Below are 55433 nucleotides of genomic sequence, written 5' to 3'. Positions count from 1 at the left end.
CCACGTACTGGCGCGCCCGGGCGAGCGCATTCATCTGCCCCTCGCACTCGACGCGATAGTTATCAAAGGAGCAGTTCTGATGCAGCGGGCGGATCCCCGAGCGGTTGAAGGTGCGCTGCATTTTCATCGCGCGATTCTCTCGCTCCAGCGCTTCGGAACGCAGCCGGCCTTGCTCTTTTTGCCAGGCCAGCAGCTCTTCGCCGGTTTTAAACGCCGGTTCAATATGTGCCGGCATCATTTTCTGCAGGCGTTTCATCAGGTCGCCAACGTTTTTCATGCTCATCCTCGGAAACCTCGCGGAATATGGCTGTCGGGTTCGCTAACGCTGTTCACATCGCGCTTCGGCTGTCCGCCGTTGCTGGCGCGGCTGATTTGCACGCTACGCGCCAGCTTCTGCTGCCACTGCACGTGGTGAAAGACTTTACCTTCCGCCTGCCAGTAAGCGACGAAAGCGGCCAGCTCTTCGGGGGTAACCGGCTGGCTCAGGGCAATGCCCCACAGCGCGGCCAGGCGCTGAAAATCGGCGTCAGGCCGCCACCCGGCGTACATAGCAAATTTGCCCATCGGCACCGCAACCGGCGCCGCGGCGGGCTCCTCGAAAAACTGCGGGTCAAGCGCGATGTCGCTGCCGGGGCGCGCCAGCCTGGCTTCCAGCTCCAGCAGTTGCGCCAGCCGCGCTGGCGTCAGCGCATAGAATGCCGGCGCGTTATTGGCAAAAACGGCAACGGTGCCGTCAGTCGATTTTGCCAGCAGCGCCGCGTGCTGCTGGAGGAACTCTTCCAGGCCGCTAAAATGGGAGGTTAAAATTCGCGAAGACATAACTCTATCTCAACTCTGAACTGCAAAGAGTGGGGTGATCTGCACATAGTAGCACAGAGGCCATCGCGGAAGGAGCGTCGCGGATTAACCGCGACGTCGGGGTTAGACGCGAGGACGCTTACGATACAGCCACAGGCCGGGTATCGACAGGCCAATCGAAAGGGCGCCCACAATCGAAGAGGCCTTTAAAAAATTGCTCAGCAGCAAAATCATCATCTCTTCCGAATAACCAAAATGACTGATTTTTACCGCGGAAATCATCGCCGTGTAGGCTGAGATGCCAGGAAACATCGGGATCACGGCGGCGACGGTAAAAATCTTCGGATGCGCCAGATACCAGCGCGACCATTGAATGCCAATGCTGCCCACCAGCAGAGCGGCGAGAAAGGTGGCCCATTCAATGTTAAAACCGGCGCTCATCATGATCATACGCGAACCATGGCCAATCGCCCCCAGCAGCGCGCACCAGCGCAGAGCGCGCTGAGGGACATTAAAGACCATCGCAAACCCGACGGCGGGGATCGCCGCCAGCAGCATGTCTTCCGCCAGCGCAAAAATAAATGAGATTATGCCCATCCGCGCAGCCCCCATACGGTCATGGCCATCACCACGCCAATGCAGGTGGCGAGGGTTAGCAGGCTGGCGATCGCCCAGCGGGCGAGTCCGGTATTGATATGCCCTTTAAACATATCGGCGACGGCATTGATTAATGGAAAACCCGGGACCAGCAGCAGAACGCTGGCGGCCATGGCAATGGTCGGCGTGCTGGCAAACGCCGGGAGGCGCAGCAGCAGCCCGGAGATGGTGGTGGCGACAAAGGCGGTGATGCAGAAGTTGATCTGCGGATGCATGGAGCGATGGGTCAGCACCTGGCGAATGTACATGGCTACCGTGCTGGCGCAGAAGCTGACCAGCGCCCCATCCCAACCGCCGTTATTCAGTTTGCAGAAACAGGCGCAGGAAAGACCCACCATCAGCACCAGCAGCCAGCGCGGATAGCGCAGGGGAACGATCTGCGCAAAACGCTTCTCGACGTCGCGATAGTCCAGCAGCTTATGCTCGGCGAGGATCACAATGTGCTGCACTTCCGTCACCACATGCATATTAATGCCGCGATCGACATTTTTGCGCGTAGAGGTAAGACATTCGCCATTTTTAATGGTGGTCAGGACGATGGCATTCGAAGAGATGGCGCTTTCAACGCTGTCCATCCCCAACGCCAGCCCGAGACGTGTTGACAGTTCCTCCACCAGCGCACTCTCGGCGCCGTGCTGTAACAGAAAAAGACCACACTGGATGCATAAACGTGTGATTGCCCGCTGCTGTGTCCGATCAACCTGCATACTACCTCTATTGTTCACGACGCCTGGTATCTGCCGATACTTTAACCTGAAGCGCAGTGGCGGCTGAGGGGGGTGGGATCAAATAATGTGCAAAAATTCCCAGTCTGCGGGGCGGCAGAATTTGAAGCATCCCACACTTTTGCCAGTTTGGTGAAAAGTGCAATTTTTGTCGCCATTCATCCCTTCTTTTTCCCCACTGACTTATCAAAAATGCAGAAAAGCACTTTTATTAAACAAAAATTATACAAATAATTAACCCTGCAAGAGTGAGACATCCCTATGAAGACACAGGTCGCGATTATTGGCGCGGGCCCCTCCGGGCTGCTGCTGGGGCAGTTGCTGCACAACGCCGGGATCCATACCGTGATCCTTGAGCGTCAAACGCCGCAGTATGTGCTGGGGCGCATCCGCGCGGGAATTCTGGAAAGCGGCACCGTCGATCTGCTACGCGAAGCGGGCGTGGCGCAGCGGATGGATGCCGAAGGCCTGGTGCATCATGGGGTGGAGTTTCTGTTTGACGGCCAGCGGGTGCCCGTCGCACTGAGCGAGCTAACCGACGGTAAGAGCGTAATGGTTTATGGCCAGACCGAAGTCACCCGCGATCTGATGGCTGCCCGGGCCGCCAGCGGCGCGCCGATCGTCTATGGCGTGAGCGAGGTGGCTATCCATGACGCCAAAAGCGACCGGCCGACGATCACCTACCTCAGCGAAGGGGAAACCTGCCGTCTGGAGTGCGATTTTATTGCCGGTTGCGACGGTTTCCACGGCGTATCGCGGCAAAGTATTCCAGCTGGCATTTTGCAGACCTACGAGAGCGTGTGGCCGTTTGGCTGGCTAGGCCTGCTGGCGGATACGCCGCCGGTCAATCCGGAGCTTATTTATGCGCACCATCAGCGGGGGTTTGTATTGTGCAGTCAACGCTCACTGACTCGCAGCCGCTATTATCTGCAGGTTCCGCTGAGCGATAAGGTTGAAGCATGGTCGGACGAGCGCTTCTGGCAGGAGCTGAAAAGCCGCTTGCCGGAGGAGCTGGCATCCAGGTTAGTGACTGGTCACTCACTTGAGAAGAGCATTGCCCCCCTGCGTAGCTTCGTCGTGGAGCCGATGCAATATGGGCGGTTGTTCCTGGTGGGGGATGCGGCGCATATCGTTCCGCCAACCGGGGCGAAAGGATTAAATCTGGCGGCATCGGACGTGAACTATCTGTGGCGGATTCTGCGCGAATACTACCATCGTGGCCGCAGCGATCTGCTGGCGGCCTACTCGCAACTGGCGCTGGATCGGGTCTGGAAAGGGGAACGCTTTAGCTGGTTTATGACCCGCCTGCTGCATGATTTTCCGGATCAGAACGCGTTCGACGCTAAAATGCAGGCCGCCGACCGCCGCTACTATCTGGGCTCGCGCGCCGGGCTGACCACCATCGCGGAAAACTACGTGGGCTTGCCCATGGAGCGTGTCGCCTGAATTAAGAGGAGTCATCATGCCGTTCGTTCAAACCGTGCCCGTATTTAAGCTGTATGGCGAAGAGTGCGGCTGGCCGACGCCGGACCTGCTGCACTGTGAGTCGATTTTACAGCGCAGCAGCCTGTATCAGTGGCATATTCGCGTCCATCAGCATGCGGAAATGGTCCAGCTTCTCTATCTGCATCAGGGGCGGGCGGAGATCGAAATTGAAGGCGCCACCGCGGTGATGACGGAGTCCTGCATCCAGGTGGTTCCCGCCCTCTGTATTCACGGGTTTAATTTTTCACCCGGGACGCAAGGGTTTGTGCTCTCTCTGGCGCTGCCGCTGCTGAGCCGGTTTGAAAATCAGTTCGGTCGCCCTCTGGATGTGCTTAGCGTGCCGCAGTGTGTGCCGGTGGGCCGTTCTCGCGGGCGCATGCATACGCTGTTTTCAGCGCTTCGCGAGGAGTACTGCGAAGAGCACGATGCGCGAGAAATGATGCTCTATTCGCTGCTGGGGACGCTGTTGGTCTGGCTGAACCGACAGTGCCATCCCGCGTCCCCCGCGGAAGATAAAGCGGAGCGGAAGCGCAGCATGATGCGCCACTTCGCCCGCCTTATCGAGAGCCACTACCGACAGCATCTCCCGTTGGCGGAGTATGCGAAGCTGATTGGACTGTCGGTTACGCACTTAAATTATTTATGTCGTGAGTTTTATGGCTGTAGCGCTCTTGGAGTATTGCACCAGCGGTTGATGCTTGAAGCGCGACGCAATCTGCAGTACACCCGCATGACGATTACACAACTCTCTGATTATTTGGGGTTTAGCGATGCAGCCTATTTTTCGCGTTTTTTCCGTCGCTATAGCGGTATGTCACCCAAAGCATTTAGAGAAACAATTAAAGATAATGCTTCATAATGTTCAGTATTGAAATTATTTTTGCTAAATAATGTTTTTATCTTTTCTAATTTATTAGCGCAGGAACGTCTGTGTTAATATTAATCGCAAGTATACACGGCAATAATATTTTACACGGTATGACCACGGTTCGGTCGTTACGTATATCGTGTGCGCAGGCCATGAATATGATTTTAATATTCATCCAGGAAATGATATGGCGATAAAGTCGCTCGCCGATCGTTTGCAGGCAAGCGAAGGAACTTCGACAGGAAGCGGAGGTGTTATGTTACCAGGACAAGGTAAGTTTGGCGTCGTTATTAGTAAAATTCCCGTCATGCAATCAGGGTTAAAGGTGATCTTCAATGAGAACCTCCCTGATTACGAACTGAGTTTTTGTCGTTCTCATGATGAGCTCACCCTTTTACAACTGCGGCGGGCGGTGCTGGTTGTCGCGGATATCTCCGGCGAGATTGCGCACCCCGAGCCGTCTGCGAGCGTTATTACTCCCTCATGACTCAGTACCGTGATATTCACTGGGTTTTTATGGTCAGCGACAGCCTCTATCCGTTGGCCGTTGAGCTATTAATTCGTCCTGAAAGCTCGTTGATCTCCGAGAGCGAGCCGGTTAACCGGCTGATTGAGGTGATTTGCGCCGGTAGCCGTGCGGCTGAACAGATTAGTCGTACGCTGTTTGCCGGGGATGAGGACAGCGATTTCGCAAGCTACCACTCTGCGGCGATGCTCACTCTTTCAGAGCGTAAAGTTCTGCGCCTTCTGGCGAAGGGGTGGGGAATAAACCAGATCGCCGCGCTGTTGAAAAAGAGTAATAAGACGATCAGCGCGCAGAAAAACAGCGCAATGCGTCGCTTATCGCTACGCAGCAACGCTGAAATGTATGCCTGGATCAACAGCGCGCAGGGAATGCAAGAGCTGAATATCAATTCAGCTTACGGGGAGCAAATGGAATGGAAAAAAATAGTACAACCCGCCATGTCGCCATCGTAGAAAAATGCGTGATGACGGAAATGGCATGGCGCTATATCTTTAGTCGTGAAGATAATCGCCGTTATCATATTCATCTGTTTAAAAATGTCAGTATGCTCAGGGCGGCGGAAATACCGTTTCCCTGGTCAACCATTATTTTTTCTCTTTCGGGAAGTCGTTCTTCACGAGCCGAGAGTCTGCTCTTTGTTCATGAAATGGCGCGGTGCCGGCCGGAAGTCCAAACGATTATTCTGGCTAATAATGAAAGTGAAATGCACCTGATCGGCCATCTTATGCCGGCCTGTTTGCACGGCATACTGAATAAATCCGCGCCGCGACGCGGGCTACAGGAGTGTTTGCTGCAGCTACTGGACAATCATCATCTCAGCGGCAGCGAACAATTTTGCGACAGAGAGGCGTGCAACGATCCGCTAAGCCCGACGGAGCACGCCATCCTTCGGTATATGTCGTGGGGATATTCGCTTTCTGATATTGCGATACAGCTCAACCGGAATATTAAAACGATCCGCGCGCATAAGTTTAACGCCATGACCAAGCTCGGAGTTCGCTCAGACATTGGTTTATTAAACGCGGCGGATATCCTGTTGCATTTACCGCTCAATAGTACGACCAGCGCCGTTAAACAGGTAGCGTAATGCGGCTATAAACACACATCTACCCATGTTGCATCGGTGAGCTGCGCCATGCGTTCTGGTTCAATGCGAACCGCGCTATGGATGGCTCCCGCTGCGGGTAGTACTTCCTGATAATGTCTGAGAGAGACGTCGCAGTAGACTGCCAGCGGATTTTCCAGACCAAACGGGCAAACGCCGCCGACCGGATGACCGGTCCAGGTAACCACTTCATCGCTGCTTAGCATGCGTGCTTTCGCGCCAAAGGTCTCTTTCAGCTTTTTATTATCCAGCCGCGCATCGCCCCTGGCGACGATCAGTACAATCTTATCTTTGATCTTGAGCGACAGCGTTTTGGCAATTTGCCCCGGCTCAACGTTGTGTGCGGCAGCGGCAAGTGCGACGGTGGCGGTACTCTGATTTAACTCAATAATTTCGATATCGGGGGCGTGTTCGGCAAAAAACTGCCGTACAGACTGCAGACTCATTGGATTCTCCTGATTTAAGCCTGGTTAAATCTGTCACAAGCCTGGCGGAGTGTAAATATCAGCGCGGACAATCCAGATTCTTTCTATTTTGTCGATCTCCTTCACAATCGCCGTAACCGGTTACTGTAACCGGTTGCGGTTATCTGCATTGAGATGAATACTGGAACAGTCACTTCTCCTTTTATTTATAACAAAAGAGCCGTGTATGAATCGTTGCCTCATGAGCAGTATAGCCGGTTGCACATCCGCCAGCGGCCTGCTGCGTCAAAAAGCGGTCATCGTAACGGCAGGGTAATCGTTGTTGGGCCAGTATCAATAGCCTGTCAGGAGGGCTACTATGTCTGCTAACCATGCTGCGTTTAATTTGATATTTCGCTTTGTAGAAAATTACATAAGCCCCATAGCAGGGCGGATCTCGTCGCAGCGCCACGTCATGGCTATCCGTGACGGATTTATCTCAGCGATGCCGTTTATGATCGTCGGATCGTTCCTGTTAGTGTTTGCTTATCCACCGTTCTCACCGGATACCACCTGGGGTTTTGCCCGCGCCTGGCTGGATCTGGCGAAAGAGTTTGAGGGGCGTATTCTGACCCCCTTTGATATGACGATGGGGATCATGTCGATCTACATTTGCGCGGCAATCTCCTATAACCTCGGTAAGCATTACGAGAAATCCAATCAGCTCGATCCCTTTATGTGCGCAATGCTGTCGATCATGGCCTTTTTGCTGATTGCCGCGCCGAAGACCAATGGCACGCTGCCGGTGGATAGCCTCGGGGGGACCGGGATCTTTACCGCCATCCTGGTGGCGATCTACTGCGTGGAGATGATGCGTTTCTTGAAAGCGCACAACATTGGGATCCGCTTGCCGGATCAGGTTCCGCCGATGATCAAAAACTCGTTTGATCTGTTGATCCCGGTGCTGGTGGTCGTGCTGACGCTCTATCCGCTGAGCCTGTTTATCCAGCACCATTTTGACATGCTGATCCCGCAGGCCATTATGGCCATTTTCAAGCCGCTGGTTTCGGCAGCCGACTCTCTGCCGGCAATTCTGTTGGCGGTGCTGATCGGCCACCTGCTGTGGTTTGCCGGGATCCACGGTGCGGCGATCGTGTCCGGGATGCTGCAGATGTTCTGGCTGACTAACCTCGGTATGAACCAGCAGGCGCTGGCCCAGGGCGCGCCTCTGCCGCATATCTTTATGGAGGCGTTCTGGACCTTCTTTATCGTGGTCGGAGGTTCCGGGGCGACCATGGGACTGGTGTTCTGTTATCTGCGCAGCCGTTCAGCGCATTTGCGCTCCATTGGTCGTTTGAGCGTGGTGCCAAGCCTGTTCAATATCAACGAGCCGGTGATCTTTGGGACGCCTATCGTCATGAACCCAGTGTTCTTTATTCCGTTCCTGCTGGCGCCGATGGTGAACGCGGTGCTGGCCTGGGCGGCAATGAAGCTGGATCTGATTGGCCGCGTCATCTCCGTCGTACCATGGACGGCGCCAGCGCCAATTGGCGGCGCCTGGGCGCTGGGCTGGGATTTCCGGGCGGCGATTCTGGTCATTGTTCTGGCCTGCGTGTCGGCAATCATCTACTTCCCATTCTTTAAGGTATATGAGAAACAGCTGCTTGCTCAGGAAGCGGAAGAGGCCGAGCGGGCGGAGCAGGAGAGTCAACAGACCGCATAAATAGCAACGGGCGGTAAAGGCCGCCCGTTACTTTTCAGGTAAGTGGTAATTATTTAAGCGTACAGTCGCCGCACTGTTGGACATCCGGCAGGCGATAGCGCTGACAGCAGGTGCGTCGGACTAACTGCCCTTCACGCAGCATCACCGTTCGCCACAGCGGGTTATCCTGGCCATCGGCGAGTTGTTTTTCAAAAAAACAGTGCTGACGTAGCGCGGCAAGCCGCTCATCACCCAGCAGCGCGCGCATTTCCCCAAGATACCAGTTAATCAGATAGCCGGTATTGCTCCAGATAAGTTTGCTATTGATTTCGCCCGTCGCTGCCAGCGCCTCAACAACCGGCTGCAGGGTGCGCGTTACCAGGGCATCCATTCGCGCCTGCGGTGAAAGCCTCTCGATGTCGGCATCGCTATGCACATCAATCCAGAAGCAGGCCGCCCGGCCGCTTTCATGAAATTCGACATGGAAATGTTCTGGCGCCAGGCTGAGGCCTTGCGGTTCATTGAGCAGCGCCAGCATCAGCGGCGGCACCAGCAGACCGATATACCATTGCGCCCAGAGCGAGAGCAGAGGCTTCTGTTCCCGAGGCAGCGTCGGCTGATGACGATAGATATGATCGGACCAGGTGGCCAGCAGGGAGCGCAAGGCGATGGGTTGCGACCATTCGGCAAGCGTTAACGCGTGCCGTGGGGCGGGTTCGTCAAGTCGCAGGAAATCAAGCAGGTGTGGACGCAGGGTGGCGATTTTTTCCCGAATACTCTCCGCCAGGGCATGCTCAGCCGTCGGCAAAGGAGCCCGCCAGATAAGTTCATCGCTGAGAGGAAGGGAACGCCAGGCCATTCGATTTCCAGATACAAATCTAAATGATAATGATTACTGATATTAGTTGCTTGCAGGCGGCATGGCAAGGCTTTTATCGGCGCCGCGATGTCGCAGCGCGCGCAGGTCAACTGGCAAGAATAATGTTGCGGCCTTTATTTTTGGCCTCATAGAGTGCGCCGTCGGCACGCGCCAGCGCTTGTTCAATGTTGTCATTAATGAGCGGCGTCAGGCCAATACTGATGGTGACGTTGGTGGCGACGCTTTCATTAAACATATGCGGGATCTTCAGGTCATAGACCCGCTGACGTATACGTTCGGCTGTCTTCCAGGCCGTTTCTTCGCTGCTATTGGTCAGCAGCACCATAAACTCCTCTCCACCAAAGCGGGCGACAATATCGCGTGAGCGTACAGCGTTGCGAATGGCAGCAGAGACGCGAATAAGCGCCTGGTCACCCATCATATGACCATAGTGATCGTTATAGGCCTTGAAGTGATCGATATCGAGGAGCAGCACGTAGTGGTTGTCGCCGTCCAGCGCCAGCAGGGTATCGAGGCGGTTCTGCAGTCCGCGGCGATTATACAAACCGGTCAGGGGATCGAGCATACTGAGATCGTTGAGCGTATTGCGTTCATGCATCAGTTTATCCATTAAACCCTGCGTAAAGGCATCGCTGCGCTTCTGGATAATATTTTGCAGGGTAATACCGGCTATAGGCAGCATAAAGCAGTAAGTCATACGCAACCATTGTTCCCCCTCCGCCATTATCAGGCAGGCAAGGAAAGTTGGTAAAGAGTGGAGGGTAAAGGCAGTGATATTATTGGAAAAAGCGATGGTGCCGATAAACAGAATGCTTAATAGGGCGATCACCAGATAGTTAAAATGCGGCGGTGTCAATAGCATCGCTTTTGTCACTACGTGCCATGCCCATAGCATGCCAAATAACAACGAGATAGTGGGAATATTTATTTTCGATTGCGGCCATTTCCAGTGCCAGAGCAGCAGCAGCCCGCTGCAGACGACGATCAGGGCGCAGGGCAGCGTAAAACGAACTACCGTAAATAGGGGGGTGACCAGCGACAGCGAGGAAGAAATGAAATTAAGCAGTAAAAAAAGCCGTAAGGAATATTGATATTTTTGTGCGTAGTGTGCTCGCCAGGTTTGTGCAGTCATATCGGAAGAATCATTATTAGTCGTTAAATTTCAAAATGATGAAAGCCAAAAATGAAGAGTCTGATAACAATGTGCAAAAAAAGGTTATTTGCAAAATAAGCAAAATATTTAATATATATCGATAATCCGCTTAATTTATCACCTTCATGAATGTATGTCATTACCGCGAACGTAAAGAAAAAGGGGCAGAGCACGTCGCAAATGACAAATGATAAAGATTATCATATGATATTGGTTATCATTATCGTTGTAAGAGGTGAAACCATGCTGCAGCGAGCATTAGGAAGCGGCTGGGGAGTGATGATTCCCGGCGCGCTAATTGTCGCTCTCGGGTATGCCGGAGTGTCGGCTGACGTATGGCGGGTACTGGTCGCGGTGGGCATGCTGATGTCCGCGGCGATGATCTGGCATCGTCAATTGCGCCATTTTATCCTGCTGCCATCGTGTGTCGCGTTGATCGGCGGAATAATGCTGATGATTGTGGATATTAAACTGAGAGGATAATGCCGGGAGAGGGAAGAATATTGGTGCGAGGGGGGGACTTGAACCCCCACGTCCGTAAGGACACTAACACCTGAAGCTAGCGCGTCTACCAATTCCGCCACCTTCGCACAGTATTCTTTCTTTGGGATATTGCCTCGTTGGTGCGAGGGGGGGACTTGAACCCCCACGTCCGTAAGGACACTAACACCTGAAGCTAGCGCGTCTACCAATTCCGCCACCTTCGCCCAGTGCGAGCAATATCTTCGTGGATTATGGTGCGAGGGGGGGACTTGAACCCCACGTCCGTAAGGACACTAACACCTGAAGCTAGCGCGTCTACCAATTCCGCCACCTTCGCATACCATCGATACTCTGAAAGTATCGTTACCACGGAGGCGCATTCTAGTGGTTTTCGGCGACACGTCAATAGTTAATTATGCAGGTTGTATCGATTGCTGCAAAAATGGGCGAATTTGCCCGCGGGAAGCGCCAGCGGTACCAGGAGCGGGCCGCCGGCGTGAAAAGACGATTATTTTTTCGCCTGACGGGTCATGATGGTGCGATAGACCTTAAAGCGCCCGGTCTGGGCGATCACCTCATGGAAGCCGAACGTCTCATCCAGCACCTGCGGATACGGCAGGAAGGCGTTGGCGACAATGCGCAGCTCGCCGCCGCTGTTCAGATGGCGAACCGCGCCGCGGATCAGCGCCTGGGCGGCTTCGAGACTGGTCTGCAGGCCGTCATGGAATGGCGGGTTGGAGATGATCATGTCGAAGCGACCATTGACCTCGGAGAAGACGTTGCTGGCAAACACATCGCCAGCCAGGCCGTTGGCGGCAAGCGTCGCGCGGCTGGCTTCAACCGCCGGGGCGCTGACGTCGCACAGGGTGAGGCGCACTTTCGGTGAATGGCTGGCCAGCGCGGCGGCCAGCACGCCCGCGCCGCAGCCGACGTCGAGCACTTTCCCTTTGGTATGCGGCTCGAGGGTGGAGAGCAGCAGCTGGCTGCCGACGTCCAGACCGTCGCGGCTGAAGACGCCCGGCAGGGTTTTAATCGTCAGATTATCCAGTGTGTATTCGCCCCAGAATGCGTCGGCGTCGAAGGTCGGCTGCTTTTCCAGACGGCCATGATAGAGGCCACAGCGGCGGGCGCTATCCACTTTGTTTAATGGCGCGTATTCAGCCAGCATCTGCTCCGCGCTGCGGACGCCGCTGCGGTTTTCACCGACGACGAAAATGTCGCTTCCCACCGGCAGCAGAGAGAGCAGGTTCATCAGCTGGAACTGCGCCTCTGGTTTGTTCTTTGGCCAGTAGTAGATCAGGGTGTCGCATTCGGCGACGTCAGCGGCCTCAGCCACTAAGCTAAAACGGACGGTGTCACCCATCTGGCGGTTGAGGACCTGCCAGTGGTGGAACTGTTGGGTGTGGGCGCGGCTGGCCGCGGTATCCAGACGCGCAGGCAGGTCATCCTGCAGGTCACCGGCAAACAGAACGCGGGCGGACTCGAAATCATCACTGTGGCGCAGCAAGACTTCACTTGCCGGGGTAAAAGCGGACATGAAACACTCCTTCATTAAGACTGGCGCCGATTATAGTAGTTTGTTGGCGCAGATACGACGGATTTGCTATATTGCGCGCTTGTTTAACAGGAGTGTTTCGCTATGACATCCCGACGAGACTGGCAATTACAGCAGCTGGGCATTACCCAGTGGTCGCTGCGCCGACCGGGGGCGTTGCAGGGCGAAATCGCTATCTCGCTTCCTGAACATATTCGTCTGGTGATGGTGGCGGAAACCCCGCCGTCGCTGACAGAGCCGCTGATTGGCGACATATTACGCGCGCTGGCCGTGACGCCAGATCAGGTCCTGCAGCTGACTCCGGAGCGGGTGGCGATGCTGCCGCAGGACAGCCGCTGCAACAGCTGGCGGTTGGGCACAGAGGCGTCGCTGCCGCTGGCGGGCGCCCAGGTGTCCACCCCCGCTTTTGATGAACTCCAGACCAGCGCGCCGGCTCGCAGGGCGCTCTGGCAACAAATCTGCGCACATGAACACGATTTCTACCCTCAGCACGGCTGATTTAACCAAAGCCTGGCACATCGAAAAACGCGCCCACGCTTTCCCGTGGAGCGAACAGACTCTGGCCAGTAACCAGGGGGAGCGCTATTGCAACTATCAGCTGTCGGTAGATGGCGAAATGGCGGCTTTCGCCATTACGCAAGTGGTACTGGATGAGGCGACGCTGTTCAATATCGCCGTCGATCCCGCGTACCAGCGCCGCGGCCTGGGGCGAGCGCTGCTGGAGCATGTCATTGATGAAGTCGAAAAACTCGGCGTCGTCACGCTGTGGCTGGAGGTGCGAGCATCCAACGTTGCCGCCATCGCGCTGTATGAGAGCGTAGGCTTCAATGAGGCAACCATCCGCCGCAACTACTATCCTACGGCCGACGGACGCGAAGACGCCATTATTATGGCTCTGCCAATCAGTATGTAACACAAGGTGATACGATGAAATGGGACTGGATTTTCTTTGATGCCGATGAAACGCTGTTTACGTTTGATTCTTTCAGCGGCTTGCAGCGGATGTTTCTCGACTACAGCGTGACCTTTACCGCCGAAGATTTTCAGGACTATCAGGCCGTGAACAAGCCGCTATGGGTGGATTACCAAAACGGCGCCATCACCTCGCTGCAGCTGCAGCACCAGCGTTTTGACAGCTGGGCGGAACGTTTGAATGTGCCGCCCGGGGAACTCAACGACGCGTTTATGAATGCGATGGCGGAAATCTGTGCCCCGTTGCCGGGCGCGGTCTCGCTGCTCAACGCGCTGCAGGGCAAGGTCAGAATGGGCATCATCACCAACGGCTTTACCTCGCTGCAGCAGACTCGTCTGGAGCGCACAGGTTTACGCGATCACTTTGATTTGCTGATTATTTCTGAACAGGTGGGTGTCGCCAAGCCGGACGCGCGTATTTTCGATTATGCGCTGGCGCAGGCGGGTAACCCACCGCGCTCGCGGGTGCTGATGGTCGGTGATACCGCCGAGTCGGATATTCGCGGCGGCGTGAACGCCGGACTGGCGACCTGCTGGCTCAATGCGCATCAGCGCGAGCTGCCGGCGGACCTCGAGCCGGACTGGACGGTGACCTCGTTAAGCGAACTGGAGCAGCTCCTGTGTAAACACTGATTGCCTCCCCCCCGTTGATGGGTAAAATAGCCGCAATTTTTCGTATTCCACATGCGTGGCCCATGGCCGCGTTTACTTAGAAGATTAATTATGACGTTGTCTCCTTATCTGCAAGAGGTGGCCAAACGCCGCACTTTTGCCATTATTTCTCACCCGGATGCCGGTAAGACCACCATCACCGAAAAGGTGCTGCTGTTCGGACAGGCGATTCAGACCGCCGGTACAGTAAAAGGTCGTGGTTCCAGCCAGCACGCGAAATCCGACTGGATGGAGATGGAAAAGCAGCGTGGTATCTCGATCACCACCTCGGTAATGCAGTTCCCGTATCATGACTGCCTGGTGAACCTGCTGGATACCCCGGGGCACGAAGACTTCTCCGAAGATACCTACCGTACCCTGACGGCGGTGGACTGCTGCCTGATGGTGATTGACGCGGCAAAAGGCGTCGAAGATCGGACCCGTAAGCTGATGGAAGTCACCCGTCTGCGCGATACGCCGATCCTCACCTTTATGAACAAACTCGACCGTGATATCCGCGATCCGATGGAGCTGCTGGATGAAGTCGAGAACGAGCTGAAAATCGGCTGCGCGCCGATTACCTGGCCTATCGGCTGCGGCAAGCTGTTCAAAGGCGTTTATCATCTCTACAAAGACGAAACCTACCTGTATCAGACCGGTAAAGGCCACACCATCCAGGAAGTGCGTATCGTGAAGGGGCTCAACAACCCGGATCTCGACGCGGCGGTGGGGGAAGACCTGGCGCAGCAGCTGCGTGACGAGCTGGAGCTGGTGCAGGGGGCGTCGAATGAGTTCGACAAAGATCTGTTCCTGGCCGGGGAAATCACCCCGGTCTTCTTCGGAACCGCGTTAGGTAACTTCGGCGTTGACCATATGCTGGATGGCCTGGTGGAGTGGGCCCCGGCGCCGATGCCGCGCAACACCGACACGCGTGAAGTCACCGCCACGGAAGAGAAATTCACCGGCTTCGTGTTTAAAATTCAGGCCAACATGGATCCGAAACACCGCGACCGCGTGGCTTTCATGCGGGTGGTGTCCGGCAAATATGAAAAAGGTATGAAGCTGCGTCAGGTGCGTATCGGCAAGGACGTAGTGATTTCCGACGCGCTGACCTTTATGGCGGGCGATCGCTCGCACGTTGAAGAAGCGTACCCAGGCGATATCATCGGCCTGCATAACCACGGCACCATTCAGATTGGCGATACCTTTACCCAGGGCGAGATGATGAAGTTCACCGGTATTCCGAACTTCGCGCCGGAACTGTTCCGTCGTATTCGCCTGAAGGATCCGCTGAAGCAGAAACAGCTGCTGAAAGGGCTGGTTCAGCTCTCTGAAGAGGGCGCGGTCCAGGTCTTCCGCCCGATCGCTAATAACGATCTGATCGTTGGCGCCGTCGGCGTGCTGCAGTTTGACGTGGTGGTAGCGCGTCTGAAAAGCGAATACAACGTGGAAGCGATTTACGAATCGGTCAACGTGGCCACCGCGCGCTGGGTTGAATCTACTGACGTGAAGAAGTTCGAAGAGTTCAAGCGGAAAAATGAAGTTCAGCTGGCGCTGGATGGCGGCGATAACCTGACCTACATCGCCCCGACAATGGTCAACCTGAACCTGACGCAGGAGCGTTACCCTGACGTGGTGTTCCGCAAAACGCGCGAGCACTAATCCCTGACGAAGCGCGGCGCAGGCCGCGCTTTTTTCTGGTTACGCCCCCGTTCCCTTCCTTCTGGAAAGTTCTTAAAACACCGCTAATTCGTCTGTTTTTTATCCATATCCTCCGCAACCCCTTCGTCTGTCTACTATATTTAATTCGTGTTTTTAAAAATGCTGGCGTAATTCACTGCGATAAGACGCCAGCGCTGGTGAAAAAACGAGGACATAACGATGACCAGACTAAAGAATGCCAATATGTTGCTGGCGCTCTTCTTAGGCTTAGCCGCGTTGAACGCCTCGGCAGAGACGGAAAAAACAACGGTAGACAGTGCGAAGTCGGCTGCCAGCAATGCGGGAGAGGCGGTAGATAATTCGATTAACAAAGTCGGCGATTTTATGGACGACAGTACCATTACCGCACGGGTAAAAGCGGCGCTGATCGACCATAAAGATATTAACTCCGGCGATATTTCGGTGAAAACGGAGAATAAAGTGGTCACCCTCAGCGGCGACGTCACCAGTGCTGAACAGAAAAGTCAGGCACTGAGCGTAGCGAAAGAGGTCAAAGGCGTCTCACACGTTAACGACAAGCTGACGGTCCATCATAAATCATCGAGCGAGACGGCGACGCTGAAAGGCTATGCCGGGGATACCGCCATTACCAGCGAAGTGAAAGCCAAGCTGCTGGCGGATGACATTGTCCCTTCGCGCAATGTGAAAGTCGAAACCAACGCCGGCGCGGTACATCTGACCGGTACGGTGGCTTCCGCGGCGCAGGCGGAGCGTGCCGCAGAGATTGCGAAAGCGGTCTCCGGTGTGAAAAGCGTGCGCAACGATCTTAGCGTTAAGTAAACCGAGTTATTAACAAAAGTGTTGTCTGGCCAAGGTTGCCGAACGAATAGCAGCATCCACTGAGCGATGAGCTATACAGAAAGGGTGCGCAAACCGCTGTTCACCGTCCATTATGGTAAGGAGAAAAGTATGTTTCGATGGGGAATTATTTTTCTGGTCATTGCATTAATTGCTGCGGCTCTGGGCTTTGGTGGTCTGGCGGGTACGGCCGCTGGCGCTGCGAAAATCGTCTTTGTCGTCGGGATTATCCTGTTCCTGGTGAGCCTGTTTACAGGACGCAGACGTCCTTAGGCGGCCCGCGATGCGGGCGATACTGAAGCCTAAGCATTTTTACTGACACGTCATCTTACACAAAGCCAGTCCTGAGGACTGGCTTTCGCGGTTTAAGCGGCGGGCAAATTGCGTTACCTTGTCAGGAGAAGATCAATCGAACAGGAAAGCAGGGTGGGGCAACGCATTCCCGTCACGCTGGGCAATATCGCCCCGCTGGCGGTTAAACCCTTCCGACCAGGCAAGCTGGCGCTGGTATGCGAAGGTGGAGGACAGCGAGGGATTTTTACTGCCGGGGTGCTGGACGAATTTATGCGCGCCGGATTTAACCCCTTTGACCTGATGCTGGGTACTTCCGCCGGCGCGCAAAACCTCTCCGCCTACATGTGTAATCAGCAAGGCTATGCCCGCAAAGTTATCACCCGCTACACCACTTCACGCCAGTTTTTCGATCCGATGCGCTTTGTGCGCGGCGGCAACCTTATCGATCTCGACTGGCTGGTTGAGGCCACTTCGCAGCAAATGCCGCTTGCCATGAACTATGCCGAAGCGCAGTTCGCGTTGGGGAAAGAGCTGTGGCTATGCGCTTGCCGCGGTGACGATTACTCCGCCAGCTATTTTTCGCCGACGCCGCAAACGTGGCTGGATCTGATCCGCGCCTCCAGCGCCATCCCCGGCTTTTATCGCAGCGGCGTGTTGCTCGACGGCGTTAGCTACCTGGACGGCGGCGTCAGCGATGCGATCCCGGTGCAGGAGGCGGCCCGCCGCGGCGCCCAGACCATCGTGGTGATCCGTACCGTCCCTTCGCAGATGTTTTATACCCCGCAGTGGTTCAAGCGGATGGAGCGCTGGCTGGGAGAGAGTAGTCTGCAACCGCTGGTCAATTTGGTGCATCATCACGAAACCACCTACCGCGCCATCCAGCAGTTCATCGAGAAACCGCCGGGTAAGTTGCGGATCTTCGAAATCTATCCGCAGCGGCCGCTGCGCAGCATGGCGCTTGGCAGCCGACTACCGGCGCTGCTGGAGGACTACAAAACCGGGCGCCAGTGCGGCCGTTATTTCCTGGCAACGGTGGGTAAACTACTGGCCGACCAGCCGCCGCTGCTGCGCCACGCGCCGCGTATTGCCCGGCCCGCGCCGGTGGTGGTGCCGCCGGTGCCGGTGGCCAATGAAGCGCCCCAGGCGACCATCATTCCTGCGCCCCAGGCGAATGACCCCAGTTTTGATCATGAGGATCTGGCGTGACGCACCGTTTTATCGATACCCACTGTCACTTTGATTTTCCCCCCTTCGCGGCAGATGAGGTCGCCAGCCTGGCGCGTGCGGCGCAGGCCGGCGTCGGGCGAATTATCGTTCCAGCCATCTCTGCTGAGCGTTTTAGCCGCGTGCTGGCGCTGGCAGCTCAGCACGAAGCGCTGTACGCCGCGCTGGGTATGCATCCGATCGTCATCGAAGAGCATACTGATGAGGGACTGGCGCAGCTGGAAGCCTTGATGGCGCAGCGGCCGCCTAAACTGGTGGCGGTGGGAGAGATTGGCCTCGATCTTTATCGCGACGATCCGCAGTTTGATCGTCAGCAGGCGCTGCTGGAAGCGCAGCTGAGGCTGGCGAAGCGTTACGATCTGCCGGTGATCCTCCACTCCAGACGCACCCACGATAAGCTGGCGATGCTGCTGAAAAAACATGCCCTGCCGCGTACCGGAGTCATCCATGGCTTTGCCGGCAGCCTGCAGCAGGCCGAGCGCTTCGTTCAGCTTGGCTATAAGATCGGCGTTGGCGGCACCATTACCTATCCCCGCGCCAGTAAAACCCGTGAAGTGATGGCGCGTCTGCCGCTTTCCGCTCTGCTGCTGGAGACCGATGCGCCGGATATGCCGCTAAATGGCTTTCAGGGACAGCCCAATCGACCGGAACAAGCTGCACGGGTATTTGAGGCGCTGTGTGAACTGCGTCCGGAGTCGCCGGCAGCCATAGAAGAAGGGATCATGCACAATACGCTCGCCTTGTTTTCCCTTCCCCCGGTCTCTGTATGGTGATCGATTTCTCATAATTGTCCATCCATATCATTGATTTGCTTAAAATGTGTGAAGCCAGACGGGCAGGATAGTTTCAGGCCGATATAATCACGCGGTTAGTACTGGACTATCAAAAACACAGGGAATCTGTATGCAAATCCTCATGGGACTTATCGGCATGGTGGCGCTATTGGCCATTGCTGTGCTGCTCTCCAATAACCGAAAAGCCATTAACCTGCGCACCGTGCTCGGCGCCTGGATAATCCAGGTGGGTATCGGCGCGTTAATATTGTATGTACCGGCCGGGCGCGCGGCGCTATTAGCGATGTCGAATGGCGTCGCCAGCGTTATTGCCTACGGCAATGAAGGGATTAGTTTCATCTTCGGCGGGCTGGTCTCCGATAAAATGTTCGAGGTGTTTGGCGGCGGCGGCTTCGTCTTTGCCCTGCGCGTGCTGCCGGTGATCGTCTTCTTCTCGTCGCTGATTGCCGTGCTTTACTACCTGGGCATTATGCAGCTGGTCATTCGCATTCTCGGCGGCGCGCTGCGGGCAGTGCTGAAGACCTCACGTACCGAATCGCTGTCGGCCACGGCGAACATCTTTGTTGGCCAGACCGAAGCGCCGCTGGTGGTGCGTCCTTATATCGCCACCATGACTCGCTCGGAGCTGTTTGCGGTCATGTGCGGCGGCCTGGCCTCGGTGGCGGGCTCGGTACTGGCGGGCTATGCGCAGATGGGCGTTCCGCTGGAGTACCTTATTGCCGCGTCGTTTATGGCGGCGCCGGGAGGCCTGCTGTTTGCCAAAATTATCGTACCGGAAACGGAAAAACCGGACGATAACCCGGCTCATGACAGCCAAAGCGCTGACGCGGATAAACCGGCCAACGTGCTGGATGCCGCCGCCTCCGGCGCCGCGTCTGGTATGCAACTGGCGCTCAACGTCGGCGCGATGCTGCTGGCGTTTATTGCGCTGATCGCCCTGCTGAATGGCATACTCTCCGGCGTCGGCGGCTGGTTTAACCATCCTGAGCTGTCGCTGCAGATGATCCTCGGCTGGATCTTCTCACCGCTGGCGTGGGTGATTGGCGTGCCGTGGCACGAAGCGACGGTGGCGGGGTCGTTTATCGGCCAGAAGCTGATCATTAACGAGTTCGTGGCCTACATGAACTTTGGCGAATATTTAAAGGCGGATGCCGAAGTGGCGGCGGCCGGGCTGCAGGTCATTTCAGATCACACCAAAGCCATTATCTCTTTCGCGCTGTGCGGCTTTGCCAACCTGTCATCGATCGCCATTCTGATTGGCGGACTCGGGGGAATGGCGCCCAACCGGCGGCAGGATATCGCTCAGCTTGGGCTACGTGCGGTAGCGGCGGGGACGCTGTCCAACCTGATGAGCGCCACCATCGCCGGGGTTTTTCTCGCCCTGTAAGCCTGTCTCCTGAACCAGCGGCCACCGTGCCGCTGTTGTTGCTGTAAATGTGATAATTCCATCACCACTCTCTTTTTTGGAAAAAGGTTTATATTTCAATTTGTAGCGTTTTTATTGCCCGTAAGTTGGGCAAAATGTGCGCCACGCTATCGAGTGTACCTGTTATTGTGTGTTAGAATTATCACATTCTCATCGGCGGTATAGTATCGATTATGCTTAAGAGGGGACTAACGATAATTGCTGCGGTATTGAGTGCTAATTTGTGATTTTAATCACGTTACAGTAATGCAAGTTAGTAAGTAGTTTTCATTAACTGTGATGAATGTCGAAGTGTAACGACGAGCGAATGTTACAATAGTAACAGACTCGCAAGGTGAACAAACTATTGATCCGGCATGACGCCGGCGGAGTATGAAATGACTGATTTAAAAGCAAGCAGCCTGCGCGCGTTAAAACTGATGGACCTGACCACTCTGAATGACGACGACACCAATGAGAAAGTCATTGCCCTGTGTCATCAGGCGAAAACGCCGGTGGGTAACACCGCGGCGGTCTGCATCTACCCGCGCTTCATCCCGATCGCCCGTAAAACGCTGAATGAGCAGGGGACGCCGGATATTCGCATCGCCACGGTCACCAACTTCCCGCACGGGAATGACGATATCGACATTGCGCTGGCGGAAACCCGCGCGGCGATCGCTTACGGCGCTGACGAAGTGGACGTGGTCTTCCCGTACCGCGCGCTGATCGCCGGCAACGAGCAGGTCGGTTTCGAGCTGGTGAAAGCCTGTAAGGAAGCCTGTGCGGCGGCTAACGTGCTGTTGAAAGTGATCATCGAAACCGGTGAGCTGAAAGAAGAAGCGCTGATCCGTAAAGCGTCTGAAATCTCTATCAAAGCCGGGGCCGATTTCATCAAAACCTCGACCGGTAAAGTGCCGGTGAATGCCACGCCGGAAAGCGCGCGCATCATGATGGAAGTGATCCGCGATATGGGCGTTGAGAAAACCGTTGGCTTCAAACCGGCGGGCGGCGTGCGCAGCGCGGAAGACGCGCAGCAGTTCCTGGCGATCGCTGATGAACTGTTCGGCGCCGACTGGGCCGATTCTCGTCACTATCGTTTTGGCGCATCCAGCCTGCTGGCTAGCCTGTTGAAAGCCCTGGGTCACGGCGACGGCAAGAGCGCCAGCAGCTACTAATCCCTTGATTTGCCGGATGGCGCTGCGCTTATCCGGCCTACGAATTGATGCCTGTAGGCCGGATAAGGCGCTCGCGCCGTCATCCGGCAATTTATTCTCTTTGGGAGGTTACCGTGTTTCTCGCACAAGAAATTATTCGTAAAAAACGTGATGGTCAGGCATTAAGCGATGAAGAGATCCGCTTTTTCATCAACGGCATCCGCGACAATACTATCTCTGAAGGGCAGATCGCCGCGCTGGCGATGACCATCTTCTTCCACGATATGTCTATGCCGGAGCGCGTTTCGCTGACCATGGCGATGCGGGATTCCGGTACCGTTCTGGACTGGAAAAGCCTCAACCTTAACGGTCCAATCGTCGATAAACACTCTACCGGCGGCGTCGGGGATGTCACTTCGCTGATGCTGGGGCCGATGGTGGCCGCCTGCGGTGGTTACGTACCGATGATCTCCGGCCGCGGCCTCGGCCATACCGGCGGTACGCTGGACAAACTGGAAGCGATCCCGGGCTTCGATATCTTCCCGGACGACAACCGCTTCCGCGAGATTATTAAAGATGTTGGCGTGGCAATTATCGGGCAGACCAGCTCCCTTGCCCCGGCCGACAAACGTTTCTATGCCACCCGCGATATTACCGCGACGGTGGACTCCATCCCGCTGATTACCGCCTCGATTCTGGCGAAGAAGCTGGCGGAAGGGCTGGATGCGCTGGTGATGGACGTCAAAGTCGGCAGCGGCGCCTTTATGCCGACTTATGAACTCTCTGCCGCGCTGGCCGAAGCGATCGTGGGTGTCGCCAACGGCGCCGGCGTGCGCACCACCGCGCTGCTGACCGATATGAATCAGGTACTGGCCTCCAGCGCCGGCAACGCCGTTGAAGTTCGCGAAGCGGTGCAGTTCCTGACCGGCGAATATCGCAACCCGCGCCTGTTCGACGTGACAATGGCGCTGTGTGTGGAAATGCTGATCTCCGGCAAGCTGGCGGCGGACGATGCCGAGGCGCGCGCGAAGCTGCAGGCGGTGCTGGATAACGGTAAAGCGGCGGAAGTGTTTGGCCGCATGGTCGCGGCGCAGAAAGGGCCGAGCGACTTTGTCGAGAATTATGCTAATTATCTGCCGACGGCGATGCTGAGCAAAGCAGTCTATGCTGATACCGAAGGTTTTATCAGCGCGATGGATACTCGCGCGCTGGGCATGGCAGTGGTTTCTATGGGCGGCGGCCGCCGTCAGGCATCGGACACCATTGACTATAGCGTTGGCTTTACCGAGATGGCGCGTCTGGGTGACCGCGTCGACGGACAGCGTCCGCTGGCGGTGATCCATGCCAAAGACGAGAACAGCTGGCAGGAGGCCGCGAAAGCGGTCAAAGCGGCCATTAAACTGGACGATAAAGCCCCGGAAATTACACCGACAGTCTATCGCCGTATCACTGAATAGCGATATACTGATCTGATCGCTTTTTTGCAGCGCAAGATGTATGGAGAACAAGATGAAACGTGCATTTATCATGGTGCTGGACTCCTTTGGGATTGGCGCAACGGAAGACGCAGACCGCTTTGGCGACGTCGGCGCCGATACGCTGGGCCACATTGCAGAAGCCTGCGCCAAAGGCGAGGCTGACCACGGCCGCAAAGGCCCGCTGAATTTACCGAACCTGACCCGTCTGGGTCTGGTGAAAGCGCATGAAGGCTCCACCGGTAAAATTGCCGCGGGTATGGATGGCAATGCCGAAGTGATTGGCGCCTATGCCTGGGCGCATGAACTTTCTTCCGGTAAAGATACCCCGTCCGGCCACTGGGAAATCGCCGGCGTGCCGGTGCTGTTTGACTGGGGCTACTTCAGCGACCAGGAAAACAGTTTCCCGCAGGAGCTGCTGGATAAGCTGGTGAAACGCGCCAACCTGCCGGGCTATCTCGGCAACTGCCACTCCTCCGGGACGGTGATCCTCGATCAGCTCGGCGAAGAGCATATGAAAACCGGGAAACCGATCTTCTATACCTCCGCTGACTCGGTGTTCCAGATCGCCTGTCACGAAGAGACCTTTGGCCTCGACAAGCTGTATGAACTGTGCGAAATCGCGCGTGAAGAGCTGACCGAAGGCGGCTATAACATTGGTCGCGTGATTGCTCGTCCTTTCGTGGGCGACAAAGCCGGTAACTTCCAGCGTACCGGTAACCGTCACGACCTGGCGGTAGAGCCGCCGGCGCCGACCGTGCTGCAGAAGCTGGTCGACGAGAAAAACGGCCACGTGGTGTCCGTGGGTAAAATCGCCGATATCTACGCCAACTGCGGTATCACTAAGAAAGTGAAAGCCACCGGGCTGGACGCGCTGTTCGACGCGACCATCAAAGAGATGAAGGAAGCGGGCGACGAGACTATCGTCTTCACTAACTTCGTCGATTTTGACTCCTCCTGGGGCCACCGTCGTGACGTCGCTGGCTACGCGGCGGGTCTGGAGCTGTTCGACCGCCGTCTGCCGGAGCTGATGGAGCTGGTTGGTGAAGACGACATTCTGATCCTCACCGCCGACCACGGCTGCGACCCGACCTGGACCGGTACCGACCACACCCGCGAGCATATCCCGGTGCTGGTGTACGGCCCGAAAGTGAAACCAGGTTCGCTCGGTCACCGTGAAACCTTCGCGGACATCGGCCAGACTATTGCGAAATACTTTGGTACGTCTGACATGGAATATGGCAAAGCCATGTTCTGAGGTCATTGCCCGGTGGCGCACAGCGATCCGGGCCTACGGTTTGTAGGCCGGGTAAGGCGTAGCCGCCACCCGGCAAAAACAACAATGTAAAAGGAACTGAAGATGGCAACTCCTCACATTAACGCAGAAATGGGCGATTTCGCTGACGTCGTTTTGATGCCGGGCGACCCGCTGCGCGCGAAGCACATTGCAGAAACCTTCCTCGAAGACGTGCGTGAAGTGAACAACGTGCGCGGCATGCTGGGCTTCACCGGTACCTATAAAGGCCGCAAAATCTCCGTGATGGGCCACGGGATGGGTATCCCGTCCTGCTCTATCTACACCAAAGAGCTGATCACCGATTTCGGCGTGAAGAAAATCATCCGCGTGGGCTCCTGCGGCGCGGTGCGTGAAGATGTCAAACTGCGTGACGTGGTGATCGGCATGGGCGCGTGCACCGACTCTAAAGTGAACCGTCTGCGTTTCAAAGACCATGATTTTGCGGCGATTGCCGATTTCGGCATGGTGCGTAATGCGGTAGACGCGGCGAAAGCGCTGGGCGTTGACGCGCGCGTCGGCAACATCTTCTCCGCAGACCTGTTCTATACGCCGGACCCGTCCATGTTCGACGTGATGGAAAAATACGGCATTCTGGGCGTGGAAATGGAAGCGGCGGGTATCTACGGCGTGGCGGCGGAGTTCGGCGCGAAAGCGCTGACCATCTGCACCGTCTCCGACCACATCCGTACCCACGAGCAGACCACTGCCGCTGAACGTCAGACCACGTTCAACGACATGATCAAAATCGCACTGGAATCCGTGCTGCTGGGCGATAAAGAGTAAGAGCTGTTGTGCCGGGTGGCGGCTTCGTCTGACCCGGCCTACGGTTTTCCTGGCCCGCTAAGCGCAGCGGGCTTTTTTTATCAGCGCACTGCGCCGGCAATCCACGCCGACAGTTCTTTCAGTTCCGCTTCCTGCTCCGGGAAATCGCCGACCAGCGCCTCGCACTGCTGCTGTAATACTTCTGCCCGATACTGACAGCCGACTAAGCGTGCCGCCAGGGCCTCCAGCGGCGCCGGGTTCAGGCTATCGGTAAAGGCCTGCGCGCGGGTGATATGCCCTTTTTCGACGTCAAAATGCAGCTCAACGCCGCCCCAGCGAAAGCGCTCGTCCAGAAGATGAGAGAAGGCCGGCGCCTGGCCGAAGTTCCACTCCCAGCTGCTCTGACGGGCGAAAGTCTCAGCAAAATTTGGTAGATCCGGCGTGTTGTCCGGGGAGATCACCTCGGCGTCCACCCGTTCGCCGTAATGGCTGAAGAATGCTTCCTGGATCGCCTCGCAAACTTGCTGATGGGTAATGCCCGGCAGCAGCTCAACCAGGTTCGCCACCCGTCCGCGCACCGAGGTAATGCCTTTAGCCTGCAGCTTTTTCTGGTCCGGGTTGAGGTAGTTGGCGAGACGGCTTAAATCGGCGTTGAGCAGCAGGGTACCGTGATGAAAACCGCGGTCCATGGTTTCACGATAGGCGGAGCCGGAGACTTTGCGGTCGCCGCTGTCGGTTTTGACCACCAGATCGTTGCGCCCGGAGGCTTCGGCGGTTACGCCGAGTGAATTAAGCGCCGTCAGCACAATAGCGGTGGAGACGGTTTTGTCGTACTCCGGTTTGCCTGCCATAAAGGTAAAGCAGGTATTGCCGAGGTCGTGGAACACCGCGCCGCCGCCGCTGCTGCGACGGGCCAGCCGCACATGGTCTTCTTCCATGCGGCGGGTATTACACTCCTTCCACGGGTTCTGCGCGCGGCCGATGACCACGGTATCGGCATTGCGCCACAGGAACAGCACCCGCTGGGTGGCGGGCATCTGGCGGAAAATGCACTCCTCGACCGCCAGGTTGAACCACGGGTCGTAAGAGTCAGAGAGCAGGAGGCGCAATGTGGACATTATAGATTTCCTTTCTTTTCATCGTCTTCATCCTCAACCGGCTTGTTGGCGGTGAGCAGGAAAGGCGATTGCTGCCAGCGGGTGCGTTTGCCCTGCAGCAGCGTGCGGGTCAGTACCACGCCGATAGCCAGGGACAGTAACAGCATCAGGCGTAAGATATTGGTGGTATTATCCACCTGCTTCGCCTCGGTCGCCAGGGTATGAGTATCGAGGGTCAGACGCAGGTAGCCCAGCGGGCCGTTTTTTCCTGGCACCGGTTCGACAATCTGCTGGTTGAAGTAGCCGCCGGCTTTTTTACCATCCAGCGCCAGCCGGTCGCGAACCTCGACGCTTTCGCCAGAGCGCGCCACCAGGTCGCCCTGTTCGTCATATACCCCGGCGTCCAGGACGCGGCTGTTATGGGTTAGCTGGGTCAACAGCTGATTGATGCGCTTCTCGTCAGGCGTCTCGCTGCGCATCAGCGGCGCGAGATTCAGCACCACCTGCTGCGCCAGCGTGCGGGCCAGCTCTTCCAGCTGCGGATTGCGTTGTTTCTGACTGTTCTGACTGAACCACGAAGCGCCCTGCATCAGCGCGACGAGCAGGGCGAGACAGATAAGAACAATGACCGCACGATGCAGCCGGAATTTCAGTTTTGCGCGAACCATATTCCACCTTTGAAAATTTGCAGCTTAATGTTGCCAGAAGCGCTGGTTACAAGGTAGCCTCATGCGTTATTTTCCTCGCCTGAATGAAGAGATGTGGAGCCGTAATGCCTAACAGTTTGACCTGGTGCGACCTGCCTGAAGACGTTTCCCTGTGGCCTGGGTTGCCGCTTTCCCTGAGCGGCGACGAGGTCATGCCGCTGGATTATCACGCCGGGCGCAGCGGCTGGCTGCTGTATGGTCGCGGTCTGGATAAACGTCGGCTGACGGCGTGGCAGCGTGAGCTGGGCGCCGCGTTAGTGATCGTTGCCTCCTGGGTGGTCGAGGATTACCAGGTGATCCGTCTGGCCGGTTCGCTGACTCCCCGTGCGACGCGACTGGCGCATGAGGCGGGGCTGGACGTCGCGCCATTGGGTAAAATTCCCCATTTGCGCACCCCGGGCCTGCTGGTGATGGACATGGACTCCACGGCGATTCAGATCGAATGCATCGATGAGATCGCGAAACTGGCCGGCACCGGCGAGCTGGTCTCGGAAGTGACCGAGCGGGCGATGCGTGGCGAGCTGGACTTCACCGCCAGCCTGCGCCAGCGCGTGGCGACGCTGAAAGACGCCGATGCCAGTATTTTGCTGCAGGTTCGCGACGCGCTGCCGCTGATGCCGGGCCTGGCGCAGCTGGTGCTCAAGCTGGAAACGCTGGGCTGGAAAGTGGCGATCGCCTCCGGCGGTTTCACCTTCTTTGCCGAATATCTGCGCGACAAACTGCATCTCGACGCGGTATTCGCCAATGAGCTGGAGATCCGCGACGGCAAGCTCACCGGCAACGTGCTCGGCGATATCGTCGATGCGAAATATAAAGCCAATACGTTGCGCAAGCTGGCGGAAAAGTATGAGATCCCAACGGCGCAAACCGTGGCTATCGGCGATGGCGCCAACGACCTGCCGATGATTAAGGCAGCAGGGCTTGGCATCGCCTATCACGCGAAGCCCAAAGTGAATGAACAGGCGGAAGTGACTATCCGCCACGCTGACCTGATGGGGGTATTCTGTATCCTCTCGGGCAGCATGAACCAAAAGTAAGAGGTAAACGTGGCGAAAGCTCCAAAACGCGCATTTGTCTGTAATGAATGTGGTGCGGATTATCCGCGCTGGCAGGGGCAGTGCAGCGCCTGCCATGCCTGGAACACCATCACCGAGATGCGCATCGCCGCGTCGCCGCAGGTGGCGAGAAACGAGCGTCTTTCAGGCTATGCCGGTAACGCCGGCGTGTCGAAGGTGCAGAAGCTGTCAGATATCAGCCTGGAGGCGCTGCCGCGTTTCTCCACCGGCTTTAAAGAATTTGACCGCGTGCTGGGCGGCGGCGTGGTACCGGGCAGCGCGATCCTGATTGGCGGCAACCCCGGCGCGGGCAAATCGACGCTGCTGCTGCAAACCCTCTGCAAACTGGCGGAAGGGATGAAAACCCTGTACGTCACCGGGGAGGAGTCCCTGCAGCAGGTGGCGATGCGCGCCCATCGTCTCGGGTTGCCAACGGCCAACCTGAACATGCTCTCGGAAACCAGCATTGAGCAGATCTGTCAGATCGCCGATGAAGAAAAGCCGCAGCTGATGGTGATCGACTCCATCCAGGTGATGCATATGGCCGACGTACAGTCGTCGCCGGGCAGCGTCGCCCAGGTACGGGAAACCGCGGCCTATTTGACGCGCTTTGCTAAAACTCGCGGCGTGGCGATTGTGATGGTCGGCCACGTCACCAAAGACGGCTCGCTGGCCGGTCCGAAGGTGCTGGAGCACTGTATCGACTGCTCGGTGCTGCTGGACGGGGATGCCGACTCCCGCTTCCGCACGTTGCGCAGCCATAAAAACCGCTTTGGCGCGGTGAACGAGCTGGGCGTCTTCGCCATGACCGAGCAGGGCCTGCGTGAAGTGAGCAACCCGTCCGCTATCTTCCTCAGCCGGGGAGATGAAATCACCTCCGGTAGCTCGGTGATGGTGGTCTGGGAAGGGACCCGCCCGCTGCTGGTGGAGATCCAGGCGCTGGTCGATCACTCAATGATGTCCAACCCGCGCCGCGTTGCGGTGGGGCTGGAACAGAACCGTCTGGCGATCCTGCTGGCGGTGCTGCACCGTCACGGCGGCCTACAGATGGCCGATCAGGACGTCTTCGTCAATGTGGTCGGCGGGGTGAAGGTCACGGAAACCAGCGCCGACCTGGCGCTGCTGCTGGCGATGGTCTCCAGCCTGCGCGACCGTCCTCTGCCGCAGGATCTGGTGGTCTTTGGCGAAGTGGGGCTGGCCGGGGAAATTCGCCCGGTACCGAGCGGTCAGGAGCGTATCTCCGAAGCGGCGAAGCACGGCTTCCGTCGCGCCATCGTCCCGGCGGCCAATGTGCCGAAAAAAGTGCCGGAAGGCATGCAAATCTTTGGCGTGAAAAAGCTTTCAGACGCGCTAAGCGTTTTTGACGACTTATAATAAGTTAAAAGGAGATTAGCGATGTCGTCATTTGACTATTTAAAAAGCGCCATTAAGCAGAAAGGCTGTACCCTGCAGCAGGTGGCGGAAGCCAGCGGAATGACCAAGGGGTATCTTAGCCAGCTGCTGAATGCCAAAATCAAAAGCCCGAGCGCGCAGAAGCTTGAAGCGCTGCATCGTTTCCTCGGGCTGGAGTTTCCCCGCCGACAGAAAAGCGTCGGCGTGGTGTTTGGTAAGTTTTACCCGCTGCATACCGGGCATATCTACCTGATACAGCGCGCCTGTAGCCAGGTCGATGAGCTGCATATCATTATGGGCTATGACGATACCCGCGACCGCGAGCTGTTTGAAGAGAGCGCCATGTCGCAACAGCCGACGGTGCCTGACCGCCTGCGCTGGCTGCTGCAAACCTTTAAATATCAGAAGAATATTCGCATCCACGCCTTCAATGAAGAGGGGATGGAGCCCTATCCGCACGGCTGGGACGTGTGGAGCCATGGGATCCGCGCTTTTATGAGCGAAAAAGGGATCGAGCCGAACCGGATCTATACCTCGGAAGAGGCCGATGCGCCGCAGTACCTTGAGCATCTGGGGATCGAGACGGTGCTTATCGATCCTAAGCGGACCTTTATGAATATTAGCGGCGGGCAGATCCGCGAGAACCCGTTCCGCTACTGGGAATATATTCCGACGGAAGTGAAACCGTTCTTTGTGCGGACGGTGGCGATCCTCGGCGGCGAGTCGAGCGGTAAATCGACGCTGGTCAATAAACTCGCCAATATCTTCAATACCACCAGCGCCTGGGAATATGGCCGGGATTATGTTTTTTCGCATCTCGGCGGCGATGAGATGGCGCTCCAGTATTCGGATTACGATAAAATTGCCCTTGGGCATGCGCAGTATATTGATTTTGCGGTGAAATATGCCAACAAGGTGGCGTTCATCGATACCGACTTCGTCAGCACTCAGGCCTTCTGTCTGAAGTACGAGGGACGTGAGCACCCGTTTGTGCAGGCGCTGATTGATGAATACCGCTTCGACCTGGTGATCCTGCTGGAGAACAATACCCCGTGGGTGGCCGATGGACTGCGCAGTCTTGGGAGCTCGGTGGATCGTAAAGAGTTTCAGTCGTTGCTGGTATCGCTGCTGAAAGAGAACGAGATCGAATTCGTCCATGTGAAGGAGTCGGACTACGATGCCCGGTTCCTGCGCTGCGTCGAGCTGGTGAAACAGCTGATGGGCGAGCAGGGGTAGGGGCTCTGCGGGCTGTAGCCCTCACCCCAACCCTCTCCCAATGGGAGAGGGAGCAAACATTAAAAAAGGCAACTTGCGTTGCCTTTTTGCGTTTTATTTCGCGATACGTTTGTACTTGATTCGCTTCGGCTCCAGCGCGTCGGCGCCGAGAGTGCGTTTCTTGTACTCTTCGTACTCGGTAAAGTTACCTTCGAAGAACTCAACCTTACCTTCATCCTGGTAATCCAGAATGTGGGTGGCAATACGGTCAAGGAACCAGCGGTCGTGCGAGATAACCATCGCGCAGCCCGGGAACTCCAGCAGGGCGTTTTCCAGCGCGCGCAGGGTTTCGATATCCAGGTCGTTGGTTGGTTCATCGAGCAGCAGGACGTTACCGCCGACCTGCAGCAGTTTCGCCAGGTGCAGACGACCACGTTCACCGCCGGACAGCTCGCCAACGCGTTTACCCTGGTCGACGCCTTTGAAGTTAAAGCGGCCCACGTAGGCGCGGCTCGGCATCTCGGTGTTGCCGATCTTCATGATATCCAGGCCGCCAGACACTTCTTCCCACACGGTCTTACTGTTGTCCATCGCGTCGCGGAACTGATCGACGGAAGCCAGCTTAACGGTTTCACCCAGGGTGATGGTGCCGGAATCAGGCTGTTCCTGGCCAGACATCATGCGGAAGAGGGTAGATTTACCCGCGCCGTTCGGACCGATGATGCCGACGATAGCGCCTTTCGGTACCGAGAAGCTCAGATCGTCAATCAGAACGCGGTCGCCGTAGGATTTGCGCAGATGGCTGACTTCCAGAACTTTATCGCCCAGACGCGGGCCTGGCGGAATGAACAGTTCGTTAGTCTCGTTACGTTTCTGATATTCAACGTTGTTAAGCTCTTCAAAGCGCGCCAGGCGGGCTTTGCCCTTAGACTGACGGCCTTTCGCGCCCTGGCGAACCCACTCGAGTTCTTTCTCGATAGATTTGCGGCGTGCGGCTTCCTGAGAAGCTTCCTGCGCCAGACGCTGGTCTTTCTGCTCCAGCCAGGAGGAGTAGTTGCCTTCCCACGGAATACCTTCGCCGCGGTCAAGCTCGAGGATCCAGCCGGCGACGTTATCAAGGAAGTAACGGTCGTGGGTAATCGCCACCACGGTGCCTTCGAAGTCGTGCAGGAAGCGTTCCAGCCAGGCGACGGACTCGGCGTCGAGGTGGTTGGTCGGTTCGTCGAGCAGCAGCATATCCGGTTTTTCCAGCAGCAGACGGCACAGCGCGACGCGGCGGCGTTCACCACCGGAAAGATTAGCGATTTTCGCATCCCAGTCCGGCAGGCGCAGGGCGTCGGCCGCGCGCTCCAGCTGGACGTTCAGGTTGTGGCCGTCGTGCGCCTGGATAATCTCTTCGAACTTGCCTTGCTGTGCGGCAAGCTTATCGAAGTCCGCATCCGGCTCGGCGTATTTGGCATAGACTTCGTCCAGCCCCTTCAGCGCGTTAACCACTTCGGCGACCGCTTCTTCCACGGACTCGCGCACGGTGTGTTCCGGGTTGAGCTGCGGCTCCTGCGGCAGGTAGCCGATTTTGATGCCGGGCTGCGGACGCGCTTCACCTTCGATCTCGGTGTCGATACCGGCCATGATGCGCAGCAGGGTAGATTTACCGGCGCCGTTCAGACCGAGCACACCGATTTTCGCGCCAGGGAAAAAGCTGAGGGAGATATTTTTCAAAATATGACGTTTCGGCGGTACCACTTTGCCGACACGATGCATGGTATAAACGAATTGAGCCACGTTGGACTTCGCCTCTTTCTATTTTGATAGATAGTTCAAAGCCGAAGTGTAGCCTTTTTCGCGCGCTAATCCCAGCGAGGCGACAGGATTCACAGAAGCGTAAAAAAATGTCCAGGACATGGCGCGTTTAGCGTTGTCTGATTAGCATAAGTAAAGCCGCCTGCCGAACCGGCAGGGGTTTTTAAGCGGCACGATGCTGCGAAAATGCACCGGAAAGAGGAAGAGCTTGTGGAAAAAGCCAAAAAAATGGCGTGGCATCTTTTGGCTGCCAGCGTTGGTTTGTTGACGTTGAGTCAGCTGGCGCATGCGGATTCACTGGATGAACAGCGCAGCCGCTACGCACAAATTAAGCAGGCGTGGGATAACCGGCAGATGGATGTAGTCGACCAGCTGATGCCCACGTTAAGCACCTATCCCCTGTATCCCTATTTGCAGTACCGACAGATCACCGACGATCTGATGAACCAGCCGGCGCTGGTGGTGAAAAACTTTATTGACGCCAATCCGACGCTGCCCCCTGCGCGTTCATTACGTTCGCGCTTCGTGAATGAACTGGCCCGGCGCAGCGACTGGCGCGGCTTGCTGGCGTTTAGCCCGGATAAGCCGACCAGCACCGAGGCGCAGTGCAACTATTACTACGCCAAGCTGAGCGTGGGGCAGTCGCAGGAGGCCTGGAGCGGGGCGAAAGAGCTGTGGCTGACGGGCAAGAATCAGCCCGGCGCCTGTGAACCGCTGTTCAGCGCCTGGCGCGACTCCGGTCAGCAGGATCCGCTGGCCTATCTCGAACGGATCCGCCTGGCGATGAAGGCCGGCAATATCGGGCTGGTGAAATCGCTGGCCCAGCAAATGCCCGCCAACTACCAGAGCATCGCCAGCGCCGTGGTCGCCCTGGCTAACGATCCAAACAGCGTCCTCACCTTCGCCCGCACCACCGGGGCGACGGACTTTACCCGTCAGATGGCCGCCGTCGCCTTCGCCAGCGTCGCCCGCCAGGACGTGGAAAATGCCCGCCTGATGATCCCTTCGCTGGTACAGGCTCAGCAGCTCAATGAGGATCAGACCCAGGAACTGCGCGATATTGTCGCCTGGCGCCTGATGGGTAGCGATGTAACCGAAGAGCAGGCCATCTGGCGCGATGACGCAATCATGCGTTCGCAGTCCACGCCGCTGGTGGAGCGGCGGGTACGGATGGCGTTGGGGACGGGCGATCGCCATGGCCTCAACACCTGGCTGGCGCGCCTGCCGATGGAGGCGAAAGAGAAAGACGAATGGCGCTACTGGCAGGCGGATCTGCTGCTGGAGCGCGGCAGGGATGAGGAGGCGCAGGCGATCCTTCGCTCGTTGATGCAACAGCGAGGCTTCTACCCGATGGTCGCCGCGCAGCGTCTTGGCGAGGAGTATACCTTCCGCATCGATAAAGCCTCGGGCACCATCGATCCGGCGCTGGCCTCCGGGCCGGAGATGGCGCGGGTACGTGAGCTGATGTACTGGAATATGGATAACACCGCGCGCACCGAATGGGCCAACCTGGTCACTAGTCGCGTCAAATCCCAGCAGGCGCAGCTGGCGCGCTATGCCTTCGATCAGCACTGGTGGGATCTGAGCGTGCAGGCGACGATCGCCGGTAAGCTGTGGGATCAGCTGGAAGAACGTTTCCCGCTGGCCTATAACGACCTGTTTGCCCGCTATGTTAGCGGCAAAGATATTCCGCAGAGCTACGCGATGGCGATTGCCCGTCAGGAGAGCGCCTGGAACCCGAAAGTGCGCTCGCCGGTCGGCGCCAGCGGACTGATGCAGATTATGCCGGGCACCGCGACGCATACCGTCAGTATGTTCAGCATTCCCGGCTACAGCGGCCCGTCGCAGCTGTTGGATCCGGAAACCAACATCAATATCGGCACCAGCTATCTGCAGTACGTTTATCAGCAGTTCGGCAATAACCGTATCTACGCCTCAGCGGCCTATAACGCCGGGCCGGGCCGGGTACGCAGCTGGCAGGGGAACAGCGCCGGACGGATCGACGCCGTGGCGTTTGTCGAGAGTATTCCGTTTTCGGAAACCCGCGGCTACGTGAAGAATGTCCTCTCCTATGACGCCTACTACCGCTACTTTATGGGGCAGCAGGATAAGATCCTCAGCGATGCGGAGTGGCGCCAGCGTTACTGATCGCCGGGAAGTATGTTATGCTTTGTACTCGTTGAAGAGTACATTCGACGGGCAGCGTAAGCTGCCCGTCTCAATATGGTGGCGCGATATGACCCAACAATCTCCCTATTCCGCGGCCGTTGCCGAACAACGTCATCAGGAGTGGCTGCGCTTTGTTGCCCTGCTTCAGCAGGCCTATGCTGAGGATCTGCATCTGCCGTTGCTGCAGCTGATGCTGACGCCCGACGAGCGCGAAGCCCTGGGTACCCGGGTGCGCATTATCGAAGAGTTGCTGCGCGGCGAGATGAGCCAGCGTGAGCTGAAAAATGAGCTCGGCGCCGGAATTGCGACCATTACCCGCGGGTCCAACAGCCTGAAATCGGCGCCGGTAGAGCTGCGCCAGTGGCTGGAGCAGACGCTGCTGGCTAGCGATAAATAGCGTTATGGAACGGGCTTAGCGCCAGCACGACCGCCTGGTGGTAAACGCTGCTGCGGGTTAATCTGCCGCCGGTGAAAACCCCAATCGCCCCCTCTTTACGACCGATCTGATCGATGCCGGTATACTGCGACATGACCGGGCCGAGGGCTTCGCCAGCGCGAACCTGCTCAAGAATAACGTCAGGCAACGGCAGCGTGGCTGAGCGCGCTTCTCCGCGCTGGCTGGCGCTTTCGATGACCACCCAGCTAAAGGTGCTGTCATCGTCGATACCGGCTTCGATGGCTACCCAGAAATCGGCATTTGGCTGGGCAAGGCGCGCATTGGCGACGCGATTTCGTGCGCCAGCGCGCGTTTCCTCGCTGCCGAAGGGCTGTTCCGGCACGCCGCTCTCGACGGCGACGGACTCAATGTGGCAGGATCCTTCGCCGAAAATCTCGTCAAAAGCCTGCAGAATTGCCTGAATTTTGGCGGGATTAGTGGTCGCTGAGACAACATGGTGCATAATCAAAACAACTCAGAATAAACTAACGTCATCGCAGTATACTCTAAATCACCCCGAGGGCAGGCGGTAATGCCCGAAAGCGGTTGATAACGAGTCCAGAACGGAAAAAAAGCATGTTACAAGTATACCTTGTTCGCCACGGTGAAACGCAGTGGAACGCCGAGCGACGTATTCAGGGTCAGTCCGACAGCCCGCTGACCGCCCATGGTGAGCGCCAGGCCTGGCAGGTGGGCGAGCGCGCCAGAACGCTGGGGATCACCCATATCATTACCAGCGATCTGGGGCGAACCCGCCGCACAGCAGAAATTATCGCCGAAGCCTGCGGCTGCAGCGTGATCGCCGATGCGCGCCTGCGCGAACTGGATATGGGGGTGCTGGAGAAGCGCCATATCGACTCGCTCAGCGAAGAAGAAGAAGGCTGGCGTCGCCAGCTGGTCAACGGCACACCGGACGGTCGTATTCCGCAGGGCGAATCGATGCAGGAGCTCAGCGAGCGTATGCATGCGGTGCTGGCATCCTGTCTGGAATTACCCGCCGGTAGCCGGCCGCTGCTGGTGAGTCATGGGATCGCGCTGGGCTGCCTGGTGAGCACGATATTAGGGCTGCCGGCGTACGCTGAGCGTCGTCTGCGGCTGCGCAACTGCTCTATTTCGCGCGTCGACTATCAGCAAAGCCCGTGGCTGGCTTCCGGCTGGGTGGTGGAAACGGCGGGCGACGTCTCGCATCTTGACGCCCCCGCAATGGACGAGCTGCAGCGTTAACGGCGGATCGGGATCAGATACTCGCAGCGCAACTGAATCGGCGTGGCCTGATCCCGGCTTTCATCTTCAGGGTAGAAGCGTTCAATATCCAGCCCCTTGCGACGCGTCAGGTGCAGCATCGGCATGCAGGTGCCGTAGACGGTCAGGATGAATTCCTGCAGACCGGTACCCAGCCCTTCATACGTAAACATGACATACTCGCCGCCCTCCAGGGTCACTGGATGGGCATGCTGCAGGTGGCCGTTAGCCATCTCCGGCGTCAGCGCGGTGGTATAGAATACTTCCTGCTCATCGTCTTTTTCCAGGCTCGGACGCGGCTCATGCAGCCCGTAGAGCACCGGGGGGATTGACGGTGAGTTGCCGAGGAAGTCTCGCCAGAACTGGACCCGCATCTGGTTACGAAAATCGGAGATTTCCTCGAGCTTACAGGTATAGCTCTGGGTCACGCCAAGCAGCTGAGTAGGGGGCAGAGTGATAAACTCATGTTTCGGCAGGGTAAATTCGCCAAGACGCAGCGGCGGGCGCATACCGAACGAACTCCAGTCCGGCGAGCGGCGGTAGAGCGCCGGCGTCAGCGAGAATTGTTTCTTAAACGCTCGGGTGAAGGTCTGCTGGGAGTCGAAACGGTACTGCAGCGCAATATCAAGGATTGGACGGGCGGTCAGGCGTAATGCGACAGCAGATTTCGACAAGCGGCGCGCGCGAATATAGGCACCGATGGCATGGCCGGTGACATCCTTAAACATTCGCTGCAAATGCCACTTGGAATAACCTGCCTTCGCCGCCACATTATCCAGAGAAAGCGGCTGATCCAGGTGACCTTCCAGCCAGCTAAGGAGATCGCGAATAATCCCTGCTTGATCCATAAAATGTCCCCATCCTTAAACACAGGTGCCTGATATTAAAGTAGCGGATAATAGCATTTTTTGATGTTTTAGCATTCAGTGTTTTTTTTGCTTTTAAATGCGGTAGGTCAGGGGATTTGAACGATAATTTTGTAAAGCTGTGATCTATAAACCTTTTCTGCTAAGTGCGTGATAATTACTCAGCTATATTTTTTAATAATGGTAACAATATGAAATACAAGAAGTTTGCGATGGGGCTGCTCCTGCTGGCCGGTAGCCAGCTGGCTCAGGCGGAGCAGATTGGTTCCGTGGATACGGTCTTCAAATGGTTAGGGCCGGATCACAAAATCGTCGTCGAAGCCTTTGACGATCCGGATGTACAGAACGTGACCTGCTATATCAGCCGGGCGAAAACCGGTGGCATCAAAGGCGGGCTGGGGCTGGCGGAAGATACCTCTGACGCGGCGATTTCCTGCCAGCAGGTCGGGCCGATTGAGCTAACGGACAAAATCAAAAACGGCAAAAGCCAGGGCGACGTGGTGTTCCAGAAGCGCACCTCGCTGGTGTTTAAAAAACTGCAGGTCGTGCGATTCTATGATGCGAAGCGCAATGCGCTGGTCTATCTGACCTACTCGGATAAAGTGGTTGATGGCTCGCCGAAGAACGCCATCAGCGCCGTGCCGATCATGCCATGGAATAAATAAACGGGAGCGCGCATGCAGCAGCCACGGATTTGGTTAGTTGAGGATGAACAGAGTATCGCTGATACCCTGGTTTACATGCTGCAGCAGGAGGGCTTCCAGGTCAGCGTCTTTGGCCGCGGTTTGCCCGCGCTGGAGGCGGCGGCGCATCAGGCGCCAGATGTCGCCATCCTCGACGTCGGCTTGCCGGATATCAGCGGCTTCGAGCTCTGTCGGCGTCTGCTGACGCGTTATCCGGCGCTGCCGGTGCTGTTTTTGACGGCGCGTAGCGACGAGGTCGATAAGCTGCTGGGGCTGGAAATCGGCGCTGACGATTACATCGCCAAGCCGTTTTCACCACGCGAAGTCTGCGCGCGGGTGCGAACCGTGCTGCGGCGGCTGCAGAAGTTTGCCGCGCCATCGCCGGTGGTACGCGTCGGCGAGTTTGTGCTCGATGAGCAGGCGGCGGCGATCAGCTGGTTCGGCCAGCCGCTGAATCTGACGCGCTACGAATTTCTGCTGCTGAAAACCCTGCTTCACGCGCCCGGTCGCGTCTTCTCCCGTCAGCAGCTGATGGAGCTGGTGTGGATCGATGCCTGGGAAAGCCTCGACCGTACCGTCGATACCCATATCAAAACCCTGCGCGCTAAGCTGCGGGCTGTGAATCCTGAAAAGGCGCCAATCAATACCCATCGCGGTATGGGCTACAGCCTGGGGCGCGGCTGATGCGCATCGGCATGCGCCTGCTGCTGGGCTATTTTCTTATCGTCGCGATCGCCGCGTGGTTTGTGCTGTCGATCTTTGTCCAGGAAGTGAAGCCGGGCGTGCGCCGGGCGACAGAGGGGACCCTCAATGATACCGCTACCCTGTTGGCGGCGCTGGCGCGTGAGGATCTGCTGGCGGCAAACCCGCAGCAGGGCAGGCTGGCGCAGGCCTTTCACCAGCTCAACCAGCAGCCGCTCAACGCCAATATTGGCGGAATTAAAAAGGTACGTAATGAGTACCGCGTCTATCTGACCGATGCCCGGGGCAAGGTGGTGTTTGACTCCAGCGGGCAGGCGACAGGGCAGGACTATTCGCGCTGGAACGATGTCTGGCTCACCCTGCGCGGCCAGTACGGCGCGCGCAGTACGCGCAGCGATCCGCATGATGAAGCCAGCTCGGTGATGTATATCGCCGCGCCGGTGATGGATAAGGGGCGGATTATCGGCGTGCTGAGCGTCGGTAAACCCAACCAGGCGATGACGCCGGTCATTAAGCGCAGCGAGCGGCGGATCCTCTGGGCCGGCGGCGCCCTGCTGGGCATTGCGCTGTTGATTGGCGGCGGCGTCGTCTGGTGGATCAATTTCTCTATCGGCAAGCTGGTGCGCTATGCGGACTCGGTGACCGCTGAGCGCCCGCTGCCGCTGCCGGAGGTTGGCAGCAGCGAATTGCGCAAGCTGGCCCAGGCTCTGGAGAGCATGCGGGTAAAGCTCGAAGGTAAGAATGCCATCGAAAACTATGTCTATGACCTGACCCATGAACTGAAAAGCCCGCTGGCGGCCATCCGCGGCGCGGCGGAGATCCTGCGCGAAGGGCCGCCGCCTGAGGTGGCGGCGCGGTTTACTGATAATATCCTCGCGCAAAACACCCGGATGCAACTGCTGGTGGAGCGGCTGCTCCAGCAGGCGAGACTGGAAAGCCGGCTGGAGATAAAGCAGCATCCGGTGTCGATAGATGCGCTATACCAACGGCTGACGGAGGAGCGCAACATCGCTCTGGCGGCGAAAGCTATCACCCTGCGCTGGCGGGAGAGTGGGATGCTGGTCAATGGCGATGGCGAGCTGTTGGCCCAGGCGCTGGGTAATCTGCTCGACAACGCGATTGACTTTACCCCCCAGGGCGGTGAGATCGCCCTGGCTGCGGAGAAGCGAAATGAAGAGGTGCAATTGAGCGTTATCGACAACGGGTGCGGTATTCCGGATTATGCCCTGGAACGAATCTTTGAGCGATTCTATTCGCTGCCGCGCGAAGACGGCCATAAGAGCAGCGGCCTTGGACTGGCGTTCGTTCGTGAAGTCGCGCGCCTGCATCACGGCGATATCAATCTGCACAATCGGCCCGAAGGCGGCGTGGTCGCCACGCTGCGACTTCACCGTCCCTTCACATAGCTTCAAATTCTCCCCACACAGCCGTCCTATTGTGAGGCCATCACGATAGGGAGAAAGGCTATGTTGAAATCACCGTTATTCTGGAAAATCACCACGTTAATAGGCTGTATTGTGCTGCTATCTTTGCCGTTAATGATGGTCAGGGAGCTTATTAATGAGCGAGCGGATTATCGTAGCGAAGTGGTGGACGCCATTGAGCAAAGCACCAGCGGCTCGCAAAAACTCGCCGGACCGCTGATCGCTATTCCGATAACCGAGACCCTGACCCGCATGGAGAACCAAAAAGAGGTCAACTATCAGCGGAGCTGGGTGTATTACTGGCTGCCGGAGTCGCTGGCGGTCGCCGGCAAACAGACCGTGGAGTCGAGGAGGGTGGGTATCTACAGCGGCCAGGTCTGGCATAACGCCTTGCAGATTAAGGCCTCGTTTGATCCGCTGCGTCTGGCGGCGCTGAGAAAAACGAATATCGTCTTAGGCCAGCCGCGGCTGGTGGTGAGCGTCGGCGATGCCCGCGGCATTGGCGCCATCCATGCCCCGGAGGTCAACGGTAACGTATTAAGCGTGGAGCCGGGGCTGGGGATAAGCGGCGATGGCGCAGGTATTCATATGCCAATGCCTGCGCTGGCGGAGGACAACAAGCCGCTTGAGATTGCCTTTTCACTCGATCTGAACGGGACGGGAGAGTTTTCACTGGTGCCGCTCGGGCGTAACAGCGAGCTGCAGCTGACCAGTAACTGGCCGCATCCCGGTTTTCTCGGCAGCTTCCTGCCAACGCAACGGGAAGTGAGTGCTGCCGGCTATCGCGCCCACTGGCAAAGCAGCTGGTTCGCCAACGATATGGGGAGCTATTTCAAGGATGATATGGAGATCCCGTGGTCGCGACTGCCGGCGTTCAGTGCCGATGTGATGTCCCTTGCCGACCAGTACCAGCTAACCGATCGGGCGACAAAATATGCCATCCTGTTAATCGGGCTGACCTTTATGGCTTTTTTCGTGTTCGAGAGCCTGACCCGTCGTCCCCTGCATCCGATGCAATATCTGCTGGTGGGCTTATCGCTGGTGCTGTTTTACCTGGTGCTGCTGGCGCTCTCAGAGCACATTGGTTTTACCGCCGCCTGGCTGGCGGCCAGCCTGTCTGGCGCGGTGATGAATGGGATCTACCTTCAGGCGGTGCTCAGAGGATGGCGTAACAGCCTGCTGTTTGTCGCCGCGCTACTGCTGCTGGATGGCGTGATGTGGTTTCTGTTGCATTCTGAGGATAGCGCGCTGCTGCTGGGTACCGGGGTGCTGGCGCTGGCGCTGAGCGTCCTGATGTTTTTGACCCGTCGCGTGGACTGGTATGCGTTATCGCTGCCGAAAGGCACAGTGCCTCCGACACCGGCTGCCGATGACGATAAGCTGCGTCTCTGGAAAGAGTGACGGCATAAAAAACGGCGCCCCTGGGGCGCCGTTTTCGCATCATGGCTGCGGAATAAATCGTATTATTCCTGCAGATCGCCACAGAAACGGTAGCCTTCACCGTGAATGGTAGCGATGATTTCCGGGGTATCCGGAGTGGATTCGAAGTGTTTACGAATCCGACGAATGGTCACGTCAACGGTACGGTCATGCGGCTTCAGCTCGCGACCGGTCATTTTCTTCAGCAGCTCGGCACGAGACTGAATTTTGCCCGGGTTTTCGCAGAAGTGCAGCATCGCGCGGAATTCACTGCGCGGCAGCTTGTACTGTTCGCCGTTCGGGCTAACCAGGGAACGGCTGTTGATATCGAGTTCCCAGCCGTTGAACTTGTAGCTTTCCACGCTGCGACGCTCTTCGCTCACGGTACCGAGGTTCATGGTACGGGAGAGCAGGTTGCGCGCGCGAATAGTCAGTTCACGCGGGTTAAACGGTTTAGTGATATAGTCGTCAGCGCCGATTTCGAGGCCAAGGATCTTATCCACTTCGTTGTCGCGGCCGGTTAAGAACATCAGCGCGACGTCAGCCTGCTCGCGCAGCTCGCGCGCCAGCAGAAGACCATTTTTACCCGGCAGGTTGATATCCATGATCACCAGGTTGATATCATTTTCAGACAGGATCTGATGCATTTCCGCGCCATCGGTCGCTTCGAATACATCGTAACCTTCTGCTTCGAAAATACTTTTTAACGTGTTGCGTGTTACCAACTCGTCTTCAACGATAAGAATGTGCGGGGTCTGCATGTTTGCTACCTAAATTGCCAACTAAATCGAAACAGGAAGTACCAAAGTCCCTGACCTGCCTGCTGCATGTCGCAAATTAACATGCGCGGCGTAACATGACTAAAGTACGTAATTGCGTTCTTGATGCACTTTCCATCAACGTCAACAACATCATTAGCTTGGTCGTGGGTACTTTCCCTCTGGACCCGACGGTGTCAAAAACGGCTGACATCCTAACCATTTTAACAGCAACATAACAGGCTAAGAGAGGCCGAACACCCAATAAAACTACGCTTCGTTGACATATATCAAGTTCAATTGTAGCACGTTAACAGTCTTGTGAAATCATTGCATCGCCATGCTCTTTATAGTCACAATCTTTACCCGGCTCAACTAGTTGCGTGGATAAATTAATAAATACAGTGAATCCAAAGCCTGAAACGATGCATCAGATGAAATTGCATTGCCCATCATATGGATAAATGGGTTCTGTTAACATACTCCTTGTCACGGCCTCCTGAGAACAGTTTAGATTTTTTTATGGGTAAGAAAACGCAATTTTAGTGATTTTTGTTGCAAATTTGTAAATTTTCACCGCGTAAAATGGGGGGCGCTGCGCCTCGATAACGCCTGAGAGAGAGAAAGAAACCGCAATGCGTTTAACGATTATTTTAGTCGGTCCTGCCCGGGCCGAGAACGTCGGCGCTGCCGCCAGGGCGATGAAAACCATGGGATTTCGCGAACTACGGATCGTCGATAGCGAAGCCCACCTGGCGCCGCCGGCACGCTGGGTGGCGCATGGCTCAGGCGACATCCTCGATGGTATCACCACCTATCCCACCCTTGCCGAGGCGCTGCGTGACGTTGATTTTACCGTCGCCACCACCGCCCGCAGCCGCGCGCGTTTTCACTATTACGCCACGCCGCAGCAGCTGTTGCCGCTGCTGGAGGAGAAGGCGCAGTGGATGACGCACGCGGCGCTGGTTTTTGGCCGTGAAGACTCCGGGTTGAGCAATGAGGAGCTGGCGCTGGCTGATGTGTTGACCGGTGTGCCGATGGCTGCGGATTATCCGTCGCTGAATCTCGGCCAGTCGGTGATGGTCTACTGTTATCAATTAGCATCGCTAATGCAACAAACGGCGCCCGCCGCCGCTGCGGCAGACCATCATCAGCTGCAGGCCTTACGTACTCGTACCCTGGCGTTACTTTCGCGTTTGGGCGTGGAGGATGATGCCAAACTGGCCGACTGGTTGTCGCAACGGCTGGGCCTGCTGCAGCAGCGCGACACGGCAATGTTGCATCGTTTGCTGCATGATATTGAAAAAAACCTGCCAGAATAAAACTCTGTTATATTTTTTATTTATGGATGTGTATGCTGTTCTATGGGCTGGTTTTCCGCCGATCTGGATGTTTTTTTCTCACGGCAGCGGGAAAATACGTAAGCCTGCTGAAATGGGGCAAATTGAGAAATTCATTGACTTAAGACGGCAGATACTTTAACCAATATAGGCAGGACATACAGACAGATAAAAATACAGAGTACACAACATCCATGAATCGCATCGGCATGATTACCACCATTATCACCACCACCATTACCACAGGTAACGGTGCGGGCTGACGCGTACAGGAAACACAGAAAAAAGCCCGCACCTGAACAGTGCGGGCTTTTTTTTTGACAAGAGATCAAGGGGTAAGAACCATGCGAGTGTTGAAGTTCGGCGGTACATCAGTGGCAAATGCGGAACGGTTTCTGCGGGTTGCCGATATTCTGGAGAGTAATGCCAGGCAGGGGCAGGTAGCGACGGTCCTGTCTGCCCCGGCGAAGATCACTAACCACCTGGTAGCGATGATTGAAAAGACCATTGGCGGCCAGGATGCCCTCCCCAATATTGCCGACGCCGAACGCATTTTTGCCGAACTTCTTCAGGGCCTTGCCGACGCCCAGCCCGCTTTCCCGCTTGCCCAGTTAAAAGCCTTCGTGGAGCAGGAATTTGCTCAGATTAAGCATGTTCTGCACGGCATCAGCCTGCTGGGTCAGTGCCCGGACAGCGTCAATGCCGCGCTGATCTGCCGCGGCGAAAAGCTCTCCATCGCCATCATGGCGGGTCTGCTGGAAGCTCGTGGACATAAAGTCAGTGTCATTAACCCGGTCGAAAAACTGCTTGCCGTGGGCCACTATCTGGAATCCACCGTCGATATCGCCGAATCCACCCGCCGCATTGCCGCCAGCCAGATCCCGGCAGACCATATGATCCTGATGGCCGGGTTTACCGCCGGCAATGAGAAAGGCGAGCTGGTGGTGCTGGGGCGTAACGGCTCCGACTACTCGGCTGCGGTACTGGCCGCCTGCCTGCGCGCTGACTGCTGCGAAATCTGGACCGATGTCGACGGAGTGTACACCTGCGATCCGCGTCAGGTGCCGGATGCGCGCCTGCTGAAATCGATGTCTTATCAGGAGGCGATGGAGCTCTCCTACTTTGGCGCGAAAGTGCTGCACCCGCGCACCATCGCCCCTATCGCCCAGTTCCAAATCCCATGCCTGATTAAAAATACCGGCAACCCGCAGGCGCCGGGAACGCTTATCGGCGCCAGCCGCGACGAGGACGATTTGCCGGTGAAAGGCATCTCTAACCTCAACAACATGGCGATGTTCAACGTCTCCGGGCCGGGGATGAAAGGGATGGTCGGCATGGCGGCCCGCGTCTTCGCCACCATGTCCCGCGCCGGCATCTCGGTGGTGTTGATCACTCAATCTTCTTCCGAGTACAGCATCAGTTTCTGCGTGCCGCAGAGCGACTGCGCACGTGCCAAACGGGCGATGGAAGATGAGTTTTATCTGGAGCTGAAAGAGGGGCTGCTGGAGCCGCTGGCGATTATGGAGCGTCTGGCGATCATCTCCGTGGTGGGCGACGGAATGCGTACCCTGCGCGGTATCTCGGCGAAATTCTTTGCGGCACTGGCCCGCGCCAATATCAATATCGTGGCGATTGCCCAGGGCTCTTCCGAGCGCTCAATTTCGGTAGTGGTCAGCAATGACGACGCCACCACCGGCGTGCGCGTGACCCATCAGATGCTGTTCAACACCGACCAGGTGATTGAAGTGTTTGTCATCGGCGTCGGCGGCGTCGGCGGCGCGCTGCTAGAGCAGATCAAGCGCCAGCAGGGGTGGCTGAAGAACAAACATATCGATCTGCGCGTCTGCGGTGTAGCCAATTCTCAGGCGCTGCTGACCAGCGTGCATGGCCTGAATCTGGAAAACTGGAGTGCGGAACTGGCGGAGGCGAAAGAGCCGTTTAATCTTGGCCGCCTGATCCGCCTGGTGAAAGAGTACCACCTGCTCAATCCGGTGATCGTCGACTGTACCTCCAGCCAGGCGGTCGCCGATCAGTATGCCGACTTCCTGCGCGAAGGTTTCCATGTGGTGACGCCGAACAAAAAGGCCAATACCTCTTCGCTGGATTACTATCACCAGCTGCGCCATGCGGCCAGCAGCTCGCGGCGTAAGTTCCTCTATGACACTAACGTTGGCGCGGGCCTGCCGGTGATTGAGAACCTGCAGAACCTGCTCAACGCCGGCGATGAGCTGCGCCATTTCTCCGGGATCCTGTCCGGCTCCCTGTCGTTTATCTTCGGCAAGCTGGACGAGGGGGTGAGTTTCTCCGCGGCGACGGCGATGGCCCGTGAGATGGGGTATACCGAGCCGGATCCGCGCGACGATTTATCCGGGGTGGATGTGGCGCGTAAACTGCTGATTCTGGCCCGTGAGACCGGGCGTGAACTGGAGCTGGCGGACATTATCGTCGAGTCGGCGCTGCCGCCGGACTTCGACGCCAGCGGCGATGTCGAGACCTTTATGGCCCGCCTGCCGTCGCTGGACGATGGTTTTGCCTCGCGGGTTGCTAAGGCGCGCGATGAAGGTAAAGTCTTGCGCTACGTCGGTAACATCGAAGAGGATGGTACCTGCCGGGTAAAAATAGCCGCGGTTGACGGCAACGATCCGCTGTTCAAAGTTAAGAATGGTGAGAACGCGCTGGCTTTTTATAGCCATTATTATCAGCCATTGCCGCTGGTGCTGCGCGGCTATGGCGCCGGGAACGACGTCACGGCGGCCGGCGTATTCGCCGACCTGCTGCGCACCCTGTCCTGGAAGTTAGGAGTTTAAGATGGTCAAAGTATATGCCCCGGCTTCCAGTGCCAATATGAGCGTCGGGTTTGATGTGTTGGGCGCGGCGGTCACGCCGGTCGATGGCACGCTGCTTGGCGACAACGTCACTGTCGAAGCGGCGGAGCAATTTAGCCTGCAGAATCTTGGACGCTTCGCCAGCAAACTGCCGACGGCGCCGCAGGAGAACATTGTTTACCAGTGCTGGGAAAGCTTTTGCCGGGAGATCGGCAAGACGGTGCCGGTGGCGATGACGCTGGAAAAAAACATGCCGATTGGCTCCGGGCTGGGTTCCAGCGCCTGCTCGGTGGTCGCTGCGCTGGTGGCCATGAACGAGTTCTGCGGCAAGCCGCTGAACGAGACGCGCATGCTGGCGCTGATGGGAGAGATGGAAGGGCGTATCTCCGGCAGCATTCACTACGACAACGTGGCGCCGTGCTATCTTGGCGGCATGCAGTTGATGATCGAAGAGAATGGGATTATCAGTCAGCAGGTGCCCGGGTTTGATGAGTGGCTGTGGGTGCTGGCCTATCCGGGGATTAAAGTTTCTACTGCTGAAGCGCGGGCGATTCTGCCGGCGCAGTATCGCCGCCAGGATTGTATCGCCCATGGTCGCCACCTCGCGGGCTTTATTCACGCCTGCTACACCCGCCAGCCGCAGCTGGCGGCAAAATTGATGAAAGATGTGATTGCCGAACCGTACCGAACCAAACTGCTGCCGGGCTTTAGCGAAGCGCGTCAGGCGGCCATGGAGATGGGCGCCCAGGCTTGCGGCATCTCCGGCTCTGGCCCAACGCTGTTCGCGTTGTGTGATAAACCGGATACCGCACAGCGCGTCGCCGACTGGCTTGGCGCGCACTATCTGCAGAATCAGGAAGGCTTTGTTCATATTTGCCGGCTGGACACGGCGGGCGCACGCGTAGTGGGATAACCAATGAAACTGTATAACTTAAAAGATCATAACGAGCAGGTCAGCTTTGCGCAGGCCGTCACCCAGGGACTTGGCAAGCATCAGGGCCTGTTCTTTCCGCACGATCTGCCGGAATTCAGCCTGACTGAAATCGACGACATGCTGGCGCAGGACTTTGTCACCCGTAGCGCCAAAATTCTATCCGCCTTTATCGGCGATGAGATCCCGCAGGATGTCCTGCAGCAGCGGGTGCGCGCGGCGTTTGCGTTTCCGGCGCCGGTAAGCAAGGTTCAGGAAGATGTCGGCTGTCTGGAGCTGTTCCATGGCCCTACGCTGGCGTTCAAGGATTTCGGCGGCCGCTTTATGGCGCAGATGCTGACCCACATCGCAGGCGATAAGCCGGTCACCATCCTCACCGCGACCTCTGGCGACACCGGGGCGGCGGTGGCGCATGCTTTCTACGGCCTGCCGAACGTCAAGGTAGTGATCCTCTATCCGCGCGGCAAGATCAGTCCGCTGCAGGAGAAGCTGTTCTGTACCCTCGGCGGCAATATTGAAACCGTGGCGATTGATGGCGACTTTGATGCCTGCCAGGCGCTGGTGAAGCAGGCGTTTGACGATGAAGAGCTGAAGGCGACGCTGGGTCTCAACTCGGCTAACTCCATCAACATCAGCCGCCTGCTGGCGCAGATCTGTTACTACTTCGAAGCGGCGGCGCAGCTGCCGCAGGAAGCCCGCAATCAGCTGGTGATTTCCGTGCCGAGCGGCAACTTCGGCGATCTGACCGCCGGTCTGCTGGCTAAGTCGCTGGGGCTGCCGATCAAGCGCTTTATCGCCGCCACCAACGCCAACGACACCGTTCCGCGCTATCTGCAGGGCGGCGAGTGGGCGCCAAAAGCCACCCAGGCGACGCTGTCCAACGCCATGGACGTCAGCCAGCCGAACAACTGGCCGCGCGTTGAAGAGCTGTTCCGCCGTAAAATCTGGCGTCTCAGCGAGCTGGGCTATGCCGCGGTCGATGATGAGACCACCAAAGCAGCGATGCGCGAGCTGAAGGCCATCGGCTACATCTCTGAACCGCATGCGGCGATTGCCTGGCGCGCGCTGCGCGATCAGCTGCAGCCGGGAGAGTACGGCCTGTTCCTCGGCACCGCCCATCCGGCGAAGTTCAAAGAGAGCGTGGAGGAGATCCTGCAGGAGACTCTGCCGCTGCCGAAGGAGCTGGCCGACCGCGCCGACCTGCCGCTGCTGTCTCACAACCTGCCGGCGGATTTCGCCGCGCTGCGTAAGCTGATGATGGGCTAAGCCAGGCAATAATATCGGCAACATGATCGACCAAACCGGGCAGCTATTGCCCGGTTTTTATATTTAACGCACTTTTCCATATCAGTAAAATTTCTCTCCATAAAATTCCCCACACTATTTTATTGTCAGCGCACTGCTTATATTGCAAACTCTTTTACGGATTGTCCTCTTTGCCGGATAATTCCACTGGATTATCTTTTTTATTTATTATTTCATGCTGCTTATATTTATGCTGCTGATTTTATTATGAAGCAGCTATAGATATCATTTGTTATAGATGCATTGTTAATGCACAAGGTTTTCAAGGAGGAAACATGCGTATTTTATCTCTTTTTTTGGTGGTGTTCGCTTTAACAGGCTGCTCCGGGACAACGATTGGCGGTAATGAAGATAAATTAACGCCAGCCTATCTGAAACAACATCTCATTGTCGGAAAAACCACCAAGGCCGAGGTTCGTCAGTATTTTGGTGCCCGGATTCTGGTCATACGACGGTGACGGCGTCGGGTAAAGAGAGCTGGTATTATTCAGTAGATAAAGGGATCAACCTGGTCAGCCTCGCGGGTTCCATGATCCCGGTAACCGGGGCATCGCAAGCTGCCGATGCGGTCGATAAGTCCAGCCAAAAAGATTCGAACTCGCTGATGATTTTCTTCGATGAAAAAGGCGTGGTGGAAAACTGGGTGCGTTAAAATAAGTAATAATCTGCTTAATTATATTGAAAAGGGGAATGACTCCCCTTTTTTATTACCGTAACGTGTTACTGCTCGTGGCGTTTAAACACCAGTTCGCCTTTCTCTGAGGCATCCGCATCAAAGAAATAGCCTTCGCTATTAAAAGCTTTGAGCTGCTCCGGCTGGGTTAAGCGGTTTTCAATAATGTAGCGACTCATCAGGCCGCGGGCTTTCTTCGCATAAAAACTGATCACTTTGAATTTGCCGTTCTTCTCATCGAGGAATACCGGCTTGATCAGCTGACCCTGCAATTTTGGCGTTTTCACCGATTTAAAATATTCATCGGAAGCCAGGTTGATGACGATATCGTCGCCCTGGTCGCGCAGCGCCTGATTCAGCTTCTCGGTAATGGTATCCCCCCAGAACTGGTACAGATCTTTGCCGCGCGGATTTTCCAGACGGATCCCCATCTCCAGGCGGTAGGGCTGCATCAGGTCTAACGGGCGCAGCACGCCATACAGCCCGGAGAGCATGCGCAGATGCTGCTGGGCGAAGTCAAAGTCGTCCTCGGTGAGCGTCTCTGCCTGCAGGCCAGTGTAGACATCGCCTTTAAAGGCGAGGATCGCCTGGCGGGCATTTTGCGGCGTAAAGTCAGGGTGCCAGTCGTGGAAGCGGGTGGCGTTTAGATCCGCCAGCTTGTCGCTAATGCTCATCAGCTTGCCGATTTGCGGTGCGCTCAGCTTACGGGCGATGCCGATAAGCTGCTGAGAATACTCGAGGAGTTCGGGCTGGGTATAGCGAGTCGTTGCCAGCGGGCTTTGATAATCGAGCGTTTTAGCAGGTGAAATCAGAATCAGCATATCCAGTCCTTGCAGGTAATTTCGACGAATTTTAACAAAAAAAGTGCATGGTGGGATCGATAGCTACAATTGCCGCGCTATTCGCGCGGCAATTCATTCCAGGCGCCCGGGGCCAGCTGTTGGTCAATATCCGGGTAACGAGTGGCATCGAAAGTCGGCTGGATACCCAGCCGCCGCTGACGCAGATAATCGCTGGCGATAATCCGCACCGTCGGGGAGAGCAGCAGAATGGCCGTCAGGTTGGTCATCGCCATCAGCGCCATGATGATATCCGCGCTCTGCCAGACGACAGGCAGGCTAACCATGGTCCCCAACAGCACCATCAGGACGGTGAGTATTCGCAGCCCCCAGATATAGCGGGGCTTATCCAGGCGCAGGAAGACCAGATTATTTTCCGCGTACACGTAATTGGCTACGATAGAGCTAAAGGCGAACAGCAGCACGATGAGGGCGATAAAACCCGCTCCCCAGCCGCCGACCAGCACGCTCATCGCGTGTTGCAAGTCCTGAATACCGTTGAGCGTATATTCATTGTCGGGCCGCGGCGCCAGCATGACGATAATCGCGCTGGCGGTACAGATCACGATAGTATCGATAAACACGCCAATCATCTGCACGATCCCCTGCGCCGCCGGGTGCGGCGGCCAGGAGGCGGCGGCCGCGGCGGCGTTAGGCGAAGAGCCCATCCCTGCTTCATTGGAGAACATGCCGCGCTGGAAGCCGCTGGTCAGCGCCTGGCTGATGGTGTAGCCCACCGCGCCGGCGGCGGCCTCCTGCCAGCCGAAGGCGCAGCGAAAGATGGTGGCGAAAATCGTCGGCAGGGCGGTGATGTGCCACAGGCCGATGAGCAGGCTGGTGGCGATCCACAACAGCGCCATAAAGGGAACGATCCATTGCATCAGACGCGCCACGCCGCGTAAACCACGGAGGATCGCCAGCAAAACGACAACGGCCAGCACGCCGCCGCTGACCGCCGCCGGCAGATCGAACGCATAGCGCAAGGCATGGGCCACGGAGTTAGCCTGCACGGTATTGAAGATAAAACCATAGGCCAGCAGGAGGAGGATCGAAAACAGGACGCCCATCCAACGCATGCCGAGCCCGCGCGCCATGTACCAGGCAGGGCCACCGCGAAACTGTCCGCGGCTATCGCGTTCTTTATACAGCTGAGCAAGGGAACATTCAGCAAAGCTGCTGGCCATGCCGAGCAGGGCGGAAACCCACATCCAGAATACGGCGCCGGGCCCACCGGCGGCGATCGCCAGCGTCACCCCGGCAAGATTGCCGCTGCCGACCCGGGCGGCAAGGCTGGTACAGAGCGCCTGAAAGGACGTTAAACCACCCGGCTGCGGGTGCAGGCTTTTTTTTAGACTGCGGCCGAATTTGCGCACGTAACGAAACTGAATACCCCGGGTTTGCCAGCTAAACCAGATACCGGCGCCCAGTAGCAGATAAATCATCACTGAGCCCCAGAGTATTTCATTGATAAATGAGAGAAAATCAGGCATTAAACATCCTCTTGTCCATGCCGGCACGCCAGTGTAAGCGTTACCAATTAAGTGACAATCCTTTCGCTTTCAGCAAATTAATCTGCATAGTTTATCACACTCTGCGCTCTTCTCTCGTCGGCGGTTGCGCTGACCCGGCAGCGTGTTATCATCTGGGCAGACCGGTTACATCCCCTTAACTGCTGTTTAAGAGAAATATATCATGACGGATAAATTAACTTCTCTGCGTCAGTACACCACTGTCGTCGCTGACACCGGAGATATTGCGGCAATGAAGCTGTATCAGCCTCAGGATGCCACCACTAACCCTTCCCTGATTCTCGGCGCGGCTCAGATCCCTGAGTACCGTAAGCTGATTGACGACGCTGTCGCCTGGGCTCGTAGCCAGAGCAGCGATCGCGCGCAGCAGATCCTCGATGCTTCCGATAAGCTGGCGGTGAACATCGGTCTCGAAATTCTGAAACTGATCCCGGGCCGTATCTCCACCGAAGTGGACGCACGTCTCTCCTATGACACCGAAGCGTCTATCGCGAAAGCCAAGCGCATCATCAAGCTGTACAACGACGCGGGCATCAGCAACGATCGCATTCTGATCAAACTGGCCTCCACCTGGCAGGGCATTCGCGCCGCTGAACAGCTGGAAAAAGAAGGCATTAACTGTAACCTGACGCTGCTGTTCTCCTTCGCTCAGGCTCGCGCTTGCGCCGAAGCGGGCGTCTTCCTGATTTCGCCGTTCGTTGGCCGTATCCTCGACTGGTACAAAGCCAACACCGACAAGAAAGAGTACGCACCGGCAGAAGATCCGGGCGTGGTTTCCGTCAGCGAAATCTACGAGTATTACAAGCAGCACGGCTATGAAACCGTCGTGATGGGCGCAAGCTTCCGTAACGTTGGCGAAATTCTGGAACTGGCTGGCTGTGACCGCCTGACCATCGCCCCGGCGCTGCTGAAAGAGCTGTCCGAAAGCGAAGGCGCCGTTGAGCGTAAGCTGGTATATACCGGTGAAGTGAAAGCGCGTCCGGAGCGTATTACCGAATCTGAGTTCCTGTGGCAGCATAACCAGGATCCGATGGCGGTAGACAAACTGGCGGAAGGTATCCGTAAGTTTGCGATCGACCAGGAAAAACTGGAAAAAATGATCGACGAACTGCTGTAATCGCGCAGGTGGCCGACGCCCGTCGGCCACATTACACTGTCTGTCCCGCCTCCGGCAGTGTATCATTTCGTTTAACGCCACAGTTTGAACGGAATAACCATGAATACCTTACGAATCGGCTTAGTTTCCATTTCCGATCGCGCCTCCAGCGGCGTCTATCAGGATAAAGGCATCCCGGCACTGGAAGAGTGGCTGGCACGCGCCCTGACCACCCCTTTCGAGCTGCAAACCCGTCTGATTCCGGATGAGCAGGCCATCATTGAGCAAACGCTGTGCGAACTGGTTGACGAAATGGGGTGCCATCTGGTGCTGACCACCGGCGGAACCGGCCCTGCGCGTCGCGATGTGACGCCCGACGCAACGCTGGCGATCGCCGATCGCGAGATGCCGGGCTTCGGCGAGCAAATGCGCCAGGTTAGCCTACACTTTGTGCCGACGGCTATCCTTTCCCGGCAGGTCGGTGTGATCCGCAAGCAGGCGCTGATCCTCAACCTTCCCGGGCAACCGAAAGCAATTCAGGAGACTCTGGAAGGGGTGAAAGATGCTGACGGCAACGTGCTGGTGCACGGTATTTTCGCAAGTGTACCTTATTGTGTACAGTTGCTTGAAGGGCCTTATGTGGAAACCGATGGCCGTGTAGTAGAAGCTTTTCGTCCCAAGAGCGCCAGACGCGAAACTTTATCCTGAATTTGATGCATTTTTGATATAACCTGCATCGCTAATGGTGTGCCGTTTTATTTACGATATAGTGATTTTTACTTTACACACTATAAAACACGCTGCACACCTCAGGATGAAATTGCGTTATGTCATATGCAAACCGACCGCTCAACCGCCAGGATTATAAAACGCTGACGCTGGCCGCCCTGGGCGGCGCGCTGGAGTTTTATGACTTTATCATTTTCGTTTTCTTCGCCGCCGTCGTCGGCGAGCTCTTCTTCCCTGCGGATATTCCCGAATGGCTGCGCCAGGTGCAAACCTTTGGCATTTTCGCCGCCGGTTACCTGGCGCGTCCGCTGGGGGGCATCATCATGGCCCACTTTGGCGATCTGGTGGGGCGCAAGAAAATGTTCACCCTCAGCATCCTGCTGATGGCGCTGCCAACCCTGGCGATCGGTCTGCTACCGACCTATAGCTCGGTAGGTATCATCGCCCCGCTGCTATTGCTGCTGATGCGTATTCTGCAGGGAGCGGCGATCGGCGGTGAAGTTCCAGGCGCCTGGGTGTTTGTCGCTGAGCATGTCCCGGAAAAACGCATTGGTATCGCCTGCGGCACGCTGACGGCCGGCCTGACGGTTGGCATTCTGCTGGGGTCGGTGGTGGCCACGCTTATCAATACCAGTCTGACGCCGCAGGGGATCCACGACGGCGGCTGGCGGATCCCCTTCCTGCTGGGCGGCGTATTTGGTCTGATAGCGATGTATCTGCGCCGCTGGCTGCAGGAGACGCCGATTTTTCTTGAGATGCAGCAGCGCAAAGCGCTGGCGCAGGAGCTGCCGGTAAAAGCGGTGGCGCTCAAGCACCAGAAGGCGGTGGTGATCTCTATGCTGCTGACCTGGCTGCTGTCGGCTGGCGTGGTGGTGGTGATCCTGATGTCGCCGGTCTGGCTGCAGAAGCACTATGGTTTTGCGCCGGCCATTACCCTGCAGGCCAACAGCATCGCCACCATTATGTTGTGCATCGGCTGTCTGCTCGCCGGGCTGGCAGCGGACCGCTTCGGCGCCAGCCGCACTTTTATCGTCGGCAGCCTGCTGCTGGCGGTTGCCAGCTGGGCATTTTACCATCTTGCCGGCGTCAGCCCGCAGCGGCTGTTTCTGCTCTACGGTACGGTGGGGCTTTGCGTCGGCGTGGTGGGGGCGGTGCCCTATGTGATGGTGCGGGCCTTCCCGGCGGAAGTACGCTTCACCGGCATCTCTTTCTCCTATAACCTGTCGTACGCGATCTTTGGCGGCCTGACGCCGATTGCGGTCACCATGCTGATGGGGGTGTCGCCGATGGCGCCGGCCTGGTATGTGCTGGCCCTGTCGCTGATGGGGCTGGGATTAGGTATCTGGCTGCGTCAGGAGCTGACGGCGCCGACGGGGATGCCGGAAGGGGAGTTGCAGCGTTAACGATGGCTAGCTGATGCTGATAATGACCTGCCGCCGCCCTGTGACCGGACGGCGGCGGAAGATTAGCGCGGTTCGCCGATCGGCAGCACGGTGCGGCCGAACTGTTCGTTCAGCACTTCACCCATCGCCAGGTAAATAGCGCTGGCGCCACAAATCAGGCCGACCCAGCCGGCTACCTTCACAATGCCTTCGTTATCGACCAAATGGCCAATCGCCAGCAGCGCGAACAGTACGGTCAGGCTCAGGAAGACAAACTGCAGCATGCGGGCTGCCTTCAGGGTGCCAAAGAACATAAACAGGGTAAAGACGCCCCACAGGCCGAGGTACATACCGAGGAAGTGCGCGTTTGGCGCGTCTGCCAGGCCCATTTTCGGCATCAGAAGAATCGCCACCAGCGTCAGCCAGAAGCTGCCGTAGGAGGTAAAAGCGGTTAAGCCAAAAGTGTTGCCTTTTTTGTATTCCAGCAGGCCGGCAAAAATTTGCGCAATGCCGCCGTAAAAAATGCCCATCGCCAGGATAGCTACATCGAATGCGAACAGGCCGCTATTCGCCAGGTTAAGCAGAATAGTGGTCATGCCGAAGCCCATAAGGCCCAGCGGTGCCGGATTAGCCAACTTAGTGTTGCCCATAATTCCTCAAAATTATCATTAAAAGGGAAGCATTACCCCGCGACTTGGCGGCGGGGCGCGGCATAATAATGAGGCGCTGAAGGGCTGTCTATGATCTGGCGGGGTATTTTTCACCAATTTCCGCGGTGTCTGACGGCGGCTGGAGCATTTGCCGTAAACAGGCAATATGCAGGACCGCGGGGATGGTGACCCGGTAGGCGCTGCCGCTCACCGCTTTCACGCTGTTCAGCGCGGCGCCGAGCGGTCCGCCCAGCCCGGCGCCGCGCACCAGGCCATG

The 55433-nt window shown here is 56.9% G+C and carries 56 protein-coding genes, 3 tRNA genes, 2 pseudogenes and 1 other annotated feature (2 of these 62 only partly in view); of the genes and pseudogenes, 39 read left to right on the top strand and 22 right to left on the bottom strand.

Going from position 1 to position 55433, the window contains the following annotated elements; genetic code table 11:
- The 4 genes from dnaC to LPQ25_RS22235 all read right to left on the bottom strand — a co-directional run.
- Positions 1–277 carry the 5' end (the start) of a DNA replication protein DnaC gene (dnaC, locus tag LPQ25_RS22250; RefSeq protein ID WP_002887623.1) on the bottom strand. Its footprint begins 461 nt before the window's first position, so the window shows 277 of its 738 coding nt (coding positions 1–277); its start codon is at positions 275–277; the stop codon falls past the left edge of the window.
- A 2-nt stretch (positions 278–279) separates the two neighbouring features.
- Positions 280–819: a primosomal protein DnaT gene (gene dnaT / locus LPQ25_RS22245; protein ID WP_004178536.1), complete on the bottom strand. Its 540-nt coding sequence runs from the start codon at positions 817–819 to the stop codon at positions 280–282.
- A gap of 102 nt (positions 820–921) precedes the next feature.
- Complete coding sequence (locus tag LPQ25_RS22240) at positions 922–1395, bottom strand: threonine/serine exporter (RefSeq protein ID WP_002887631.1); 474 nt, start codon at positions 1393–1395, stop codon at positions 922–924.
- Positions 1386–2162 (bottom strand): threonine/serine exporter family protein, encoded by a 777-nt coding sequence (locus tag LPQ25_RS22235; protein ID WP_004146059.1) that lies wholly within the window; start codon positions 2160–2162, stop codon positions 1386–1388. Before LPQ25_RS22235 ends, LPQ25_RS22240 begins: the two co-directional genes overlap by 10 nt.
- Before the next feature lie 279 nt (positions 2163–2441).
- Between LPQ25_RS22235 and pobA the strand changes: the two genes are divergently transcribed.
- The 4 genes and pseudogenes from pobA (at position 2442) to bglJ (ending at position 6146) form a co-directional block, all read left to right on the top strand.
- Positions 2442–3626, top strand: coding sequence for a 4-hydroxybenzoate 3-monooxygenase (pobA, locus tag LPQ25_RS22230; protein ID WP_004146953.1), 1185 nt, complete (start codon positions 2442–2444; stop codon positions 3624–3626).
- A 16-nt stretch (positions 3627–3642) separates the two neighbouring features.
- A complete protein-coding gene (locus LPQ25_RS22225) occupies positions 3643–4524 on the top strand; it encodes a helix-turn-helix domain-containing protein (protein ID WP_002887643.1) in 882 nt (293 codons plus the stop codon).
- A 265-nt stretch (positions 4525–4789) separates the two neighbouring features.
- Positions 4790–5511, top strand: a pseudogene (locus tag LPQ25_RS22220) (helix-turn-helix transcriptional regulator).
- On the top strand, positions 5472–6146 hold the full coding sequence (gene bglJ / locus LPQ25_RS22215) for a DNA-binding transcriptional activator BglJ (RefSeq protein WP_012737371.1): 675 nt from the start codon (positions 5472–5474) through the stop codon (positions 6144–6146). Before LPQ25_RS22220 ends, bglJ begins: the two are co-directional and overlap by 40 nt.
- A gap of 5 nt (positions 6147–6151) precedes the next feature.
- Here the strand turns inward: bglJ and LPQ25_RS22210 are convergent, their stop codons facing one another.
- Positions 6152–6610: a YbaK/EbsC family protein gene (locus tag LPQ25_RS22210; RefSeq protein WP_004151383.1), complete on the bottom strand. Its 459-nt coding sequence runs from the start codon at positions 6608–6610 to the stop codon at positions 6152–6154.
- 337 nt (positions 6611–6947) lie between these two features.
- On the opposite strand from LPQ25_RS22210, the gene LPQ25_RS22205 reads away from it, so the two are divergent.
- Entirely contained in the window at positions 6948–8291 is a 1344-nt protein-coding gene (locus tag LPQ25_RS22205; RefSeq protein WP_002887650.1) for a PTS cellobiose transporter subunit IIC, read from the top strand.
- A 49-nt stretch (positions 8292–8340) separates the two neighbouring features.
- On the opposite strand, the gene fhuF is transcribed toward LPQ25_RS22205, so the two are convergent.
- From fhuF to LPQ25_RS22190, 3 genes are all read right to left on the bottom strand, one after another.
- Positions 8341–9129: a siderophore-iron reductase FhuF gene (gene fhuF / locus LPQ25_RS22200; protein WP_002887652.1), complete on the bottom strand. Its 789-nt coding sequence runs from the start codon at positions 9127–9129 to the stop codon at positions 8341–8343.
- A gap of 106 nt (positions 9130–9235) precedes the next feature.
- On the bottom strand, positions 9236–10282 hold the full coding sequence (locus tag LPQ25_RS22195; protein ID WP_002887653.1) for a GGDEF domain-containing protein: 1047 nt from the start codon (positions 10280–10282) through the stop codon (positions 9236–9238).
- Between the two features lie 23 nt (positions 10283–10305).
- Complete coding sequence (locus LPQ25_RS22190) at positions 10306–10476, bottom strand: hypothetical protein (RefSeq protein WP_004221147.1); 171 nt, start codon at positions 10474–10476, stop codon at positions 10306–10308.
- Positions 10477–10546: 70 nt separating this feature from the next.
- Between LPQ25_RS22190 and LPQ25_RS22185 the strand changes: the two genes are divergently transcribed.
- Positions 10547–10786: a DUF1435 domain-containing protein gene (locus tag LPQ25_RS22185; protein WP_002887654.1), complete on the top strand. Its 240-nt coding sequence runs from the start codon at positions 10547–10549 to the stop codon at positions 10784–10786.
- A 21-nt stretch (positions 10787–10807) separates the two neighbouring features.
- On the opposite strand, the gene LPQ25_RS22180 is transcribed toward LPQ25_RS22185, so the two are convergent.
- From LPQ25_RS22180 to rsmC, 4 genes are all read right to left on the bottom strand, one after another.
- A tRNA-Leu gene (locus LPQ25_RS22180) sits at positions 10808–10893 on the bottom strand.
- 31 nt (positions 10894–10924) lie between these two features.
- Positions 10925–11010, bottom strand: a tRNA-Leu gene (locus LPQ25_RS22175).
- Between the two features lie 28 nt (positions 11011–11038).
- Positions 11039–11123 (bottom strand) — tRNA-Leu (locus LPQ25_RS22170).
- 171 nt (positions 11124–11294) lie between these two features.
- Positions 11295–12323, bottom strand: a complete 1029-nt coding sequence (gene rsmC / locus LPQ25_RS22165; protein WP_004177499.1) for a 16S rRNA (guanine(1207)-N(2))-methyltransferase RsmC — start codon at positions 12321–12323, stop codon at positions 11295–11297.
- 102 nt (positions 12324–12425) lie between these two features.
- Between rsmC and LPQ25_RS22160 the strand changes: the two genes are divergently transcribed.
- The 13 genes from LPQ25_RS22160 (at position 12426) to deoD (ending at position 24913) form a co-directional block, all read left to right on the top strand.
- Positions 12426–12839 carry a DNA polymerase III subunit psi gene (locus tag LPQ25_RS22160; RefSeq protein WP_004146046.1) on the top strand — a complete coding sequence of 138 codons (414 nt, stop codon included), beginning with the start codon at positions 12426–12428 and terminating at the stop codon, positions 12837–12839.
- Entirely contained in the window at positions 12808–13254 is a 447-nt protein-coding gene (rimI, locus tag LPQ25_RS22155; protein ID WP_004146045.1) for a ribosomal protein S18-alanine N-acetyltransferase, read from the top strand. Before LPQ25_RS22160 ends, rimI begins: the two co-directional genes overlap by 32 nt.
- A 14-nt stretch (positions 13255–13268) precedes the next feature.
- Positions 13269–13946, top strand: a complete 678-nt coding sequence (gene yjjG / locus LPQ25_RS22150) for a pyrimidine 5'-nucleotidase (RefSeq protein WP_004146044.1) — start codon at positions 13269–13271, stop codon at positions 13944–13946.
- A gap of 90 nt (positions 13947–14036) precedes the next feature.
- Positions 14037–15626, top strand: a complete 1590-nt coding sequence (prfC, locus tag LPQ25_RS22145; RefSeq protein ID WP_002887711.1) for a peptide chain release factor 3 — start codon at positions 14037–14039, stop codon at positions 15624–15626.
- 219 nt (positions 15627–15845) lie between these two features.
- Positions 15846–16466 (top strand): molecular chaperone OsmY, encoded by a 621-nt coding sequence (gene osmY / locus LPQ25_RS22140; RefSeq protein WP_004146042.1) that lies wholly within the window; start codon positions 15846–15848, stop codon positions 16464–16466.
- Between the two features lie 129 nt (positions 16467–16595).
- Positions 16596–16757, top strand: coding sequence for a DUF1328 domain-containing protein (locus LPQ25_RS22135; RefSeq protein ID WP_002887716.1), 162 nt, complete (start codon positions 16596–16598; stop codon positions 16755–16757).
- A 153-nt stretch (positions 16758–16910) separates the two neighbouring features.
- On the top strand, positions 16911–17984 hold the full coding sequence (locus LPQ25_RS22130) for a patatin-like phospholipase family protein (RefSeq protein WP_004146038.1): 1074 nt from the start codon (positions 16911–16913) through the stop codon (positions 17982–17984).
- Positions 17981–18775 carry a metal-dependent hydrolase gene (locus LPQ25_RS22125; protein WP_004192101.1) on the top strand — a complete coding sequence of 265 codons (795 nt, stop codon included), beginning with the start codon at positions 17981–17983 and terminating at the stop codon, positions 18773–18775. The genes LPQ25_RS22130 and LPQ25_RS22125 overlap by 4 nt, the downstream gene beginning before the upstream one ends.
- Positions 18776–18905: 130 nt before the next feature.
- Complete coding sequence (locus LPQ25_RS22120; RefSeq protein WP_004146034.1) at positions 18906–20183, top strand: NupC/NupG family nucleoside CNT transporter; 1278 nt, start codon at positions 18906–18908, stop codon at positions 20181–20183.
- Positions 20184–20599: 416 nt separating this feature from the next.
- The gene (gene deoC / locus LPQ25_RS22115; RefSeq protein ID WP_002887784.1) at positions 20600–21379 is read left to right on the top strand and encodes a deoxyribose-phosphate aldolase; all 780 of its coding nucleotides are present in this window, start codon (positions 20600–20602) and stop codon (positions 21377–21379) included.
- Between the two features lie 113 nt (positions 21380–21492).
- A complete protein-coding gene (deoA, locus tag LPQ25_RS22110) occupies positions 21493–22815 on the top strand; it encodes a thymidine phosphorylase (protein ID WP_002887787.1) in 1323 nt (440 codons plus the stop codon).
- A 52-nt stretch (positions 22816–22867) separates the two neighbouring features.
- Positions 22868–24091: a phosphopentomutase gene (gene deoB / locus LPQ25_RS22105; RefSeq protein ID WP_004151380.1), complete on the top strand. Its 1224-nt coding sequence runs from the start codon at positions 22868–22870 to the stop codon at positions 24089–24091.
- Positions 24092–24193: 102 nt separating this feature from the next.
- Positions 24194–24913 carry a purine-nucleoside phosphorylase gene (gene deoD, locus LPQ25_RS22100; protein WP_002887789.1) on the top strand — a complete coding sequence of 240 codons (720 nt, stop codon included), beginning with the start codon at positions 24194–24196 and terminating at the stop codon, positions 24911–24913.
- An 80-nt stretch (positions 24914–24993) separates the two neighbouring features.
- Here the strand turns inward: deoD and lplA are convergent, their stop codons facing one another.
- Together lplA and LPQ25_RS22090 are read right to left on the bottom strand one after the other, a co-directional pair.
- Positions 24994–26010: a lipoate--protein ligase LplA gene (gene lplA / locus LPQ25_RS22095; protein ID WP_004146971.1), complete on the bottom strand. Its 1017-nt coding sequence runs from the start codon at positions 26008–26010 to the stop codon at positions 24994–24996.
- Positions 26010–26657, bottom strand: a complete 648-nt coding sequence (locus tag LPQ25_RS22090) for a YtjB family periplasmic protein (RefSeq protein WP_002887794.1) — start codon at positions 26655–26657, stop codon at positions 26010–26012. Before LPQ25_RS22090 ends, lplA begins: the two co-directional genes overlap by 1 nt.
- A gap of 104 nt (positions 26658–26761) precedes the next feature.
- Between LPQ25_RS22090 and serB the strand changes: the two genes are divergently transcribed.
- Genes serB through nadR form a run of 3 tightly spaced genes read left to right on the top strand, consistent with a single transcriptional unit; the run spans position 26762 to position 30379 of the window.
- Positions 26762–27733, top strand: coding sequence for a phosphoserine phosphatase (gene serB / locus LPQ25_RS22085; RefSeq protein ID WP_004177487.1), 972 nt, complete (start codon positions 26762–26764; stop codon positions 27731–27733).
- Positions 27734–27742: 9 nt separating this feature from the next.
- Positions 27743–29125 (top strand): DNA repair protein RadA, encoded by a 1383-nt coding sequence (gene radA, locus LPQ25_RS22080; protein WP_002887800.1) that lies wholly within the window; start codon positions 27743–27745, stop codon positions 29123–29125.
- Positions 29126–29146: 21 nt separating this feature from the next.
- Complete coding sequence (gene nadR / locus LPQ25_RS22075; RefSeq protein WP_002887802.1) at positions 29147–30379, top strand: multifunctional transcriptional regulator/nicotinamide-nucleotide adenylyltransferase/ribosylnicotinamide kinase NadR; 1233 nt, start codon at positions 29147–29149, stop codon at positions 30377–30379.
- A gap of 93 nt (positions 30380–30472) precedes the next feature.
- On the opposite strand, the gene ettA is transcribed toward nadR, so the two are convergent.
- The gene (gene ettA, locus LPQ25_RS22070; protein ID WP_002887805.1) at positions 30473–32140 is read right to left on the bottom strand and encodes an energy-dependent translational throttle protein EttA; all 1668 of its coding nucleotides are present in this window, start codon (positions 32138–32140) and stop codon (positions 30473–30475) included.
- Positions 32141–32368: 228 nt separating this feature from the next.
- Between ettA and sltY the strand changes: the two genes are divergently transcribed.
- Entirely contained in the window at positions 32369–34306 is a 1938-nt protein-coding gene (gene sltY, locus LPQ25_RS22065; RefSeq protein WP_014908027.1) for a murein transglycosylase, read from the top strand.
- A gap of 88 nt (positions 34307–34394) precedes the next feature.
- Positions 34395–34724 carry a trp operon repressor gene (trpR, locus tag LPQ25_RS22060; protein WP_002887809.1) on the top strand — a complete coding sequence of 110 codons (330 nt, stop codon included), beginning with the start codon at positions 34395–34397 and terminating at the stop codon, positions 34722–34724.
- Here trpR and yjjX read toward each other — a convergent pair.
- On the bottom strand, positions 34711–35226 hold the full coding sequence (yjjX, locus tag LPQ25_RS22055; protein WP_002887810.1) for an inosine/xanthosine triphosphatase: 516 nt from the start codon (positions 35224–35226) through the stop codon (positions 34711–34713). The two genes, trpR and yjjX, sit on opposite strands and share 14 nt — an antisense overlap.
- Positions 35227–35339: 113 nt before the next feature.
- Between yjjX and gpmB the strand changes: the two genes are divergently transcribed.
- On the top strand, positions 35340–35987 hold the full coding sequence (gene gpmB / locus LPQ25_RS22050) for a 2,3-diphosphoglycerate-dependent phosphoglycerate mutase GpmB (RefSeq protein WP_012737375.1): 648 nt from the start codon (positions 35340–35342) through the stop codon (positions 35985–35987).
- Here gpmB and robA read toward each other — a convergent pair.
- On the bottom strand, positions 35984–36853 hold the full coding sequence (gene robA / locus LPQ25_RS22045; RefSeq protein ID WP_012737376.1) for an MDR efflux pump AcrAB transcriptional activator RobA: 870 nt from the start codon (positions 36851–36853) through the stop codon (positions 35984–35986). The genes gpmB and robA overlap by 4 nt on opposite strands.
- Before the next feature lie 209 nt (positions 36854–37062).
- Here robA and creA point away from each other — a divergent pair, with 209 nt between their 5' ends.
- Genes creA through creD form a run of 4 tightly spaced genes read left to right on the top strand, consistent with a single transcriptional unit; the run spans position 37063 to position 41081 of the window.
- Positions 37063–37536 carry a protein CreA gene (gene creA, locus LPQ25_RS22040; RefSeq protein WP_002887814.1) on the top strand — a complete coding sequence of 158 codons (474 nt, stop codon included), beginning with the start codon at positions 37063–37065 and terminating at the stop codon, positions 37534–37536.
- A 12-nt stretch (positions 37537–37548) separates the two neighbouring features.
- Positions 37549–38238 (top strand): two-component system response regulator CreB, encoded by a 690-nt coding sequence (creB, locus tag LPQ25_RS22035; RefSeq protein WP_002887820.1) that lies wholly within the window; start codon positions 37549–37551, stop codon positions 38236–38238.
- Entirely contained in the window at positions 38238–39662 is a 1425-nt protein-coding gene (gene creC / locus LPQ25_RS22030) for a two-component system sensor histidine kinase CreC (RefSeq protein ID WP_012737377.1), read from the top strand. The genes creB and creC overlap by 1 nt, the downstream gene beginning before the upstream one ends.
- A 60-nt stretch (positions 39663–39722) precedes the next feature.
- A complete protein-coding gene (gene creD / locus LPQ25_RS22025; RefSeq protein WP_012737378.1) occupies positions 39723–41081 on the top strand; it encodes a cell envelope integrity protein CreD in 1359 nt (452 codons plus the stop codon).
- Positions 41082–41143: 62 nt separating this feature from the next.
- Here creD and arcA read toward each other — a convergent pair whose 3' ends face one another.
- Positions 41144–41860, bottom strand: a complete 717-nt coding sequence (gene arcA, locus LPQ25_RS22020; RefSeq protein WP_002887843.1) for a two-component system response regulator ArcA — start codon at positions 41858–41860, stop codon at positions 41144–41146.
- A 95-nt stretch (positions 41861–41955) separates the two neighbouring features.
- Here arcA and yjjY point away from each other — a divergent pair, with 95 nt between their 5' ends.
- From yjjY to LPQ25_RS21985, 7 genes and pseudogenes are all read left to right on the top strand, one after another.
- Positions 41956–42096 (top strand): YjjY family protein, encoded by a 141-nt coding sequence (gene yjjY, locus LPQ25_RS22015; protein WP_004146984.1) that lies wholly within the window; start codon positions 41956–41958, stop codon positions 42094–42096.
- A gap of 396 nt (positions 42097–42492) precedes the next feature.
- Positions 42493–43179 carry a tRNA/rRNA methyltransferase gene (locus LPQ25_RS22010; protein ID WP_012737379.1) on the top strand — a complete coding sequence of 229 codons (687 nt, stop codon included), beginning with the start codon at positions 42493–42495 and terminating at the stop codon, positions 43177–43179.
- Positions 43180–43391: 212 nt separating this feature from the next.
- Entirely contained in the window at positions 43392–43460 is a 69-nt protein-coding gene (thrL, locus tag LPQ25_RS22005) for a thr operon leader peptide (protein WP_004222578.1), read from the top strand.
- Positions 43399–43516: a sequence feature (Thr leader region), on the top strand. It overlaps the preceding gene by 62 nt.
- Positions 43517–43541: 25 nt before the next feature.
- Complete coding sequence (gene thrA / locus LPQ25_RS22000) at positions 43542–46004, top strand: bifunctional aspartate kinase/homoserine dehydrogenase I (protein ID WP_002887848.1); 2463 nt, start codon at positions 43542–43544, stop codon at positions 46002–46004.
- Between the two features lies 1 nt (position 46005).
- Positions 46006–46935, top strand: a complete 930-nt coding sequence (gene thrB / locus LPQ25_RS21995; protein ID WP_002887853.1) for a homoserine kinase — start codon at positions 46006–46008, stop codon at positions 46933–46935.
- A gap of 3 nt (positions 46936–46938) precedes the next feature.
- Positions 46939–48219 (top strand): threonine synthase, encoded by a 1281-nt coding sequence (thrC, locus tag LPQ25_RS21990; protein ID WP_002887863.1) that lies wholly within the window; start codon positions 46939–46941, stop codon positions 48217–48219.
- Between the two features lie 314 nt (positions 48220–48533).
- Positions 48534–48910, top strand: a pseudogene (locus LPQ25_RS21985) (hypothetical protein).
- A gap of 68 nt (positions 48911–48978) precedes the next feature.
- Here LPQ25_RS21985 and yaaA read toward each other — a convergent pair.
- On the bottom strand, positions 48979–49752 hold the full coding sequence (yaaA, locus tag LPQ25_RS21980; RefSeq protein ID WP_002887869.1) for a peroxide stress protein YaaA: 774 nt from the start codon (positions 49750–49752) through the stop codon (positions 48979–48981).
- Positions 49753–49829: 77 nt separating this feature from the next.
- The gene (locus LPQ25_RS21975) at positions 49830–51260 is read right to left on the bottom strand and encodes an alanine/glycine:cation symporter family protein (RefSeq protein WP_002887871.1); all 1431 of its coding nucleotides are present in this window, start codon (positions 51258–51260) and stop codon (positions 49830–49832) included.
- Between the two features lie 202 nt (positions 51261–51462).
- On the opposite strand from LPQ25_RS21975, the gene tal reads away from it, so the two are divergent.
- The 3 genes from tal to LPQ25_RS21960 all read left to right on the top strand — a co-directional run bounded on the left by tal (position 51463) and on the right by LPQ25_RS21960 (position 54527).
- Complete coding sequence (gene tal, locus LPQ25_RS21970; protein ID WP_002887897.1) at positions 51463–52416, top strand: transaldolase; 954 nt, start codon at positions 51463–51465, stop codon at positions 52414–52416.
- Positions 52417–52515: 99 nt separating this feature from the next.
- Entirely contained in the window at positions 52516–53103 is a 588-nt protein-coding gene (mog, locus tag LPQ25_RS21965) for a molybdopterin adenylyltransferase (RefSeq protein ID WP_002887898.1), read from the top strand.
- Positions 53104–53222: 119 nt separating this feature from the next.
- Positions 53223–54527 (top strand): MFS transporter, encoded by a 1305-nt coding sequence (locus LPQ25_RS21960; protein ID WP_012737381.1) that lies wholly within the window; start codon positions 53223–53225, stop codon positions 54525–54527.
- Positions 54528–54589: 62 nt separating this feature from the next.
- On the opposite strand, the gene satP is transcribed toward LPQ25_RS21960, so the two are convergent.
- A complete protein-coding gene (gene satP, locus LPQ25_RS21955) occupies positions 54590–55156 on the bottom strand; it encodes an acetate uptake transporter (RefSeq protein ID WP_004177461.1) in 567 nt (188 codons plus the stop codon).
- 88 nt (positions 55157–55244) lie between these two features.
- Positions 55245–55433 carry the final stretch of an acidic protein MsyB gene (gene msyB, locus LPQ25_RS21950; protein ID WP_004146011.1) on the bottom strand. It continues 561 nt past the right edge of the window, so 189 of the gene's 750 nt are visible here — the last part of the coding sequence; its start codon lies off the right edge, out of view; the stop codon is at positions 55245–55247.

The sequence above is a fragment of the Klebsiella sp. KPN54798 genome, from assembly GCF_021184225.1.
Lineage (GTDB): Bacteria > Pseudomonadota > Gammaproteobacteria > Enterobacterales > Enterobacteriaceae > Klebsiella > Klebsiella pneumoniae.
This window is presented reverse-complemented; position numbering and strand designations above follow the sequence as displayed.

What these genes read in the sequence shown, in the direction of transcription:
- dnaT (WP_004178536.1), bottom strand. Translation starts at nt 819, where the DNA reads ATGTCTTCGCGAATTTTAACCTCCCATTTTAGCGGCCTGGAAGAGTTC.
- LPQ25_RS22240 (WP_002887631.1), bottom strand. Translation starts at nt 1,395, where the DNA reads ATGGGCATAATCTCATTTATTTTTGCGCTGGCGGAAGACATGCTGCTG.
- LPQ25_RS22235 (WP_004146059.1), bottom strand. Translation starts at nt 2,162, where the DNA reads ATGCAGGTTGATCGGACACAGCAGCGGGCAATCACACGTTTATGCATC.
- pobA (WP_004146953.1), top strand. Translation starts at nt 2,442, where the DNA reads ATGAAGACACAGGTCGCGATTATTGGCGCGGGCCCCTCCGGGCTGCTG.
- LPQ25_RS22225 (WP_002887643.1), top strand. Translation starts at nt 3,643, where the DNA reads ATGCCGTTCGTTCAAACCGTGCCCGTATTTAAGCTGTATGGCGAAGAG.
- bglJ (WP_012737371.1), top strand. Translation starts at nt 5,472, where the DNA reads ATGGAAAAAAATAGTACAACCCGCCATGTCGCCATCGTAGAAAAATGC.
- LPQ25_RS22210 (WP_004151383.1), bottom strand. Translation starts at nt 6,610, where the DNA reads ATGAGTCTGCAGTCTGTACGGCAGTTTTTTGCCGAACACGCCCCCGAT.
- LPQ25_RS22205 (WP_002887650.1), top strand. Translation starts at nt 6,948, where the DNA reads ATGTCTGCTAACCATGCTGCGTTTAATTTGATATTTCGCTTTGTAGAA.
- fhuF (WP_002887652.1), bottom strand. Translation starts at nt 9,129, where the DNA reads ATGGCCTGGCGTTCCCTTCCTCTCAGCGATGAACTTATCTGGCGGGCT.
- LPQ25_RS22195 (WP_002887653.1), bottom strand. Translation starts at nt 10,282, where the DNA reads ATGACTGCACAAACCTGGCGAGCACACTACGCACAAAAATATCAATAT.
- LPQ25_RS22185 (WP_002887654.1), top strand. Translation starts at nt 10,547, where the DNA reads ATGCTGCAGCGAGCATTAGGAAGCGGCTGGGGAGTGATGATTCCCGGC.
- rsmC (WP_004177499.1), bottom strand. Translation starts at nt 12,323, where the DNA reads ATGTCCGCTTTTACCCCGGCAAGTGAAGTCTTGCTGCGCCACAGTGAT.
- LPQ25_RS22160 (WP_004146046.1), top strand. Translation starts at nt 12,426, where the DNA reads ATGACATCCCGACGAGACTGGCAATTACAGCAGCTGGGCATTACCCAG.
- rimI (WP_004146045.1), top strand. Translation starts at nt 12,808, where the DNA reads ATGAACACGATTTCTACCCTCAGCACGGCTGATTTAACCAAAGCCTGG.
- yjjG (WP_004146044.1), top strand. Translation starts at nt 13,269, where the DNA reads ATGAAATGGGACTGGATTTTCTTTGATGCCGATGAAACGCTGTTTACG.
- prfC (WP_002887711.1), top strand. Translation starts at nt 14,037, where the DNA reads ATGACGTTGTCTCCTTATCTGCAAGAGGTGGCCAAACGCCGCACTTTT.
- osmY (WP_004146042.1), top strand. Translation starts at nt 15,846, where the DNA reads ATGACCAGACTAAAGAATGCCAATATGTTGCTGGCGCTCTTCTTAGGC.
- LPQ25_RS22135 (WP_002887716.1), top strand. Translation starts at nt 16,596, where the DNA reads ATGTTTCGATGGGGAATTATTTTTCTGGTCATTGCATTAATTGCTGCG.
- LPQ25_RS22120 (WP_004146034.1), top strand. Translation starts at nt 18,906, where the DNA reads ATGCAAATCCTCATGGGACTTATCGGCATGGTGGCGCTATTGGCCATT.
- deoC (WP_002887784.1), top strand. Translation starts at nt 20,600, where the DNA reads ATGACTGATTTAAAAGCAAGCAGCCTGCGCGCGTTAAAACTGATGGAC.
- deoB (WP_004151380.1), top strand. Translation starts at nt 22,868, where the DNA reads ATGAAACGTGCATTTATCATGGTGCTGGACTCCTTTGGGATTGGCGCA.
- deoD (WP_002887789.1), top strand. Translation starts at nt 24,194, where the DNA reads ATGGCAACTCCTCACATTAACGCAGAAATGGGCGATTTCGCTGACGTC.
- lplA (WP_004146971.1), bottom strand. Translation starts at nt 26,010, where the DNA reads ATGTCCACATTGCGCCTCCTGCTCTCTGACTCTTACGACCCGTGGTTC.
- LPQ25_RS22090 (WP_002887794.1), bottom strand. Translation starts at nt 26,657, where the DNA reads ATGGTTCGCGCAAAACTGAAATTCCGGCTGCATCGTGCGGTCATTGTT.
- serB (WP_004177487.1), top strand. Translation starts at nt 26,762, where the DNA reads ATGCCTAACAGTTTGACCTGGTGCGACCTGCCTGAAGACGTTTCCCTG.
- nadR (WP_002887802.1), top strand. Translation starts at nt 29,147, where the DNA reads ATGTCGTCATTTGACTATTTAAAAAGCGCCATTAAGCAGAAAGGCTGT.
- trpR (WP_002887809.1), top strand. Translation starts at nt 34,395, where the DNA reads ATGACCCAACAATCTCCCTATTCCGCGGCCGTTGCCGAACAACGTCAT.
- yjjX (WP_002887810.1), bottom strand. Translation starts at nt 35,226, where the DNA reads ATGCACCATGTTGTCTCAGCGACCACTAATCCCGCCAAAATTCAGGCA.
- gpmB (WP_012737375.1), top strand. Translation starts at nt 35,340, where the DNA reads ATGTTACAAGTATACCTTGTTCGCCACGGTGAAACGCAGTGGAACGCC.
- robA (WP_012737376.1), bottom strand. Translation starts at nt 36,853, where the DNA reads ATGGATCAAGCAGGGATTATTCGCGATCTCCTTAGCTGGCTGGAAGGT.
- creA (WP_002887814.1), top strand. Translation starts at nt 37,063, where the DNA reads ATGAAATACAAGAAGTTTGCGATGGGGCTGCTCCTGCTGGCCGGTAGC.
- creB (WP_002887820.1), top strand. Translation starts at nt 37,549, where the DNA reads ATGCAGCAGCCACGGATTTGGTTAGTTGAGGATGAACAGAGTATCGCT.
- creC (WP_012737377.1), top strand. Translation starts at nt 38,238, where the DNA reads ATGCGCATCGGCATGCGCCTGCTGCTGGGCTATTTTCTTATCGTCGCG.
- creD (WP_012737378.1), top strand. Translation starts at nt 39,723, where the DNA reads ATGTTGAAATCACCGTTATTCTGGAAAATCACCACGTTAATAGGCTGT.
- arcA (WP_002887843.1), bottom strand. Translation starts at nt 41,860, where the DNA reads ATGCAGACCCCGCACATTCTTATCGTTGAAGACGAGTTGGTAACACGC.
- yjjY (WP_004146984.1), top strand. Translation starts at nt 41,956, where the DNA reads ATGACTAAAGTACGTAATTGCGTTCTTGATGCACTTTCCATCAACGTC.
- LPQ25_RS22010 (WP_012737379.1), top strand. Translation starts at nt 42,493, where the DNA reads ATGCGTTTAACGATTATTTTAGTCGGTCCTGCCCGGGCCGAGAACGTC.
- thrA (WP_002887848.1), top strand. Translation starts at nt 43,542, where the DNA reads ATGCGAGTGTTGAAGTTCGGCGGTACATCAGTGGCAAATGCGGAACGG.
- thrB (WP_002887853.1), top strand. Translation starts at nt 46,006, where the DNA reads ATGGTCAAAGTATATGCCCCGGCTTCCAGTGCCAATATGAGCGTCGGG.
- thrC (WP_002887863.1), top strand. Translation starts at nt 46,939, where the DNA reads ATGAAACTGTATAACTTAAAAGATCATAACGAGCAGGTCAGCTTTGCG.
- yaaA (WP_002887869.1), bottom strand. Translation starts at nt 49,752, where the DNA reads ATGCTGATTCTGATTTCACCTGCTAAAACGCTCGATTATCAAAGCCCG.
- LPQ25_RS21975 (WP_002887871.1), bottom strand. Translation starts at nt 51,260, where the DNA reads ATGCCTGATTTTCTCTCATTTATCAATGAAATACTCTGGGGCTCAGTG.
- tal (WP_002887897.1), top strand. Translation starts at nt 51,463, where the DNA reads ATGACGGATAAATTAACTTCTCTGCGTCAGTACACCACTGTCGTCGCT.
- mog (WP_002887898.1), top strand. Translation starts at nt 52,516, where the DNA reads ATGAATACCTTACGAATCGGCTTAGTTTCCATTTCCGATCGCGCCTCC.
- LPQ25_RS21960 (WP_012737381.1), top strand. Translation starts at nt 53,223, where the DNA reads ATGTCATATGCAAACCGACCGCTCAACCGCCAGGATTATAAAACGCTG.
- satP (WP_004177461.1), bottom strand. Translation starts at nt 55,156, where the DNA reads ATGGGCAACACTAAGTTGGCTAATCCGGCACCGCTGGGCCTTATGGGC.